This is a genomic window from Nocardioides sp. NPDC000445, assembly GCF_040300245.1.
GTDB lineage: Bacteria > Actinomycetota > Actinomycetes > Propionibacteriales > Nocardioidaceae > Nocardioides.
Window position 1 is genome coordinate 1 of record NZ_JBEPDH010000028.1, and the last position, 54,861, is coordinate 54,861.

General features: G+C 70.1%; 55 protein-coding genes and 1 pseudogene (1 of these 56 only partly in view). 25 read left to right on the forward strand and 31 right to left on the reverse strand.

The window, feature by feature from the left end:
- Positions 1 to 129 precede the first annotated feature (129 nt).
- The gene (locus ABT304_RS27770) at positions 130 to 1,410 is read right to left on the reverse strand and encodes an acetyl-CoA C-acetyltransferase (RefSeq protein ID WP_160023190.1); all 1,281 of its coding nucleotides are present in this window, start codon (positions 1,408 to 1,410) and stop codon (positions 130 to 132) included.
- 150 nt (positions 1,411 to 1,560) lie between these two features.
- Here ABT304_RS27770 and ABT304_RS27775 point away from each other — a divergent pair, with 150 nt between their 5' ends.
- The 5 genes from ABT304_RS27775 (at position 1,561) to ABT304_RS27795 (ending at position 5,421) form a co-directional block, all read left to right on the forward strand.
- Entirely contained in the window at positions 1,561 to 2,883 is a 1,323-nt protein-coding gene (locus ABT304_RS27775) for a 3-oxoacyl-ACP reductase (RefSeq protein ID WP_350720244.1), read from the forward strand.
- Positions 2,883 to 3,764, forward strand: a complete 882-nt coding sequence (locus tag ABT304_RS27780) for a MaoC/PaaZ C-terminal domain-containing protein (RefSeq protein WP_350720246.1) — start codon at positions 2,883 to 2,885, stop codon at positions 3,762 to 3,764. Before ABT304_RS27775 ends, ABT304_RS27780 begins: the two co-directional genes overlap by 1 nt.
- Before the next feature lie 63 nt (positions 3,765 to 3,827).
- Complete coding sequence (locus tag ABT304_RS27785) at positions 3,828 to 4,742, forward strand: GNAT family N-acetyltransferase (protein ID WP_350720248.1); 915 nt, start codon at positions 3,828 to 3,830, stop codon at positions 4,740 to 4,742.
- Positions 4,743 to 4,798: 56 nt separating this feature from the next.
- Positions 4,799 to 5,017 (forward strand): type II toxin-antitoxin system VapB family antitoxin, encoded by a 219-nt coding sequence (vapB, locus tag ABT304_RS27790; protein ID WP_350720252.1) that lies wholly within the window; start codon positions 4,799 to 4,801, stop codon positions 5,015 to 5,017.
- Positions 5,008 to 5,421, forward strand: a complete 414-nt coding sequence (locus ABT304_RS27795; protein WP_350720254.1) for a PIN domain-containing protein — start codon at positions 5,008 to 5,010, stop codon at positions 5,419 to 5,421. Before vapB ends, ABT304_RS27795 begins: the two co-directional genes overlap by 10 nt.
- Positions 5,422 to 5,424: 3 nt before the next feature.
- Here ABT304_RS27795 and ABT304_RS27800 read toward each other — a convergent pair whose 3' ends face one another.
- The 3 genes from ABT304_RS27800 to ABT304_RS27810 form a co-directional block, all read right to left on the reverse strand.
- On the reverse strand, positions 5,425 to 5,775 hold the full coding sequence (locus tag ABT304_RS27800; RefSeq protein ID WP_160023178.1) for an arsenate reductase family protein: 351 nt from the start codon (positions 5,773 to 5,775) through the stop codon (positions 5,425 to 5,427).
- Positions 5,776 to 5,981: 206 nt separating this feature from the next.
- Positions 5,982 to 6,860, reverse strand: a complete 879-nt coding sequence (locus ABT304_RS27805; RefSeq protein ID WP_350720257.1) for an acyl-CoA thioesterase — start codon at positions 6,858 to 6,860, stop codon at positions 5,982 to 5,984.
- A 14-nt stretch (positions 6,861 to 6,874) separates the two neighbouring features.
- Complete coding sequence (locus tag ABT304_RS27810) at positions 6,875 to 7,834, reverse strand: proteasome assembly chaperone family protein (RefSeq protein ID WP_350720259.1); 960 nt, start codon at positions 7,832 to 7,834, stop codon at positions 6,875 to 6,877.
- Between the two features lie 309 nt (positions 7,835 to 8,143).
- Between ABT304_RS27810 and ABT304_RS27815 the strand changes: the two genes are divergently transcribed.
- Together ABT304_RS27815 and ABT304_RS27820 are read left to right on the forward strand one after the other, a co-directional pair.
- Positions 8,144 to 9,343, forward strand: coding sequence for a thiolase family protein (locus ABT304_RS27815; protein ID WP_160023174.1), 1,200 nt, complete (start codon positions 8,144 to 8,146; stop codon positions 9,341 to 9,343).
- A gap of 1 nt (position 9,344) precedes the next feature.
- The gene (locus ABT304_RS27820) at positions 9,345 to 11,438 is read left to right on the forward strand and encodes a 3-hydroxyacyl-CoA dehydrogenase NAD-binding domain-containing protein (protein WP_350720261.1); all 2,094 of its coding nucleotides are present in this window, start codon (positions 9,345 to 9,347) and stop codon (positions 11,436 to 11,438) included.
- 90 nt (positions 11,439 to 11,528) lie between these two features.
- Here ABT304_RS27820 and ABT304_RS27825 read toward each other — a convergent pair whose 3' ends face one another.
- The 8 genes from ABT304_RS27825 to ABT304_RS27860 form a co-directional block, all read right to left on the reverse strand.
- Complete coding sequence (locus ABT304_RS27825; RefSeq protein WP_350720263.1) at positions 11,529 to 11,750, reverse strand: hypothetical protein; 222 nt, start codon at positions 11,748 to 11,750, stop codon at positions 11,529 to 11,531.
- 148 nt (positions 11,751 to 11,898) lie between these two features.
- Entirely contained in the window at positions 11,899 to 13,797 is a 1,899-nt protein-coding gene (gene dxs, locus ABT304_RS27830; protein WP_350720265.1) for a 1-deoxy-D-xylulose-5-phosphate synthase, read from the reverse strand.
- An 11-nt stretch (positions 13,798 to 13,808) separates the two neighbouring features.
- Positions 13,809 to 14,261: an NUDIX domain-containing protein gene (locus tag ABT304_RS27835; RefSeq protein WP_160023166.1), complete on the reverse strand. Its 453-nt coding sequence runs from the start codon at positions 14,259 to 14,261 to the stop codon at positions 13,809 to 13,811.
- Between the two features lie 11 nt (positions 14,262 to 14,272).
- Complete coding sequence (locus ABT304_RS27840; RefSeq protein WP_350720267.1) at positions 14,273 to 15,274, reverse strand: zinc-binding dehydrogenase; 1,002 nt, start codon at positions 15,272 to 15,274, stop codon at positions 14,273 to 14,275.
- Positions 15,274 to 16,149 (reverse strand): phosphonate ABC transporter, permease protein PhnE, encoded by an 876-nt coding sequence (gene phnE / locus ABT304_RS27845; RefSeq protein WP_350720269.1) that lies wholly within the window; start codon positions 16,147 to 16,149, stop codon positions 15,274 to 15,276. Before phnE ends, ABT304_RS27840 begins: the two co-directional genes overlap by 1 nt.
- The gene (locus ABT304_RS27850) at positions 16,146 to 16,961 is read right to left on the reverse strand and encodes a phosphonate ABC transporter ATP-binding protein (RefSeq protein WP_350720271.1); all 816 of its coding nucleotides are present in this window, start codon (positions 16,959 to 16,961) and stop codon (positions 16,146 to 16,148) included. The genes phnE and ABT304_RS27850 overlap by 4 nt, the downstream gene beginning before the upstream one ends.
- On the reverse strand, positions 16,961 to 17,902 hold the full coding sequence (locus ABT304_RS27855) for a phosphate/phosphite/phosphonate ABC transporter substrate-binding protein (RefSeq protein ID WP_350720273.1): 942 nt from the start codon (positions 17,900 to 17,902) through the stop codon (positions 16,961 to 16,963). The genes ABT304_RS27850 and ABT304_RS27855 overlap by 1 nt, the downstream gene beginning before the upstream one ends.
- Positions 17,903 to 17,920: 18 nt before the next feature.
- A complete protein-coding gene (locus ABT304_RS27860; RefSeq protein WP_350720275.1) occupies positions 17,921 to 19,078 on the reverse strand; it encodes a TIGR03364 family FAD-dependent oxidoreductase in 1,158 nt (385 codons plus the stop codon).
- Positions 19,079 to 19,246: 168 nt separating this feature from the next.
- Here ABT304_RS27860 and ABT304_RS27865 point away from each other — a divergent pair, with 168 nt between their 5' ends.
- From ABT304_RS27865 to ABT304_RS27880, 4 genes are read left to right on the forward strand one after another with little or no spacing between them, the layout of a single operon-like run.
- Positions 19,247 to 20,005 carry a GntR family transcriptional regulator gene (locus tag ABT304_RS27865; protein WP_350720277.1) on the forward strand — a complete coding sequence of 253 codons (759 nt, stop codon included), beginning with the start codon at positions 19,247 to 19,249 and terminating at the stop codon, positions 20,003 to 20,005.
- On the forward strand, positions 20,002 to 20,685 hold the full coding sequence (locus ABT304_RS27870; RefSeq protein ID WP_350720279.1) for a phosphonatase-like hydrolase: 684 nt from the start codon (positions 20,002 to 20,004) through the stop codon (positions 20,683 to 20,685). The genes ABT304_RS27865 and ABT304_RS27870 overlap by 4 nt, the downstream gene beginning before the upstream one ends.
- Positions 20,686 to 20,745: 60 nt before the next feature.
- Positions 20,746 to 21,576 carry a hypothetical protein gene (locus ABT304_RS27875; RefSeq protein WP_350720281.1) on the forward strand — a complete coding sequence of 277 codons (831 nt, stop codon included), beginning with the start codon at positions 20,746 to 20,748 and terminating at the stop codon, positions 21,574 to 21,576.
- Between the two features lie 48 nt (positions 21,577 to 21,624).
- The gene (locus ABT304_RS27880; RefSeq protein WP_350720283.1) at positions 21,625 to 21,834 is read left to right on the forward strand and encodes a hypothetical protein; all 210 of its coding nucleotides are present in this window, start codon (positions 21,625 to 21,627) and stop codon (positions 21,832 to 21,834) included.
- Here ABT304_RS27880 and ABT304_RS27885 read toward each other — a convergent pair.
- Positions 21,831 to 23,066 carry a PucR family transcriptional regulator gene (locus ABT304_RS27885; RefSeq protein WP_350720285.1) on the reverse strand — a complete coding sequence of 412 codons (1,236 nt, stop codon included), beginning with the start codon at positions 23,064 to 23,066 and terminating at the stop codon, positions 21,831 to 21,833. The two genes, ABT304_RS27880 and ABT304_RS27885, sit on opposite strands and share 4 nt — an antisense overlap.
- Positions 23,067 to 23,214: 148 nt before the next feature.
- Between ABT304_RS27885 and ABT304_RS27890 the strand changes: the two genes are divergently transcribed.
- From ABT304_RS27890 to ABT304_RS27905, 4 genes are all read left to right on the forward strand, one after another.
- Complete coding sequence (locus tag ABT304_RS27890) at positions 23,215 to 24,534, forward strand: MFS transporter (RefSeq protein WP_350720287.1); 1,320 nt, start codon at positions 23,215 to 23,217, stop codon at positions 24,532 to 24,534.
- Positions 24,531 to 26,021, forward strand: a complete 1,491-nt coding sequence (locus tag ABT304_RS27895; RefSeq protein WP_350720289.1) for a long-chain-fatty-acid--CoA ligase — start codon at positions 24,531 to 24,533, stop codon at positions 26,019 to 26,021. Before ABT304_RS27890 ends, ABT304_RS27895 begins: the two co-directional genes overlap by 4 nt.
- A gap of 179 nt (positions 26,022 to 26,200) precedes the next feature.
- Positions 26,201 to 28,522: a molybdopterin cofactor-binding domain-containing protein gene (locus ABT304_RS27900; RefSeq protein WP_350720291.1), complete on the forward strand. Its 2,322-nt coding sequence runs from the start codon at positions 26,201 to 26,203 to the stop codon at positions 28,520 to 28,522.
- An 8-nt stretch (positions 28,523 to 28,530) separates the two neighbouring features.
- A complete protein-coding gene (locus ABT304_RS27905) occupies positions 28,531 to 29,022 on the forward strand; it encodes a (2Fe-2S)-binding protein (protein WP_350720292.1) in 492 nt (163 codons plus the stop codon).
- A 6-nt stretch (positions 29,023 to 29,028) separates the two neighbouring features.
- Here ABT304_RS27905 and ABT304_RS27910 read toward each other — a convergent pair whose 3' ends face one another.
- Positions 29,029 to 29,334, reverse strand: a complete 306-nt coding sequence (locus tag ABT304_RS27910; RefSeq protein ID WP_160023144.1) for a thiamine-binding protein — start codon at positions 29,332 to 29,334, stop codon at positions 29,029 to 29,031.
- A gap of 87 nt (positions 29,335 to 29,421) precedes the next feature.
- On the opposite strand from ABT304_RS27910, the gene ABT304_RS27915 reads away from it, so the two are divergent.
- Both ABT304_RS27915 and ABT304_RS27920 read left to right on the forward strand, forming a co-directional pair.
- Positions 29,422 to 29,649 carry a hypothetical protein gene (locus ABT304_RS27915; protein ID WP_160023142.1) on the forward strand — a complete coding sequence of 76 codons (228 nt, stop codon included), beginning with the start codon at positions 29,422 to 29,424 and terminating at the stop codon, positions 29,647 to 29,649.
- A complete protein-coding gene (locus ABT304_RS27920) occupies positions 29,646 to 30,332 on the forward strand; it encodes a hypothetical protein (protein ID WP_350720294.1) in 687 nt (228 codons plus the stop codon). Before ABT304_RS27915 ends, ABT304_RS27920 begins: the two co-directional genes overlap by 4 nt.
- A 151-nt stretch (positions 30,333 to 30,483) precedes the next feature.
- Here the strand turns inward: ABT304_RS27920 and acnA are convergent, their stop codons facing one another.
- Entirely contained in the window at positions 30,484 to 33,174 is a 2,691-nt protein-coding gene (acnA, locus tag ABT304_RS27925) for an aconitate hydratase AcnA (protein ID WP_350720296.1), read from the reverse strand.
- Between the two features lie 251 nt (positions 33,175 to 33,425).
- On the opposite strand from acnA, the gene ABT304_RS27930 reads away from it, so the two are divergent.
- Positions 33,426 to 33,797, forward strand: coding sequence for a hypothetical protein (locus ABT304_RS27930; RefSeq protein ID WP_141804792.1), 372 nt, complete (start codon positions 33,426 to 33,428; stop codon positions 33,795 to 33,797).
- Positions 33,784 to 34,215 (forward strand): hypothetical protein, encoded by a 432-nt coding sequence (locus ABT304_RS27935; protein WP_350720298.1) that lies wholly within the window; start codon positions 33,784 to 33,786, stop codon positions 34,213 to 34,215. The genes ABT304_RS27930 and ABT304_RS27935 overlap by 14 nt, the downstream gene beginning before the upstream one ends.
- Here the strand turns inward: ABT304_RS27935 and ABT304_RS27940 are convergent.
- The 4 genes from ABT304_RS27940 to ABT304_RS27955 form a co-directional block, all read right to left on the reverse strand.
- Positions 34,212 to 35,030: an arylamine N-acetyltransferase family protein gene (locus tag ABT304_RS27940; RefSeq protein ID WP_350720300.1), complete on the reverse strand. Its 819-nt coding sequence runs from the start codon at positions 35,028 to 35,030 to the stop codon at positions 34,212 to 34,214. The two genes, ABT304_RS27935 and ABT304_RS27940, sit on opposite strands and share 4 nt — an antisense overlap.
- Before the next feature lie 41 nt (positions 35,031 to 35,071).
- A complete protein-coding gene (locus tag ABT304_RS27945) occupies positions 35,072 to 35,554 on the reverse strand; it encodes a DUF6326 family protein (protein ID WP_350720302.1) in 483 nt (160 codons plus the stop codon).
- 294 nt (positions 35,555 to 35,848) lie between these two features.
- Positions 35,849 to 37,042, reverse strand: coding sequence for a class I SAM-dependent RNA methyltransferase (locus ABT304_RS27950; RefSeq protein WP_350720304.1), 1,194 nt, complete (start codon positions 37,040 to 37,042; stop codon positions 35,849 to 35,851).
- Positions 37,039 to 39,054 carry an APC family permease gene (locus ABT304_RS27955; protein WP_160023112.1) on the reverse strand — a complete coding sequence of 672 codons (2,016 nt, stop codon included), beginning with the start codon at positions 39,052 to 39,054 and terminating at the stop codon, positions 37,039 to 37,041. Before ABT304_RS27955 ends, ABT304_RS27950 begins: the two co-directional genes overlap by 4 nt.
- 121 nt (positions 39,055 to 39,175) lie before the next feature.
- Between ABT304_RS27955 and ABT304_RS27960 the strand changes: the two genes are divergently transcribed.
- The 5 genes from ABT304_RS27960 to ABT304_RS27980 all read left to right on the forward strand — a co-directional run bounded on the left by ABT304_RS27960 (position 39,176) and on the right by ABT304_RS27980 (position 44,584).
- Positions 39,176 to 39,838, forward strand: coding sequence for a potassium channel family protein (locus ABT304_RS27960; RefSeq protein WP_160023110.1), 663 nt, complete (start codon positions 39,176 to 39,178; stop codon positions 39,836 to 39,838).
- 2 nt (positions 39,839 to 39,840) lie between these two features.
- The gene (locus ABT304_RS27965) at positions 39,841 to 40,512 is read left to right on the forward strand and encodes a potassium channel family protein (protein WP_350720306.1); all 672 of its coding nucleotides are present in this window, start codon (positions 39,841 to 39,843) and stop codon (positions 40,510 to 40,512) included.
- A gap of 118 nt (positions 40,513 to 40,630) precedes the next feature.
- Complete coding sequence (locus ABT304_RS27970) at positions 40,631 to 42,331, forward strand: ABC transporter ATP-binding protein (RefSeq protein WP_350720308.1); 1,701 nt, start codon at positions 40,631 to 40,633, stop codon at positions 42,329 to 42,331.
- Positions 42,328 to 44,085 (forward strand): ABC transporter ATP-binding protein, encoded by a 1,758-nt coding sequence (locus ABT304_RS27975; RefSeq protein ID WP_350720310.1) that lies wholly within the window; start codon positions 42,328 to 42,330, stop codon positions 44,083 to 44,085. Before ABT304_RS27970 ends, ABT304_RS27975 begins: the two co-directional genes overlap by 4 nt.
- A gap of 220 nt (positions 44,086 to 44,305) precedes the next feature.
- Complete coding sequence (locus ABT304_RS27980; protein WP_160023086.1) at positions 44,306 to 44,584, forward strand: HU family DNA-binding protein; 279 nt, start codon at positions 44,306 to 44,308, stop codon at positions 44,582 to 44,584.
- A gap of 94 nt (positions 44,585 to 44,678) precedes the next feature.
- Here the strand turns inward: ABT304_RS27980 and ABT304_RS27985 are convergent, their stop codons facing one another.
- The 10 genes and pseudogenes from ABT304_RS27985 to ABT304_RS28030 all read right to left on the reverse strand — a co-directional run bounded on the left by ABT304_RS27985 (position 44,679) and on the right by ABT304_RS28030 (position 52,214).
- On the reverse strand, positions 44,679 to 46,070 hold the full coding sequence (locus ABT304_RS27985) for an ABC transporter ATP-binding protein (protein WP_350720312.1): 1,392 nt from the start codon (positions 46,068 to 46,070) through the stop codon (positions 44,679 to 44,681).
- A complete protein-coding gene (locus ABT304_RS27990; protein WP_350720314.1) occupies positions 46,067 to 46,894 on the reverse strand; it encodes an ABC transporter permease in 828 nt (275 codons plus the stop codon). The genes ABT304_RS27985 and ABT304_RS27990 overlap by 4 nt, the downstream gene beginning before the upstream one ends.
- Positions 46,891 to 47,850, reverse strand: coding sequence for an ABC transporter permease (locus tag ABT304_RS27995; RefSeq protein WP_201451002.1), 960 nt, complete (start codon positions 47,848 to 47,850; stop codon positions 46,891 to 46,893). Before ABT304_RS27995 ends, ABT304_RS27990 begins: the two co-directional genes overlap by 4 nt.
- Positions 47,847 to 49,387, reverse strand: a pseudogene (locus ABT304_RS28000) (ABC transporter substrate-binding protein). The gene ABT304_RS27995 and the pseudogene ABT304_RS28000 overlap by 4 nt, the downstream one beginning before the upstream one ends.
- Positions 49,388 to 49,529: 142 nt before the next feature.
- On the reverse strand, positions 49,530 to 49,652 hold the full coding sequence (ykgO, locus tag ABT304_RS28005; RefSeq protein WP_160023080.1) for a type B 50S ribosomal protein L36: 123 nt from the start codon (positions 49,650 to 49,652) through the stop codon (positions 49,530 to 49,532).
- A gap of 6 nt (positions 49,653 to 49,658) precedes the next feature.
- Positions 49,659 to 49,895, reverse strand: a complete 237-nt coding sequence (gene rpsR, locus ABT304_RS28010; protein WP_336737662.1) for a 30S ribosomal protein S18 — start codon at positions 49,893 to 49,895, stop codon at positions 49,659 to 49,661.
- A 13-nt stretch (positions 49,896 to 49,908) separates the two neighbouring features.
- The gene (rpmF, locus tag ABT304_RS28015; protein ID WP_350720317.1) at positions 49,909 to 50,085 is read right to left on the reverse strand and encodes a 50S ribosomal protein L32; all 177 of its coding nucleotides are present in this window, start codon (positions 50,083 to 50,085) and stop codon (positions 49,909 to 49,911) included.
- Positions 50,086 to 50,115: 30 nt separating this feature from the next.
- Positions 50,116 to 51,234, reverse strand: coding sequence for a CobW family GTP-binding protein (locus ABT304_RS28020; RefSeq protein WP_350720319.1), 1,119 nt, complete (start codon positions 51,232 to 51,234; stop codon positions 50,116 to 50,118).
- Positions 51,235 to 51,316: 82 nt separating this feature from the next.
- Positions 51,317 to 51,577: a type B 50S ribosomal protein L31 gene (locus tag ABT304_RS28025; protein WP_160023074.1), complete on the reverse strand. Its 261-nt coding sequence runs from the start codon at positions 51,575 to 51,577 to the stop codon at positions 51,317 to 51,319.
- 79 nt (positions 51,578 to 51,656) lie between these two features.
- Entirely contained in the window at positions 51,657 to 52,214 is a 558-nt protein-coding gene (locus tag ABT304_RS28030; protein WP_350720321.1) for a helix-turn-helix domain-containing protein, read from the reverse strand.
- A gap of 72 nt (positions 52,215 to 52,286) precedes the next feature.
- On the opposite strand from ABT304_RS28030, the gene ABT304_RS28035 reads away from it, so the two are divergent.
- A complete protein-coding gene (locus ABT304_RS28035) occupies positions 52,287 to 53,840 on the forward strand; it encodes an FAD-dependent oxidoreductase (RefSeq protein ID WP_350720323.1) in 1,554 nt (517 codons plus the stop codon).
- A 160-nt stretch (positions 53,841 to 54,000) separates the two neighbouring features.
- Here ABT304_RS28035 and ABT304_RS28040 read toward each other — a convergent pair whose 3' ends face one another.
- Both ABT304_RS28040 and ABT304_RS28045 read right to left on the reverse strand, forming a co-directional pair.
- Positions 54,001 to 54,540 carry a hypothetical protein gene (locus ABT304_RS28040; protein WP_350720324.1) on the reverse strand — a complete coding sequence of 180 codons (540 nt, stop codon included), beginning with the start codon at positions 54,538 to 54,540 and terminating at the stop codon, positions 54,001 to 54,003.
- A gap of 7 nt (positions 54,541 to 54,547) precedes the next feature.
- Positions 54,548 to 54,861, reverse strand: the 3' end of a protein-coding gene (locus tag ABT304_RS28045) for a TIGR03943 family putative permease subunit (protein ID WP_350720326.1). The gene runs 409 nt beyond the window's last position; only the last 314 of its 723 coding nucleotides appear in the window; the start codon falls outside the window, past its right edge; it ends in the stop codon at positions 54,548 to 54,550.

The following is a 54,861-nucleotide window of genomic DNA, read 5'->3' on the forward strand; positions in this document are numbered from 1 at the left end:
GCAGCGGCTGGTTGGCTGTGTCGTGTAGGTCCTCTGCTAGCTGCCGTCCCCCGGCCCCCCGCTGTCCTTCTCGCCCCCTCTCACCGCCTCCCCCACCCCCCCCCCCCCACGGGGGTGACGCCTCGGGGGTTACTTCTCCAGGATGGCGACGACGCCCTGGCCGCCGGCGGCGCAGACGGAGATGAGGCCGCGGCCCGAGCCCTTCTCGTCGAGGAGCTTGGCGAGGTTGTTGATGATCCGGCCGCCGGTGGCGGCGAAGGGGTGGCCGGCGGCGAGGCTGGAGCCCTTGACGTTGAGCTTCTCGCGCGGGACGGTGCCGAGCGGGGCGTCGAGGCCGAGCTTGTCCTTGCAGAAGTCCGGGGACTCCCAGGCGGCGAGGGTGGAGAGGACCTGCGAGGCGAACGCCTCGTGGATCTCGAAGAAGTCGAAGTCGTCGAAGGTGAGGCCGTTGCGGGCGAGGAGGCGCGGGACGGCGTACGCGGGAGCCATCAGCAGGCCCTCGCCGCCGGCGACGTAGTCGACAGCGGCGACCTCGGCGTCGACGAAGTAGGCCAGGACCGGCAGGTTCTTGGCGGCAGCCCACTCCTCGCTCGCGAAGAGCACGGCGGAGGCGCCGTCGGTCAGCGGCGTCGAGTTGCCGGCCGTCATGGTCGGGTTCTCGCCCTTGACCCCGAAGACGGGCTTGAGCGTCGCGAGCTTCTCCACGGTCGAGCCCGGGCGGAGGTTGTTGTCCTTCTCCAGACCGCGGAACGGGGTGATCTGGTCCTCGAACCAGCCGGCCTCGTACGCGGCGGCGAGCTTCTGGTGGGAAGCGGCGGCCAGCTCGTCCTGGGCCTCGCGGGTGATGCCCCACTCCTGCGCGGTCAGCGCGGCGTGCTCACCCATGGAGAGCTTGGTGCGCGGCTCGACGTTGGCCGGAATGTTGGGGATGACGTCGGCGGGGCGGAGCTTCGCGAAGGCCTTGACCCGGTCGATGTTGGTCTTGGCGCGGTTGGCCTCGAGCAGGACCTTGCGGAGCTTCTCGCCCAGCGCGATCGGCGCGTCGGAAGTGGTGTCGGTGCCGCCCGCGATGCCGGAGTCGAGCTGGCCGAGCGCGATCTTGTTGGCGATGTAGGTCGCGGCCTGGAGGCCGGTGCCGCAGGCCTGCTGCAGGTCGACGGCGGCCGTCTCGGGGGCCAGCTTGGAGCCGAGCACCGACTCGCGGGTCAGGTTGAAGTCGCGGGAGTGCTTGAGCACCGCACCGGAGGCGACCTCACCGATGCGCTCGCCCTCGAGGCCGAAGCGAGCGGCGAGCCCGTCGAGGACGGCGGTGAACATCTCCTGGTTGGACGCGGTCGCGTACGCACCGTTGGAGCGGGCGAAAGGAATGCGGTTGCCGCCCACGATGGCGACACGACGAGTGGTGGTCATGAGTTCATCCTTGTCTGATGAAGCGCTTTGGAGAAGGGTATGTCAGGGAGATCACGAAAAGTGGACACCGAGTTACACGCCTAGTTACAACTGGCCAGTAACATACCAACGTACGCCTCAGAGACCACGTCCAGAAGGATCAGAGAGACCATGAGCGACAAGTACCAGAGCTTCACCCAGTCGGCGATCGGCAAGGTCCTCGTCAAGAACCTCGGGCTGCCGAGCCCCGCCAAGCTCGAGCGGTACGCAGCCGGTGCCCCGCTCGTGAAGGGCACCGTCCTCGTCGGCGGGCGTGGTCGTCTGGCCGAGTCGCTGAGCGGGCTTCTGGGCGAGCTGGACGTCACCTCCACCGACGCCGCAACCCCGGGCACCAAGCTCAAGGGTCTCGTCTTCGACGCCACCGGCCTCACCTCCACCGCCGACCTGGTCGCGCTCCAGGAGTTCTTCACCCCGGTGCTGCGCAGCCTGGAGAACAACCCGCGCGTGGTCGTGATCGGCACCCCGCCCGAGCAGCTCAAGGGCGCTGAGCGGGTCACCCAGCGCGCACTGGAGGGCTTCACCCGCAGCCTCGGCAAGGAGATCGGCAAGGGCGGCACCGTCCAGCTGGTCTACGTCGCCGAGGGCTTCGAGGGCTCGCTGCTCTCCACTTTGGCCTTCCTGCTCTCCCCGAAGAGCGCCTACGTCTCCGGCCAGGTCGTGCGGATCGGCGCCAAGAACGCCTCCCCCGCGGCCGAACAGGTGGACCCGAAGAAGCCGCTGACCGGCAAGGTCGTGCTCGTCACCGGCGCCGCGCGCGGCATCGGCGAGGAGATCGCCAAGGTCCTGCAGCGCGACGGCGCGACCGTCGTCGGCCTCGACATCCCGCCGTCCGAGGACGACTTGAAGAAGGTCACCCCCGACTACATCACCGCCGACATCACCGCCGAGGACGCCCCCGCCACGATCGCCTCCTACCTCCAGGAGAAGTTCGGCGGCGTCGACATCGTCGTCCACAACGCCGGCGTCACCCTCGACAAGAAGCTCGCCAACCAGAAAGCCGATCGCTTCGGCACCGTGCTGGAGATCAACATCAGCGCCCCCGAGCGGATCACCGCCGAGCTGCTCGAGCAGAAGCTGATCCGCCCCAACGGCCGCATCATCGGCGTCTCCTCGATCGCCGGCATCGCCGGCAACGTCGGCCAGACCTCCTACGGCGCCTCGAAGGCCGCCGTCATCGGCTTCGTCGACTCGCTGGCCGAGGAGCTTCCCGACGGGATCACGATCAACGCGGTCGCGCCGGGCTTCATCATCACCCAGATGACCGCAGCGGTGCCGTTCGCGACGCGCGAGGTCGGCCAGCGGCTCAACGCGATGGCCCAGGGCGGCCTGCCGGTCGACGTCGCCGAGACCATCGCCTGGTACGCCTCGCCGGCCTCCACCGGCGTCAACGGCAACGTCGTGCGGGTCTGCGGCCAGATGATGCTGGGGGCCTGATGAGCACGCCGAAGACCGAGCCCAGCTTCACCGGCAGGTCCGGCCCCGCCCTGCTCGTCCGGGCGGCGCTGCCGGCCATCCCGGGCATCAACGCGCTCCCGGGGATCAAGAAGACCGGCGTCGCCTACGAGGAGCTCAGCCTCACCCGCGAGCCGGTCGCCCTCGAGCGGAAGGCGGTCGACGCGTACGCCGAGCTGTGCGGCTTCCCGATCAAGGACACCGTGCCGCTCCCCTACCCGCACATGCTGGCCTTCCCGCTGCACATGGCGCTGATGTCCTCGCCCGACTTCCCCTCGCCCGCGATGGGGATGGTCCACATCGAGAACTCGATCAGCGGCTACCGCCCGATCTCGGTCGGCGAGGCGGTCGCGGTCACCGCGACCGTGGGCCAGCCCGAGCCGCACCCGGCCGGCAAGGCGTACCGGTTCCTGACCGTCGCCACCGTCGAGGGCGAGGTCGTGTGGGAGTCCACCTCGACGTACCTCGTCCGCGGGAAGCGCAACCCCGACGTCTCCTGGAAGTCTGACTTGATCGAGGTGGACCCGTCCGGGCCGGTGTTCCCGCTCAAGGCCGACCTGGGCCGGCGCTATGCCAAGGTCGCCGGCGACTACAACCCGATCCACCTCTACCCGCTGACCGCCAAGGCGCTCGGGTTCAAGCGCCAGATCGCCCACGGGATGTGGACCAAGGCGCGCTGCATCGCGGCGCTGGAGAACCGGCTGAGCGATGCGGTACGCGTCGACGTGGCGTTCAAGAAGCCGGTCTTCCTGCCCTCCTCGGTCGCGTTCGGGTCACTCAAGCACCTGGACGGTTACGACTTCTCGCTCCACAAGCGGGGCTCGGACACGCTCCACCTGGTGGGGCGCACCACCACTCTGTGACGCCGAGGGCCGCCACGATTTAACCCGTGGCGGCCCTGGTCTCGCAGGTGAGACGGTGCTCGCATGCCTGCCCCACTCCAGCTCCCGCCGCGCTACACCGAGCGGCCGTTGACACTCGCCGATGCCGCCGCCGTGACCCGCGTGATGGCGGCGAACGAGCTGGCCACCGTCGGCGAGGTCCTCATCGAGGAGGCCGACATCGTCGCGGAGTGGCAGCGGCCCTCCTTCGACGTCGGTGCGGCCACCGTCGGCGCGTTCGGACCCGACGGCGACCTGGTGGGCTACGCGGAGTGCTCCGGCGGCGCCCGTGCCGACGCGGCCGTCCACCCCGAGAACTGGGACCGCGGGATCGGCACGGCCCTGGCGGGCTGGATCAGCGCCCGCGCGGCCGAGCTCGGGGAACCCGTCATCGGCATGCCGGTCCCCCAGGGCTCGCCCGGCGACCGGCTGCTCGAGTCGCTGGGTTGGTTCATCCGCTGGGAGTCCTGGGTGCTGGCGTTGCCGCAGGACGCGGCGATCCCCGTGCGCGAGCTGCCGGAGGCGTACGCCATCCGGGCTGCCACACCGCAGGACCACGAGCAGGTGTGGACCGTGATCGAGGACGCCTTCCTGGAGTGGTCCGAGCGCGAGCGGGAACCCTACGCGGACTGGCTCGCCACCACCATCGAGCGGCCCGGCGCCGAGCCGTGGAACATCCGCGTGGTGACCGGCCCGGACGGTGCCGTGGTCGCCGCCGCGGTGCTGGTGATGACCGAGGACGGCCGGGAGGGGTACGTCAGCAGGCTGGCCACCCGAAAGGACCAGCGCAACCAGGGCCTTGCCCAGGCGCTCCTCGCGGACGCGTTCGGCGTCGCCCGCGCCCACGGAGCGACGCGCGCGACCCTGTCGACGGACTCCCGCACCGGCGCCCTCGACCTCTATCTCCACGTCGGAATGGAGGTCGAGTCCACCTGGGTCCACCGGGCGACCCGGCCCTGATCCCGGTTCGACGCCCCGGCCTCGGCTACCATCTTGCGTCCAGGAGGTGGACAGACATGTCCGACGTACTGATCCGAGGGCTCTCGGATGACGAGCTCGCGCGCATCGACACCGAGGCGGCGCGGCTCGGGCTCACCCGCAACGAGTATCTCCGCCGATGGTTCACGCCCGACGCACTGCGTCCGCTGCCACCGGCGCGACCTGTGGCCGGCGGCGACTTCGCGAAGTTCGCCGCGCTCGCCGACCGGGGTCTGATGCGTGACGCATGGTCGTGAGGCGACCCTGGCTGATGCACCGGTCGGCGCTCGCCCGGATGTCCACCAGCCCCGACGCTGAGAAGTGGTCCCGCCTGATCGAGCTGGGACAGGTACGCATCACCACCACGACGCTGCTCGAGATCGGCCACCTGGCGCACTCGGAGCAGGAGTGGTCCGATCTCGTCGAGGACGTGCCGGTGATCCACATGCCGCTCGCGACCCTCACACCGCGTGCGGAGGCACGCGCGCTGGAGATCCAGCGCATCGTGCTGCGCGACGGCCGCCACCGGGCACCGTCGGTGCCGGACCTGCTGGTGGCCGCGGTCGCCGAGGAGGCCGATCTCACCGTCCTTCACGCCGACAACGACGTCGACCTCATCACCCGTACGACCGGCCAGCCGGTCGAGCGGCTGCGAGCCTGAGGCTCAGAAGAGCTCTCGGACCTTCTCGATCGGCCGGGCGAGCACGCCGCGGTCGCCCTTGATCACGATCGGGCGCTGCAGCAGGGCCGGGTGCTCGACCATCAGCGCGACCAGCTCGTCCTCGGAGAGGTCGCGGTTGGCCAGGTCGAGCTCCTTGTAGACCGGCTCCCGCTTCCGCAGCACGTCACGAGCGCTCAGGCCGGTCTTGGCGAGGATGTCCTTGACCTCCTCGGTCCGCAGGCCGAGCACGTGGTAGTCGACCTTCTCGAAGTCGACGCCCTCCTCCTTGAGGAGAACGAACAGGTTCCGACACGTCGTGCAGGTCGGCTTCTCGTACACGGTGATCTGGTCCACGGCGCCACCTTAGCCCGCGGGTCCGGTGCGCTATCGCGGCAGGCGACCAGGGTGTGCGATAGTGCGCCGGCCTATCCCCAAATGCGCTGATGAGACAGACCCGCCGACTCGGCCCGTCCTGACCGAAATGCCCGTCGAGTCGGCTCGTCATGACGAGCCGACTCGGCACCGAATCCCGTCAGGACGAGCCGACTCGACGAAAAGGGTCAGCCGCGAGGCGGGCGGATGAGGCCTTCCTGCGCGACCGTGGCCGCCAGGATGCCGTCGGCGGTGAAGACCCTGCCGATGGACAGGCCGCGGCCACCGTAGGCGGAGGGGCTCTCCTGGTCGTAGAGCCACCACTCGTCGGCACGGAAGGGACGGTGGAACCAGATGGTGTGGTCGAGCGAGGCCATCTGGATGCCCTTTTGGTCCAGCGAGTGGGCTGCCAGGGAGGCCCCGAGGAGCGAGATGTCGGAGGCCCAGGCGAAGGCGCCGCGCTGGATGTTGTCATCGTCGGGAAGCGAGGCGCCCAGACGGATCCATAGGCGCTGCTGCGCCGGGCGTGCCGGGTCGGGCTCGATGCCGAGCAGCGAGTTGCCGACAGCTCGGATCTCAACCGCCTCCCACTCACGCGCCAGCGAGACCGCCTCGGGGCTGCCGGAGTCGGCCATCATCTTCAGGAAGTCGATGCACTTCTCGGGCGGCGGGACGGCCGGCATCGCGTCCTGGTGCTCGAAGCCGGTCTCCTCACGCTGGAAGTTGGCGGTGAGGTAGTAGATGTCGCGCCCCTTCTGGCGCGCCCGGACCCGCCGGGTCTCGAAGGAGCGCCCGTCGCGGATCCGCTCGACGTCGTAGACGATCGGGTAGGACGGGTCGCCCGGCAGCAGGAAGTAGGAGTGCATCGAGTGCACCGTGAAGGCCGGGTCGGCCGAGCGCACCGCGGCCATCAGCGCCTGGGCGGCCACCTGGCCGCCGTAGGCGCGCCCACGCGAGTTGCGGGTCGTGGTGGCACCGTGGAAGAGGTCCTTGTCGATCTCGACCAGGTCGAGCACGCCTACCAGCTCGGCCACTGCCTGATCCGCCGCTACGGCCTCGGTCGTCATGCGTTGAGTTTCTCTCAATCCTTCTCAGGGTTGTCATCGGGGTCGGGACCGTTGAGCCCGGCCAGGAACTGCTCGAACTGCTCACCGAGCTCGTCCCCGGTCGGCAGCGGCTCGTCGGGCGCCAGGAGCGAGCGTCCGGACTCCTCGCCGCGCTGGAAGGTGTCGTACTGCTGCTCGAGAGCGGCCACGACCTCCCGTACCTCGGCATTGTCCTCGATGTAGGACGCGATCTCCTCCTCGCGGCGCTGCGCCTCGGCCTCCAGGTCGGAGACGGGGATCGTCAGCCGGGCCGCGCGCTCCAGCTCCTCGACGAGCACGACCGCCGCGGCCGGGTAGTCGCTCTGGGCGAGGTAGTGCGGCATGTGCACCACGAAGCCGCCCGCCGGGTGCCCCCACTCCCCCAGGCGTACCTCCACCAGGGCCTGGGCGGAGGCCGGGATCCGGATCTCGCCCTTCCAGGGGCTCTCCCAGACCTGGCCGGCGAGCTCCTGCGCGGGGTCGTTGGCGTGCCGGGTCGTGGTCAGCGGCCGCGTGTGCGGCACCGCCATCGGCACCGAGGCGAGCGCGATCACCTCGGTCACACCGAGGCGCTCGATGACCTCGCGTACGGCGCCGGCGAAGGCCTCCCAGCGGTTGTCCGGCTCGGGGCCGTGCAGCAGGAGGTAGGGGTTGTCGCCGGTGTCCTTGAGCAGCCGGACGACCAGGCGCGGCGCGTCGAAGGACTCGTAGTGGTCGCTGACGAACGAGATCGCCGGGCGCCGAGCCCGGTAGTCGTGGAGCTCGTCGACGTCGAAGGTCGCCACCACCGGCGCTCGCCTCGACGTCTGGATCAGATGGGCCGCGGCACGCTCTGCGGCCTTGCCCGCGTCGAGGAAGCCGTCCAGGACGACCACCAGCGGCAGCCGGTCGCCTCCGGCAAGGATGATCTCCTCGGGCAGGTCGTCGACGATGTGCACCAGTCGTGATCCGGCCATCGGTGTCTCCTCCCGTTGCGTACGGCCCTCGCGGACCCCGTCGTCGCTCGGCTCGCCAGGGATCGCGACCCTGGGGCTCAACCTTCTCAATACACGCTTCCACATGACGACAGCGCAGCATCCTGGACGCCCACGTTATTCCCAAGCCGACGCGCGGAGACCGGCGACCTCCCCTCGAACCGCCGGTGTGACCTCCCCCTCGGTGCGGCCGTTGTTACTAGCGGGTAATGTACTCGACGGGCACCACCCGTGCCCGCACCAAAGCGCCGCCAGGCGACACCCGACCGGCAACCCACATGGAGTGACACGGTGACCCGACAGCTGCGAGAAGTCGTCTTCGTCGACGGCGTACGCACACCTTTCGGCAAGGCCAAGGGCCAGTACGCCGAGACCCGCGCAGACGACCTGGTCGTCAAGCTCATCCGTGAGCTCACGCGCCGCAACCCCGAGCTTCCCCCCGAGCGGATCGACGAGGTCGCGATCGCCGCGACCACGCAGATCGGCGACCAGGGCCTGACGATCGGCCGCACCGCCGGCCTGCTCGCCGGACTCCCGCAGTCCGTCCCCGGCTACGCGATCGACCGGATGTGCGCCGGCGCGATGACCGCCGTCACCACCACCGCCGGCGGCATCGCCTTCGGCGCCTACGACGTCGTCATCGCCGGCGGTGTCGAGCACATGGGCCGCCACCCGATGGGTGAGGGCGTGGACCCCAACCCGCGGATCATCTCCGAGAAGCTCGTCGACCCCTCGGCGCTCGTCATGGGCAACACCGCCGAGAACGTCCACGACCGCTACCCGGCGATCACCAAGGAGCGCACCGACGCGTTCGCCGTCCGCTCCCAGGAGCTGGCGGCCAAGGCGTACGCCGACGGCAAGATCCAGCCCGACCTGGTCCCCGTCGCCACCCGCTCCGCCGAGAACGGCTGGGGCCTGGCCACCACCGACGAGCCGATGCGTCCCGGCACCACCACCGAGGACCTGGCCAAGCTGAAGACCCCGTTCCGTCCGCACGGCCGCGTGACCGCGGGCAACGCGGCGGGCATCAACGACGGCGCTACCGCCTCGCTGCTGGCCTCCGAGGACGTCGCCCGCGAGCTCGGCCTGCCGATCAAGATGCGGCTGGTGTCGTACGCCTTCGCCGGCGTCGCCCCCGAGGTCATGGCCGTCGGCCCGATCCCGTCGACCGAGAAGGCTCTGGCCAAGGCCGGTCTCACGATCGACGACATCGAGGCGTTCGAGGTCAACGAGGCGTTCGCGATCCAGGTGCTCGCGTTCCTGGACCACTTCGGCATCGACGAGAACGACTCCCGGGTCAACCCGTACGGTGGCGCGATCGCGTTCGGTCACCCGCTGGCCTCCTCCGGTGTGCGGCTGATGATCCAGCTCGCGCGCCAGTTCGAGGAGCGCCCCGAGGTCCGCTACGGCCTCACCACCATGTGCATCGGCCTGGGTATGGGCGGCACGGTCATCTGGGAGAACCCGAACTGGAACGGCAAGGAGGCCTGACATGACGGACATCAACACGCTCCTCGCCGACGTGGAGAAGCTCTACTCCGACGACGAGGTCGTCACCAAGGCGTTGCTGCAGAAGGTCAACCTTCCCTCCGGCAAGGTCCTCGGTCTGGTCACCCTCGACAACGGCCACGACCACACCCGCCCGAACACCTTCGGGCCGAAGTCGCTGGTCGAGCTCAACACGGCGTACGACGCGGCCCTGGCCGACCCCGAGATCGACGCGATCGCGGTGACCGGCAAGCCGTTCATCCTCGCGGCCGGTGCCGACCTGACCTCGCTGCAGGCGGGCGGCCCCGACGGGATCCGTACGATCGCCGAGCTCGGTCACGCGGTCTTCCGCAAGCTGGGCGATGGCGACGGCACGACGAAGAAGCCGTCCTTCGGCTTCATCAACGGGCTCGCGCTCGGTGGCGGCCTCGAGGTCGCGCTGCACGCCGACTACCGCACCATCCAGGACTCGGTGCCGGCCGTCGGCCTGCCCGAGGTCATGCTCGGCCTGATCCCGGGCTGGGGCGGTGGCTACCTGCTGCCGAACCTGATCGGTCCGGCGAAGGCCGCCAAGGTCTTCATCGAGAACCCGCTCAACAACGGCAAGGTGCTCAAGGGCACCGAGGCCTACGAGCTGGGCATCGCGGACGCGATGTTCGGCGGCGCCGACTACCTCGAGCAGTCGCTGCTGTGGGCCGACGGCGTCCTCTCCGGGACCGTCGAGGTCTCCCGTGAGGAGATCGACCGCGGCGCAGCCTGGGACGAGGCCGCCAAGAACGCCGGCTTCTTCGCCTGGGCCAAGACCGGCGACGCGTCCCCGGCTGCCAAGAAGGCCGTCGAGCTGCTCACCCTGGCCAAGACCGCGACCCGCGACGAGGGCTTCGCGGCCGAGGACGACGCGCTCGTGGCGATGTCGAAGACCCCGCAGCTGCTCGCCTCGCTCTACTCCTTCGACCTGGTGCAGAAGCGCGCCAAGCGTCCGGCCGGTGCCCCTGACAAGGCGCTGGCGCAGAAGGTCACCAAGGTCGGCATCATCGGTGCCGGTCTGATGGCCTCACAGTTCGCGCTGCTCTTCGTCCAGCGTCTCAAGGTGCCGGTCGTCATGGTCGACCTGGACCAGGAGCGCGCCGACAAGGGTGTGGCGTACGTCCACGCCGAGCTCGACAAGAAGCTCGCCAAGGGCCGCGCCTCGCAGGACGCGACCAACCGCCTCAAGGCGCTCGTGACGTCGTCGATCGACTACGCGGAGGCCTTCTCCGACGCCGACTTCATCATCGAGGCCGTCTTCGAGGAGATGGGTGTCAAGAAGACCGTCTTCGCCAACGCCGAGGCCGTCGCGCCGGAGACCGCGGTCTTCGCCACGAACACCTCGAGCCTCTCGATCACGGAGATGGCGGCCGACCTGAAGAACCCCGAGCGGGTCGTGGGCTTCCACTTCTTCAACCCGGTCGCAGTGATGCCGCTGCTCGAGATCATCCGCGGCGAGAAGACGTCGGACGCGGCCCTGGCCACGGCGTTCTCCGTCTCGAAGTCGCTGAAGAAGACCTCGATCCTGGTCAAGGACAGCCCGTCCTTCATCGTGAACCGGCTCCTGGGCCGCTTCATGGGCGAGGTCTCCAAGGTCGCCGACGAGGGCACCCCGGTCGACGTCGTCGAGTCCGCCTTCGCCGGTGTCGCGCCGATGGGCCCGTTCGCGCTGATCGGTCTGGTCGGCCCGGCGATCGCGTACCACAACAACGAGACGCTCGCGAAGGCCTTCCCGGACCGGTTCTACCTCTCCGAGAACCTCCACCGGGTCGTCGAGGCCAAGAAGAGCTCCTTCTTCGGTCCCGACGGGCGCACCCTCGACCCCGAGGTCGAGGCGCTGCTCGTCTCCGGCGACGTGGTCAAGACCGCCGAGGAGGCCCGCCAGCAGTCGCTGGAGGCCATCGCCGACGAGATCGGCCGGATGCTCGAGGAGGGCGTCGCCCAGGCCGCCGAGGACATCGACCTGGCGATGATCACCGGTGCCGGCTTCCAGTTCTGGAACGGCGGCATCACCCAGCTGCTCGACCGTGAGGGCATCTCCGAGAAGGTCACCGGCAAGAAGTTCCACTGACCGAACCAAGTCCGCCCCCGACCGATCTGATCGGTCGGGGGCGGTCCCATGCTGGGCCGGGGTCGGTCCCGGACGCACCTCAGCAGGGACTCAGGCCTTGTCGGTGGCCACCTTGCCGCCTCCGACCGCCGACTCCGGCGTGCCCAGGTTCTGCCGCGCGCGGGGTCGCTGCTGGCGACCCGAGGCCTGCGCCGATCCGCGCCGGCCCTCGATCCTCTTGCGGATCTGTTCGTCCGCCGCTCTGAGATCGAACGGCGCCGACATCTGCTCAGGTGACCAACGGAACTCGGCCACGAGGTCGTCATAGAGCATTGAATCCCCCGAGTGCTGTGTGGTGACGTTACCGAGGGCCCTCGTCGCCCCCGACGGACCCCACTCTAAGCCCAGAACGATCGATCTTCGCCAGGGGCTCGACCAGAGAGACCAACCCCGTAGGGTGAAAATTCGGCCCTTCCGGGCGTCAGAGGCTGACGTCCCGGGGCAGCGGGCTCGGGGTCAGAGCACCCAGGCGCTCGATGGTGTCGAGCGCGACCGCCTGGGGGGTCAGGCCGATGCTCTCCAGGATCTTGGGCCGCTTGGCGTGGTCGAGGAACTCCTGCGGGATGCCGTGGATCTTCACCGGGGTGCGTACGTCGGCGGCGGTCAGCGCCTGCAGGAAGGACGCGCCCACACCGCCGGCGACGCCGTTGTCCTCGATGGTGACGACCAGGCTGTGGTCGGCGGCCGCCTCGATGAGGGCCGGGTCGATCGGCTTGACCCAGCGCGGGTCGACGACGGTGACACCGATGCCCTGGGCGGTGAGCCGCTCGGCGACGCCCACGGCGACCTCGGCCATGGAGCCGACGCCGACGACCAGGACGTCCTTGGTGCCGTTGCGCACGAGCACGTCGGCCTCGCCGAGCTTGGCGATCGTGGGGATGTCCTCGGGCGGCGGGCCCTTCGGGAAGCGTACGACCGTGGGCGCGTCGTCGACCTCGACCGCCTCGTCGAGGAGCTCGTTGAGGCGCGCGATGTCGCGCGGCGCGGCCAGGCGGAGCCCGGGGACGACCTGGAGGAGCGACATGTCCCACATGCCGTTGTGGGAGGCGCCGTCGTCGCCGGTCACGCCGGAGCGGTCGAGGACGAACGTCACCCCGGCCCGGTGCAGTGCGCAGTCCATCAGCACCTGGTCGAAGGCACGGTTGAGGAAGGTCGCGTAGACCGCGAAGACCGGGTGTAGGCCGCCCATCGCCAGGCCGGCGGCCGAGGTGGCGGCGTGCTGCTCGGCGATGCCGACGTCGAAGGTGCGCTCGGGGAACCTGGCCTGGAACGCGTCGAGGCCGACCGGGTGCATCATCGCCGCGGTGATCGCGACGATGTCCTGGCGGCTGTCTCCCAGCCGCACCATCGCGTCGGAGAAGTGGTCGGTCCAGATCCGGCCCTTGGGCTTCTCGGCACCGGTCTGGACGTCGAAGGGACCCGGCGAGTGGAACTGGTCGGCCTCGTGGCGCTCGGCCGGGTCGTAGCCGTAGCCCTTGCGGGTGATCGCGTGCACGATCACCGGACCCCCGAACCGCTTGGCCGAGGTCAGCGCCTGCTCGACCGCGTGCCGGTCGTGGCCGTCGACGGGGCCGACGTACTTCAGGCCGAGGTCCTCGAAGAGGCCCTGGGGCGCGACCGCGTCCTTGAGTCCCTTCTTCACCGCGTGCAGCGCGTCGTAGGCCATCGCGCCGATCCCGGGCACCGCGTTGAGGCGGCGCTTGACCATGTCGAGGACCAGCTCGTAGCGCGGGTTCGTACGCAGCGCCGTCAGCGCCGTGGCCAGGCCACCGATGGTCGGGGTGTAGGAGCGGCCGTTGTCGTTGACCACGATGACCAGCTTGGAGTCGTGCTGGATCGCGATGTTGTTGAGCGCTTCCCAGGCCATCCCGCCGGTCAGTGCGCCGTCGCCGATCACCGCGACGACGTGGCGGTCCTCGCCGCGGATCGTGTAGGCCTTGGCCAGGCCGTCGGCGTAGGAGAGCGCGGTGGAGGCGTGGGAGTTCTCGACCACGTCGTGGTCGGACTCGGCCTGGCTCGGGTAGCCGCTCATCCCGCCCTCGCGGCGCAGCGTGCCGAAGTCGCCGGCCCGGCCGGTGACGAGCTTGTGGACGTAGGACTGGTGGCCGGTGTCGAAGACGATCTTGTCGCTCGGGCTGTCGAAGACCCGGTGCATGGCCAGGGTCAGCTCGACCACGCCGAGGTTCGGCCCCAGGTGGCCGGTGTTGGTGGCCACCGTCCGGATCATCAGGTCCCGGATCTCGCTCGCGAGGAGCTCCAGCTGGTCATCGGAGAGATCACGAAGATCCTGCGGCGCGGCGATGCGTTCGAGGAGACCCATAGGAGAGGATTCTACGGCGCGGCCCTGAGGGCCGCCGACCCGGATAGGGCCGCATGCTGCGGCGATCCGAGGAAGGGTGTCAGCCCGATCCGAGCAGAGTCGCTGAGGTCCAGGTCAGGCGCCTTCGCCGGGTCGACGAAGACGATCTGACGGCCCTCGTGGCACACGATGTCGGCGTCGGCGAGATCGACGGCCGCGGCGTACAGGTGGATCTTGTCGTCGGTGCCGGTCTCGGGGTGGCGGAGCTCCTGGACGGCGACCAGCTGGAGGTCCTCGGGAGCGAGCCGAACCTCGGTCTCCTCCTCGAGCTCACGCACGGCGCCGGCCAGCGGGTCCTCCCCCGGCTCCAGGTGGCCGCCGCAGAAGGCCCACTTCTCCGGCGCGATCACGGGGCGTTCGTCACGCTCCTGGAGCAGCACCCAGCCACGACGGTCGACAAGGATCACAGCGGCGAACTCGGTCATGATGCGCGAGCCTAGTTGCTGCCTGGACGCACCGAGGCTCGCGGTCTACCCAGCTCGCTCGTCAGTACGTCCCCGACACGGTCGAGCCCGACGGGCTCCTCCACCAGCTCCGCCCATGGCCGCTTCGACGCGGCGAGGAAGGCGACCGCCTGCTCCAGGTGGCGCGGCTCGTAGTTGTGTACGCCGCTGACCGACCGCCAACCGCGCACGATCGCCTCCGGGTCGACCGAGACCGCGCGCCCCGGGGAGACCGAGCCCACCAGGACGAGGGAGCCACCGATGTCGAGAGCCCCGAGCGCCGCCTCGACCGCCGAGGCGGCACCGGAGAAGTCCATGGCGACATCGACCAGCGGAGGCGCCTGCCCCGCGGAGAGCGTCGACGTCGCGCCGAAGCCGACGGCCAGCTCCAGCCGCGCGGGGTCGACGTCGCTCACCACGACCTCGGCCGCTCCGGCGTCGGCCGCGACAGCCACCGCGGTGAGCCCGAGCATCCCCGCGCCGACCACCAGCACGCGCTTGCCGCGCAGCGAGCCGGCCCGCTCCACGGCCGCCATCACCGTCGCGGTCGCGCACCCGGCCGGCGCGGCGACCTCGTCGGCCAGGGTGTCGGGGACGGGCACGACGGCGGTGCCGGCGGGCAGCAGAACGTGGGTCGCGTAGGTGCCCGACAGCGGCCAGGCCGGCACGTACGGCTCGTGGCCGAGCTTGCGCACCGAGCGACACTTCGCGGTGAGCCCCCGGCCGCAGCGGTCGCAGGTTCCGCACGAGACGGTCACGCCCCAGACCACGCGCCGGCCCGTGCCCACGATCCGGCCCACGCCCTCGTGCCCGAGCACGCTCGGGCAGGCACCGGGACGCCGACCGGAGACCGTGTGATGGTCGGAGCCGCACACCGTCGCGAGGTCGATCTCGACCAGCGTCTCCCCCGGCCCCGGCACCGGCAGGTCCACGCTCTCCAGCGTCACCTCGGCGCCACCGCGCCACACCGCGAGCCGTGCCTCGAGCCGTGCCATCAGAGCGCGCCGACCTTCCGACGCAGCCAGGCGCTGAACAGGTCGATGACGATGATCAGGACGATCACCATGCAGACGTACGTCATCATCGTGTCGAAGTGGAAGCTGTCCACCTCGGTCTTGATGAAGAACCCGATGCCGCCGGCACCGACCGTGCCGAGGATGACCGAGCTGCGTACGTTGGTGTCGAAGCGGTAGAGCAGCAGGCCGAGCAGCGACGGCATCACCGCGGGCAGCACGGCGTGCGCGGCCGACTGCGCGGGCGAGGCTCCGGCCACCCGGAGCGCCTCGACGGGTCCCTGGTCCACCTCGTCCATGGCCTCGGACCAGAGCTTGCCCATGACCGCGACGTTGTGGATCGCCAGCGCGATCACACCCGGGAACGCTCCGAAGCCGACCGCGGCGATGAACATCAGCGCATATACGGTCTCCGGGATGGCCCGCAGCACCGACATCACCGCGCGACCCAGGAGCCACAGCGGGGCGAACCGGTTGGTCGTACGCGAGGAGACGACCGCGAACAGCAGCGCCACCGGTATCGACAGGGTCGTGCCGAGCAGGCCGATCCAGATGGTGAGCAGGCAGTACTCCAGGCCGGGCCGAACGGTCTCCGACCAGCGCAGATCGAGCGGGAAGGCACCGTCCTGATGGATGGTCTTGCCGTTCGGGTAGGTGCGGTCGACTCCGAACAGGAAGTTCCACAGCCCCCGCCAGCCCTCGAGCAGCTCCTTGGGCGAGGTGTTGGTCTGTACCGCGGCGTACCAGTGCACGAGGACCAGGGCGACCGTGATGGCCGCCCCGACGGCGATGCCGGAGGGCCGGAACCGGGGTGGGATGTCGAGACGTGGTTCCGGGGCCTTGGTCAGACTGCTCATGCGAACTCCCTCATCTCGGCGCCCGCGGTGACCTGGGCCGCCTCGGCGGCCTCCAGCGCTTCCAGGGCCGGCCGGTAAAGACCTGCGACGGTCTCGTCGGTGACCTCGGCGCTGCTGCTGTCGAAGACCAGCCGGCCACCGGCAAGCCCGAGGATCCGGTCGGAGAAGCGGCGCGCCAGGTCGGGCTGGTGGAGGACCGCTGCGACCGCGAGACCGTCGTCGTCGGCCAGAGATCGGAGCAGGTTCATCACCTGCTCGGAGGCGGCCGGGTCGAGCGCCGAGACCGGCTCGTCGGCGAGCAGCACCTTGGCGCGCTGGCACAGCGCGCGGGCCACCGCGACCCGCTGCTGCTGGCCGCCGGAGAGGCGACCCGCCTTCTCCCGGGCCCGGTCCGCGAGACCGACCCGGTCCAGGCAGGCCATCGCCTCGGCCTGCACCTCGCGCGGGAAGGCCAGCACCGACCAGGACCGGCTCAGGCCGAGCCGCCCGAGCGCACCCGCGCAGACGTTGTCGAGCACGCTGCGACGGGGCACCAGATGGATCTTCTGGAAGACCATCGCCACCGTCGGCACCGCCTCCCCGGCCTTGGCTCTGACGCCGTCGACCGTGATCGTGCCACCGTCGGGCCGCTCCAGACCGACCACGCAGCGCAGCGAGGTGGACTTGCCGGAGCCGTTGGCTCCGAGGAGGCTGACCACCTCCCCGGCGGCGACCTCGAAGGCCAGGCCGTCCAGGACCGTCTTATCCCCGAACGCCTTCCTCAGGCCGTCGATACGCAGCATGGCCGCCCCGGGAAGGTGATCAGCGCCCATCAGAGGTCGTCCGTGGTCAGGTCGAGGGCCTCGGCGAGGTCGGTCACCGGCTGGTAGTCCTCGTCGGTGACCGCCACCAGCGCCGGCTTGCCGGCGGGCGGGGTGAAGTCGAGGTACTCGCCGATCTCTGCGACCGAGTCGGCAGGCAGGTTCAGCAGCGCCTCCTGGACGGCCTCGGACACCTCGGGAGTCATGTTCGGGCCCGCCGCGATCGGGTCGTTCAGGATCGGCTCGGACCTCCAGATCTGGCGGAAGGCGGACTCGTCGAACTGGCCCTCGGCCGTCGCCGAGGCCAGGGTCTGGCTGTTGATCTCGGCGGCGTCGACCTTGCCGTTGACCAGGGCCAGCAGCGCCTCGGTGTGGCCGCCGGCGTACTCGGCCTTGACGTTCTTCTCGATCCCGGCGTCGATGAGCGCCTTGCGCGGCACCGCGTCACCGGAGGTGGAGCCCGACTCGGACAGCGCCAGGGTCTTGCCCGCCAGGTCCTCCACGGACTGGACCGGCGAGTCCTTCGGCACCCAGATGCCACCGGTGTAGGAGGAGACCTGGCCGTCCTCGCCCGCGAAGGAGGCCAGCGGCGTGGCGCCGGCCTGCTTCTGGGCGAAGACGTAGCCCAGCGGCCCGAACTGGCCGATGTCGAGCTTGCCGTTCTGCATGGCCAGGATCTCGGCGACGTACGTGTCGGAGATCTGCACCTCGACCTCGCAGCCGAGCTCCTCGCCGAGGGCCTTGCCCAGGGTCTCGTAGACGGGGATCAGGTTCTTGGGGTCCTCGAAGGGCTCGACGCCCATCGTCAGGGTGCCGTCGGGGCAGATCTGGTCGGGACCGACCTCGCCGCCCGCGGCGGCCTTGTCGGTCGTCGCCTCGCTGCCGCAGGCGGCCAGGGCGAGAGTCAGGGTGGCGGCGCCGGCGAGGGCGGTGAGGGAGCGCAGGGGGGACATGTTCGGTTTCTCCTGTGGTCAGAACAGCTGATCGAGGACGGTGGGCGCGAGGCCCAGTGCGGTGGTCATGCCGATGCCCGACGTCACCGAGACGACCCGGAGGCCCGGGAACGGCTCGGTGTCGAGGAAGTCGGTCCGCGGGGAGTCCGCGTAGACCCCTCGCCAGCGACGTCGGACGGTGAGCGGAGCCCCGAGCAGCCGCGCCCCTTCCCGCAGCACCAGCTCGGCGACGTGCTCGTCGTCGAAGGGCAGGTGGGTGCGGTCGTAGTGGTGGGTATCGCCCAGGACGATCGAGCCGGGTCGGCCGCCGCTCCCGGGACGCTGGGTGAGCATGAGGTTCATGACGACGTCGAGGAGCTCGGGAGCGGTCGCCTCGAGCTCGTTGCGTACGCCGGTGGCCGCCGCGGTCTCGGCGAACCCGCCGTAGCGCAGCATCGAGAGTCCGGTCAGCACCGCCGGCCCGATCTCGACATCGCCCGGAGGCGCGACCTCGAGCATCTGCAGCCGGCAGCGGCGTACGGCTGCCTCCTCGGCGACCTGCGGGAAGAGCCGGTCGATGTCATGGCCGGCGGCGTGGACGACCCGGGCGGAACGGATCGTTCCGCGGCTGGTGCGGACGTCGATCCCATCGGCGACCGGGTCGATGGCACCGACGTGGGTCGCCCAGCTGAACCGGACGCCCTCGGACTCCAGCCATGCGGCGATCGCCGGCAGCGCCTCGCGCGGATCCACCCTCAGGTCGAGCGGCAGGTGTGCGCCGCCGAGGACCTCTCCGGTGGCCGGCGGGAACAGCTCGCGGGTGGCGTCGGCGTCCAGCAGGCGGGCCTGCTCGGTGCCACGGACGCCCGCGAACTCCTCGAGCACGGCCATCTCGGCCTCGGTCCGTGCGACGACGACCGTGCCCGTCTCCCGGAGACCGAAGCCGGCCTTGGCGGCGAGGGTGAGCAAGTGCTCACGGGCCGCGAGGGCGTAGGCCAGCGCCTGGCCCGACTGGGCGGTGGCGCAGATGTGCCCGAAGTTGCGGATCGAGGCGCCGACGGCGCGCTCGTCGCGCTCGATGACATGGACCTTCAGGCCGCGCGCGAGCCCTTCGGCGGCATGCGCGAGGCCGACGATCCCGGCACCGACGACGACAAGGTCGGCGGCACCGTCGGGGGTGGTCGTATGAGTTGGCACGGCCCGAACACTTCTGTCTCGCGACAGCCCCGGTCAACAGGCGCGACGAACATGTACATACAAGTTAACCAGTCGTTTTCCTGCGCACCGTCTGGACCTCTGAGCGTTATCCGGGCGTTCACGAAGCGCTTCATCACACTTGTCTGATCAAGTTGTAACCTGCTTCCCATGAGTAGCCCGCTGCACGTCCAGGTCGCCGAGGCCATCCGTGCCCGGATCATCGCCGGCGAGCTGCCGACCGGCGCGCCGATCCCCTCCGAGGCGCAGCTGTGCGAGCAGTTCGGCGCCTCCCGGGGCACGATCCGTACGGCCCTGGCGAGCCTGCGCCGCGAGGGCCTGCTCAGCGGCGGCCAAGGACGACCCCCGACCGTGCGCGACACCGCGCTCGGGCAACCCTTCGAGCAGCTTCTCTCGTTCAGCGCGTGGGTGCAGCAGATCGGCCACACCGCCGGGCAGCGCACCATCGAGGTCGCCCGGCGCGGCGCCACCGCCGCTGCCGCCGAGGCGCTCGACATCGACGAGGGCGACCCGGTGGTCGACGTGCTCCGGCTCCGTCTTCTCGACGGTCATCCCGCGATGCTCGAGCGCAGCACGTTCGTCGAACGCGTCGGGCGGCTGCTCTTCGACTTCGACCCCGACACCGGCTCGCTGTACGGATATCTGACGGCCGCAGGCGTCGACCTGCACGCGGCGCGCCACACCATGGACGCGGTCGCGGCCGACGAGACCGACGCCGACCTGCTCGACATCGCGGTGGGCAGCCCGCTCCTGCGCGAGCGCCGCCGGGCGACCGCCACCGACGGCACGCCGCTGGAGTACGCCGACGACCGCTACCGGCCCGACCGGGTCACGTTCACCATCGACAACACCCGCCCGTCCGCGGCGGGGATCCGCACCGACGTACGCATCCTCAAGGAGATCTCGTGAACTTCGATCTTGCCGCCCTCGACATGGCCGGCACCACCGTCGACGAGGGCGGACTGGTCTACGACGTGCTCGAGGCGACCGTCGCCGACGCCGCCGGCGAGCCTGTCCCCCACGACCTGCTGCTGGCCTGGAAGGGGACCTCGAAGTGGGAGGCGATCCAGGGGCTGCTGCGCGGGCTCGGCCAGGACCCGACCACCGCCCAGGTCGACAAGATCTTCGACGGCTTCGGCGAGCGGCTCGTCACCGCCTACCGGGAGACCCCGCCGCAGCCGTTCCCGGGCGTGCCCGAGATGTTCGCGACGCTGCGCTCGCGAGGCGTCAAGGTCGCGCTGCAGACCGGCTACTCCACCGAGATCGCCGCGGCCATCCTCGACGGCCTCGGCTGGACCGTCGGCCCCGACCCCGACTCGACCGTCGACGCCCTCATCACCTCCGACCTCGTCGCCGCCAGCCGCCCCGCCCCCTACCTCGTCTTCCACTGCATGGAAGCCACCGGCGTCTGGGACGTACGCCGCGTGCTGGTCGCCGGCGACACCCCCAACGATCTCGGCGCCGGCACCAACGCCGGAGCCGGCTTCGTCGTCGGCGTCGCCACCGGGTCATTCACCCACGACCGGCTCGCCACCGAGCCGCACACCCACCTCCTCCCCTCGACGGCCGACCTGCCGAGCCTGCTGTAGTAGGTGAACAGACTCGCGAAACCCCGACAACGGCGGCCAGCGAGGGATACCCTCCGCCGCATGATCTATCGATCCCTGCGGTATGTCGCGACCGCTGTGGCGGTTGCCGCTCTGGCGACCCTGGTCCCCGCTTCCTCGACCCAGGCGGCCCTCCCTGGACCAAGTGTCCAGACCGCTACCCGGCCGATCTATCCGTTCACCCTCGCTTCGAGCTTCAAGGTCTCCTACGAGGCCTTCTTGGGTAGCGAGCTCGCAGACGGCGGTAAGCCCTCGTACGTCCAGGTTCGACTCTCGAAGACACCGCTTACCTCGACCAGCCGGCGAAGCTGGACCTACCCGTCGCATCTGCAGCGTGTGGGCCTGACCTCGACGCGGCGGACGGGACAGATCACCATCGGCGTCAATCAGGGCCAGGGATCATGCGTCGGAGCCCGTGCTGTGGACGTCGCCGGACGTGTCGGTCCATGGGGTCCGACGACGTGCATCGCACGCTTCTTCGACGACAACCAGCTCGAGCGTAAGGGCACGGTGAAGACGGTCCGGGCGACGAGGTTCTGGCACGGAGTCGCATCCGAGATCGACGGTGGAGGCCAGTTGATCCTCCGGCACGTCCCTAGGGGCAGCGATGTCTGGGTTCTGGGACGGCCGGCGCCGTACTCGATCTCCGCCTACTGGGGCTTCACCCCGCGGATCATCGGCATGAACTCGACCGGCACGAGGCAGATCGTCCTCGGCCAGGACGGCGGAAACAACGTCAGCCACCGGAGCATGTGGCAGGCCTCGCTTCGCACCCAGCGCCTCGGCCCCGTATGGCTGCGTCGTGACCCCGACGGCACCTTCCCGATCGAAGGCATCGTCGTGATGCCTCCGTGGGTTCGATCGGCCGCCTGATCGGCCAGGATGCTTGACGCAAAGCAAACGACGGCAAAGACTGGCGACATGGCACTGACCAAGAAGCAGAAGACGATCCTGACCACCAGCGCGCTCGTGGCCCAGGCGGCAGTGGCTCCGGTGATCCTTCGCGACCTGCAGACCCGCTCCGACGACGAGATCCGCGGGCCGCGGATGCTGTGGCGACTGTGGGGCAGCACCAACCTGCTCGGCGCGGCGGTCTACTGGTTCTACGGCCGGAAGCCGACCGCCGCCTAGGCCCTCGCCACGCCGCGTGGCTCGGTGAGGAGCCGGATCGCGAAGATCAGCTCCTCGACGTCGGCGAACCGGCGCAGGTCGCAGCCGGTGCGCTCGGCGATCCGCTCGAGACGGTAGTAGGCGGTGTTGACGTGCATGTGCAGCCGCTCGGCGGCGAGCTTGGCGTTGAGGTCGCTGGCGACGTAGGCCAGCATCGTCTCGATCATCGCCCCGTCGCGCGCGAGGTCGTCGGTGACGAACTGACGAAGCTCTGGACGGATCAGCCGACGTACGGTGGGGTCCTCGCGCAGCACCAGGTAATCGACCGTCGAGAGCATGGGCAGGGCCACCACGCCCGGCTCCTCCGCCAGGGAGTCGCGGGCGATCCCAGCCTCGGCATACGCCGCCGGGACATCTGCCCAGCCGGTGTGGACGGTGCTGACGCCGACCGCCAGGTCGATGCCCTGACGGACGAGCTGACGGTGCACCCGGCGTAGATCGGGCACGAGAGACTGCACGTCGTCGGTGGCCACCGGCAGGATCCCGATCATCTGCTCCTGCTGGATCACCGCGACACCCTCCTGCGTCGGGCCGAGCTCGGTGCGGATGACCCGGAGCGCTTCGCGCAGGCTCTGGCCGACACGTAGGGGGCGCACCGGACCCGCGATGATCACGACCGCCCGTCCGTCACGTTCGAGCCCGCACGAACGGGCGACATCGAGCCTCGGACCCGCCGGGACCTCTCGTCCGGCCAGAAGATCCTCGACGAGGTCTCGCCGGATCCGGTCGCCCTCGGCGAGCTCGAGCTGCTGGGTGTCGAGGTAGGCCTCGGCAGCGACCGTGCTCCCCACCTCGATCACCTGCATCACGCGCGAGGCCGCGGCCAGCGCCGCCTGGCCGGTCTCTGGGTCCGAGGCAGCGATCTCGACGATTCGCTCCCACAACGCGACCTGCCCCAGACGGAAGGCGTGCAGGAAGTCAGCGAGCGCGACCCCTTGGCGCACTCGGTTGGCCGCCTGACCGGCACTCAGGGGGAAGTCCTCGCGGACCGCGTCACGTCCCTCCTCGAGAGTGATCAGCACCGCATGGAAGACCGCCTCGGCATGGCGGCCGACATCGCTGCGCAGGTTGGGGTCGGGGCTGGCCGCGTAGGCCGGGACCTGCTCCCAGGTGCGCGTCAGGAAGACCTCGACGGTCGTCGGCAGGCGGTCTCGGACGCCGGCGACGATGCGCTTGATCGGATCGGTGCTCATCTAGACCTCCTCGTCCGACGTTGTGGGCCGACCACAACGAGTTCTGTGGCCCGTTCTCGTGGCCCCGAGGCCCGTCGCGACCGCACAGTGATGCCTGTCACACCCGACATCCTGCCGCACATGGCGGGACGGACACAGAGGCAGGCACATGACCACAACGACCCAGCCCCGGTCGATGTCACGGATCGCGATGGCATCGCTGGTCGGCACGACCATCGAGTTCTACGACTTCCTGATCTACGGCTACGCCGCCGCGCTGGTCTTCGCACCACTCTTCTTCCCCTCGCTCGGAACCGCCGCCGGCACCTGGGCATCCGTCGCGACGTTCGGTGTCGCCTTCGTCTTCCGCCCGCTGGGCGCCGTGGTGTTCGGGCACTTCGGCGACCGGCTGGGCCGCAAGCGCACCCTGGTGACGACCCTGCTCATGATGGGCGGAGCGACCTTCGCGATCGGCCTGATCCCGACGGCCGCCGCGATCGGCGCGGCGGCACCGCTGCTGCTGGTGCTCCTGCGGGCGGCGCAGGGCACCGCCCTCGGCGGCGAGTGGGCAGGCGCGGCGCTGCTCACCTCCGAGTACGCGGCGGAGGGCAAGCGTGGGCGCTACAGCCTGTTCCCACAACTCGGCCCCGGCCTCGGTGTGATCCTCGCCAGCGGGACCTTCCTGCTCACGATCCAGGTGATCGGCCTGGCGGCCTTCCAGCAGTGGGCCTGGCGGGTGCCGTTCCTGGTCAGCATCGTGCTCATCGCGCTCGGCCTCTGGGTCCGGCTCAACATCGCCGAGACGCCGTCGTTCTCGAAGGTCACCGCCGCCCGGACCAAGGTGTCCTTCCCGTTCGCCGCCGCGCTGCGCGACCAGTGGAGGCAGATCCTGCTCGGCGGTGGAATGCTGGCGATGACGTTCGGCGCCTTCTACCTCGCCGTGGTCTTCCTCGGCGGCATCGCCACCAGGCCGCCCGAGGAGAACGGGCTCGGTCTCACCCTCAACCAGATGCTGAGGGCCAACATGGTGGCCGGCCTCGTCCTCTGCACCGCGGTGATCGGGTCCGCACTGCTCTCCGACCGGGTCGGGCGACGAGCCGTGCTGATGAGCGGGACGGTCTTCGGCCTGGTCGCCGGGCCGGTGGCGTTCGCGATCCTGACCCCCGGCGACGCCGGCTCCTTCACCCTGGCGATGGCGGTCCTGATGATCGCGATCGGCATCCCCTACGGGCCGGCCGCGGCGTACCTTCCGGAGCTCTTCCGGGCGGAGTACCGCTACACCGGGGCCGGGATGGCCTACAACCTGGCCGGGATCATCGGCGGCGCGCTGCCGCTCGTGATCGGCGGTGCACTGCTGGAGCGCTGGGGCACCAGCGGCCTCGCCGGGTTCGTGACGGTCCTGGCCGTGCTCAGCACCGCGTGCCTCTTCGCGCTGCGCGAGACCCGTGGCCAGGTCCTCGACGCCGAGCCCGCAGGAGTCCTCCGGTGAACCTCGCCCACCACCTGATCGACACGGCGCAGCGGTATCCGGACCGTCCGGCCGTACGCCTCGACGACGACGTGCTCGACTACACCGCCGTCTTGGCGCAGGCCTCGGCGGTCGCCCGATGGCTGCACGCCGAAGGCCTGGAGCCGGGCGACCGGGTCGGCCTGGTCCTGCCCAACGTCCCGGCCTGGCCGGTGCACTTCTACGGCGCGCTCCTCGCCGGCGGCGTCGTGGTTCCGATGAACCCGCTGCTCAAGGCCAGGGAGATCGAGTTCTACCTCGAGGACTCCGGCACCCGCTTCTTGTTCGTCGGAGAGGACCTGAAGGACGAGGCGTACGCCGCAGCAGCCTCCCACGGGGTGAGGGCAGTCACCGTCGCCCCCGGAACCGCGCACCTCCCGGCAGCGGAGACGACGAGCCGGCCCGTGCCACGTACGCCTTCCGACACGGCGGTGATCCTCTACACCTCCGGCACCACCGGCCGGCCGAAGGGCGCCGAGCTGACCCACGACAACCTCGGCGGCAACGCCGCCCTCACCCGCGACACGCTCGTCGAGATCGGGCCCGAGGACGTGGTGATGGGGTGCCTGCCGCTCTTCCACGTCTTCGGCCTCACGTGCGGCCTCAACGCCGCCGTCCAGGCGGGCGCCTGCCTGACCCTCATCCCCCGCTTCGACGCCGCCGCCGCGCTCGAGGTGATCGGCCGGGACAGGGTCACCGTCTTCGAGGGCGTCCCGACGATGTACGCCGGCATGCTCCACGCCGCCGACGGCGGCTCTTACGACGTGTCCAGCCTGCGCACCTGCATCTGCGGTGGCGCACCGCTGCCGGTCGAGCTGCTCCACGAGTTCGAGGAGACCTTCGGTTGCACGATCCTCGAGGGCTACGGCCTCTCCGAGAGCTCGCCGGTGGCCTGCTTCAACCACCCGCACATCGAGCGCAAGGCGGGATCGATCGGGGTCCCGGTGCGCGAGGTGCAGCTCAGACTGGTCGCCGACGACGGCAGCGAGACCACTCCGGGCGAGGTCGGCGAGATCCTGATCAAGGGTCCCAACGTGATGAAGGGCTACTGGCGGCTGCCCGAGGTGACCGCCGAGACAATCGTCGACGGCTGGCTGCGTACCGGCGACCTCGGCCGGCGCGACGAGGACGGCTACTACTACGTCGTCGACCGCAAGAAGTCGCTGATCATCCGCGGCGGCTACAACGTCTACCCGCGCGAGATCGAGGAGGTCTTCTACGAGCACCCGGCGGTGCTCGAGGCCGCCGTGATCGGCGTTCCGCACGCCGATCTGGGCGAGGAGGTGGCCGCCGCGGTCGCACTCAGGGCCGGAGCAACGGCCTCGGCACAGGAGATCCGTGCCTTCGTGAAGGAGCGGGTCGCGGCGTACAAGTACCCGCGTCACGTCTGGATCATGCCCGAGCTGCCCAAGGGCCCGACCGGCAAGATCCTGCGCCGAGAGATCGATCCGCCGACCGTCCTGAACTGATCCCGAAACCGGATACCCAGGCTGGCATCCGGACCCATTTATAGCCCGTCACCAGCCGATTTATAGCGAACTCACACATTTCCCGACGCGCCCTTCCCAAACGCGCCAAGACTGCTGAATGGTGCTATGTGTCGTGGGTCACAAATATCTCGGCCTGCCCAACCAGGAGTGAGCACACCATGGAGAACCATCCCGCTGAGGGCCCGTCTCGGGTCTCCAGACGTTCGTTCGTCGGATACGTCATCGGCGGCGCGACCCTGATCGCCGCCGCCGACCTCGGCCTGGCCCCGTCCGCCGCCCAGGCGGTTCCGATCCCGTCGGTGCCACAGGTCCCCGAGGTCTATGACCTCAACGACTTCCTGACCCACTGCGCGATGCCGACCTCGAACCTGATCGCGATCGAGGTCGACGAGAAGGGGCACGCCCACTTCGCGCTGCCGCGGATGGAGGTCGGCCAGGGCATCACCACGGCCGTGGCCATGCTGATCGCCGAGGAGCTCGACCTTCCGGTCGACCACGTGCACGTCACCCTGGCGCCCGCCCGTCCCGAGCTGCTCTTCAACCAGCTGACCGGCGGGTCCAACACCATCATCTCGATGTACACCCCGGTCCGCGTCGCCGCCGCCATCGCCCGCAAGGCGCTGTTCGAGGCGGCCGCGATCCTGCTCGGGACGACCGTGGCGCAGCTGGTCGCCAAGGGTGGCGTGATCAGCGTCCCGGGTGGCTCCTCCGTGACGTACGGCGAAGCGGCCGCCAAGGCGGCGCAGCCGACGACCGAGAAGGTCGAGGTCGAGCTGAAGGAGACCTCCGAGCACACCGTCGTCGGCAAGCCCCATCGCCGCGTCGACGCGCGGGAGGCCGTGACCGGCAAGAAGAAATTCGCGATGGACCTCGACGTCCCCGACGCGCTGCCCACGATGGTCTGCCGCGCCCCCGAGCTCAACGGCACCCCGGACTCGATCAACAACAAGGGCGACGTCGAGAAGATGCCCGGCGTCACCCATGTCGCGATCATCCCCACCGGCGTCGCGGTCCGGGCCAAGACCTTCGGTCAGTGCATCGACGCCGTGCGTGCACTGGACGTCACGTGGAACTCGGGCACCGTGACCACGATGTCGGCCAAGCACATCAAGGCTGAGCTCAAGGCCGGGCAGATCCCGCTGGCGGTGCCGAAGATCGGGGCGACCTCGGTCGACGGCGAGTTCACCTTCCACTTCCGCAGCGGCTCGGCCCTCGAGCCCAACTGCGCGGTCGCCGACGTACGCGACGGCGAGGCCACCGTCTGGGGAGGTCTGAAGTCGCCGATCGATGCCCAGGGCAGGATCGCGAAGGCGCTCGGCATCGCGCAGAACAGCGTGACGGTCAACGTGGTCCAGGGCGGCGGCTCCTTCGGGCGCAAGCTGTTCAGCGATGCCGCCGTCGAGGCCGCCCACGCGTCCAAGGCGTTCGGCGCGCCGGTCAAGCTGATGTGGCACCGCGCCGACGAGCCGCGCCAGGGCCGGGTGCACCCGATGGCGGTCTCCCAGATTCGGGCGACCGTGCTGGCCGGCAGCATCCTCACCTTCGAGCAGCGCCACGCCAGCGTGGCCTGTGACTTCACCCATGGGCTCGGGGAGCGGCTGACCGCCGAGGCGGCGGCGCTGCCGACCGGTCTGTCGAATCTGACCTTCTCCGAGTCGATCTTCCTCCTCAGCCAGGAGCTGCCCTACAACTTCGGGGTCGTCACCCAGCTGCTCAATGAGCCGAAGCCAGCCGTCGACCGGTTCAACACCAGCTCGGTGCGCAACATCTACTCCCCCGACGTCGCCACGGCCAGCGAGCTGATGGTCGACCAGCTCGCCAAGAAGCTGAAGCAGGACCCGGTCGCCTTCCGGCGCAGGTACCTCAAGAGCGACAACGTCAAGCGGGTGCTCGACCGGGCCGCCGAGATCGGCGACTGGGGCCGATCGATGCCGGCCGGCACGGCGCAGGGCATCGCCGTCCACAAGGAGTACAAGGGCGCCACCGCCGTCCTCGTCGAGATCGACTGCCGCCCCGAGACGGTCAATCGCGAGGTGCGCGACGCGGTCACCGGACCGCGGGTCACCAAGGCCGTCGTGGTCGCCGACGTCGGCCTGGTGATCAACCCGGCCGGGGTCAAGGCCCAGATGATGGGTGGCTTCTCCGACGGGATGTGCCAGGCGCTGACCTACAGCAACCACCTGGTCGACGGTCACTTCCTCGAGGCCAGCTGGGACAACTCGGCCTACACCCGGCAGTGGAACGTGCCGTTCGAGTTCGAGTGCGAGGTCATGGAGTCGCACGGCAGCCAGCCGGGCGGTGTCGGCGAGGCCGGTGTGGCCGCCTCGATGGCCGCGGTCGCCTGCGCCTACGCCCGGGCCACCGGGAAGATGCCGACCGAGTTCCCGATCAACTTCCACGACCCGCTCCACTTCGAGCCCAAGTCCTTCATCCCGTCCGTTCCCGAGTCGCCGACCGACGGCCTCGCCTACACGTTCTGAGGTCTTCGATGCCTTCTCACACCTTCCAGCTCAACGGCGAGACCGTCACCGTCGACGTCGAGGACGACGTACGCATCCTGTGGGTGCTGCGCGACGTCCTCGGCGTCACCGGCCCGAAGTACGGCTGCGGCATCAACGTCTGCAAGGCCTGTACGTCGCACATCAACGGCAAGGCGTTCAACCCGTGCTCGGTGCGCGTCGCCGACATCGGCGCCGACGACGAGATCACCACCATCGAGGGCCTCGCCGACACCGCGCCGGGCGACGGCCTGCACCCGATGCAGGAAGCCTGGCTCGAGCACGACGTCGCCCAGTGCGGCTACTGCCAGCCCGGTCAGATCATGACCGCGGTCGCCCTCGTCAACAAGGTCCGCAAGGAGGGCCGGGCCATCACCGAGGCCGACCTCGACACGATCCGCAACGTCTGCCGCTGCGGGACGTACTCCCGGATCCGGGAGGCCATCAAGACCGGACAGGACGCGATGGCCCGGGGTCTCTAGCGTCGGTCAGTCTTCGGAGAGCTCCTGCTCGATCCGCTCGACCTTCGCGGTGAGCTGGCCGGTGTAGCCGGGCCGGATGTCGGCCTTGAGCACCAGCCCGACCCGCGGGGAGACGGCGGCGACCGCGTCGACGCACTGCTTGATGACACCCATGACCTCGTCCCACTCACCTTCCAGGTTGGTGAACATGGCGTTGGTCTCGTTGGGCAGTCCGGACTCGCGGACGATGCGGATCGCCTCCGCGACAGACGCGGCCACCGAACCATCGGGGTCGTCGGTGGTCGTGGGGGCGATCGAGAAGGCGACGAGCATGTCGAAACACTATCCAAACGTTTCGGCGGCCCGCATATAGTGGCGCCGCCGGGGGCCGAAGGTGCACCGCCGGCGGGAAGGAAGGCGATGAGTGAGGGACTCGACCGGCTCGCTGCCACCCTGGGCGTGCCGGCCACGCGGCTCGCGCCGCTGGAGGCGTACGACGACCAGCAGCTGGGCCGGTTCAACGATCTGGTCCAGGGCGCGATGACCGCGGAGGACAAGGCGTTCGACGCCTCCCTCGACGAGGCGCTCAAGCTGGTGCCGAAGATGCTGCGCGGAGTCGTCCAGAAGATGCTCGGAGGTAGCCGATGACCGCCCTGACCAGCGCTCTGGAGATCACCAAGCTCGCCCACGAGATGCACGTGGACGAGGCCGAGCTCGCCTTCCTCGCGACCACCTCCCCCGATGACCTCCGCGACCTGCGCGGGATCGTCTCGCACGCGATGTTCAGCCGTCACGAGTCCCGGGTGAAGGGGCTGGCCGCGGTCAGCAAGAAGCTCCCCGCAGCCGTCACCGCCAAGATCACCGAGATCGCGATGGGTCCCATGCTCAGCGCCCGGGTCGCAGCGGTCATGGACCCGGCCGACGCCGCGAAGCTCGCAGGCCACCTGAAGCCGGAGTTCCTCGCCGAGCTCTCCGTCCACCTCGACCCGAGCCGGGTCGAGGGCATCATCGCCAAGCTCGACAGCGCCCTCGTCGTCGAGGTCGGCCGCCGCCTGCTCGCGGCGGGACACCTGCTCACCCTGGCCAGGTTCACCGGCGTCGTACGCCCCGAGACGTCGCTCGAGGTCGTCGACGGCGCCTCCGGCGCCGAGATCCTCCAGCTCGCGCTCTTCATCGACGAGCCGTCCGTGGTCGACCCGATCCTCGCCGGGCTCTCCGACGAGACCGTCGCGGAGATCGCTGCCGCCACGGCCGAGCACGGCGAGGCCGCCGATGCCCTTCTCACCGCGCTCCATGAGGACAGCCGCGCCAGGATCGCGTCACTGACCTGAGGCCGAGACGTCACCCGCGTCGGCCGAGTCGGCACACCGCTGCCACCTCGGCCGACGTACGTGACGCTTCGGCCGACTTGGCTGACGGCTCGGCAGGATGGAGAACGGCCCGCCACCCACTCGGGGTGACGGGCCGTTCGTCAGGTCAGGCTCAGGCGTTGACCAGGCTGCGCAGGACGTACTGCAGGATGCCGCCGTTGCGGTAGTAGTTGGCCTCACCGGGGGTGTCGATGCGGACGACCGCGTCGAACTCGACGCCCGTGTCGGTGGTGACCTTGACCGTCTTCGGGGTGACACCCTCGTTGAGCGCGGTGATGCCGGAGATCGAGAAGGTCTCCTCGCCGGTCAGGCCGAGGCTGTCGGCGTTCTGGCCCGCGGGGAACTGCAGCGGGATGACGCCCATGCCGATGAGGTTGGAGCGGTGGATGCGCTCGAACGACTCGGTGATGACCGCCTTGACGCCCAGCAGCGAGGTGCCCTTGGCGGCCCAGTCGCGAGACGAGCCCGAGCCGTACTCCTTGCCACCGAGGACGACCAGCGGAGTGCCGGCCGCGGCGTAGTTCTGCGCCGCGTCGTAGATGAAGCTGACCGGAGCGTCGGGCTGGGTGAAGTCGCGGGTGTAACCACCCTCGGTGCCCGGGGCGACCTGGTTCTTGATCCGGATGTTGGCGAAGGTGCCGCGGATCATGATCTCGTGGTTGCCTCGGCGCGAGCCGTAGGAGTTGAAGTCACGCTGCTCGACACCGTGCTCGATGAGGTACTTGCCGGCCGGCGAGTCCTTCTTGATGTTGCCCGCGGGGCTGATGTGGTCGGTGGTGACCGAGTCGCCCAGCTTCAGCAGCACGCGCGCGCCCTCGATGTCGGTGACCGGCGCCGGGGTCTTGGCCATGCCCTCGAAGTAGGGAGCCTTGCGGACGTAGGTCGACTCCTCGTCCCAGGTGAAGGTGTCACCGGTCGGGGTCGGCAGGTTCTGCCAGCGCTCGTCGCCCGCGAAGACGTCGGAGTAGTCCTTGGTGAACATGTCCGAGGAGATCGCGGTGGCGATGGTCTCCTCGACCTCGGCCGGGGTCGGCCAGATGTCCTTGAGGAAGACGTCGTTGCCGTCCTGGTCCTGGCCCAGCGGGTCCTCGAACAGGTTCAGGTTCATGTTGCCGGCCAGGGCGTAGGCGATGACCAGCGGCGGCGACGCGAGGTAGTTCATCTTCACGTCGGGGTTGATGCGACCCTCGAAGTTGCGGTTGCCGGAGAGGACCGAGACGACGGCGAGGTCGTGCTCGTTCACCGCGGCGGAGACCTCGGGGATGATCGGGCCCGAGTTGCCGATGCAGGTCACGCAGCCGTAGCCGACCAGGTTGAAGCCGACCTTCTCCAGGTAGGGCGTGAGGCCCGACTTGTCGTAGTAGTCGGTGACGACCTTCGAGCCCGGCGCGAGGGTGGTCTTGACCCACGGCTTGCGGGTCAGGCCCTTCTCGACGGCCTTCTTGGCCAGCAGCGCCGCGCCGATCATGACCGACGGGTTGGAGGTGTTGGTGCAGGAGGTGATCGAGGCGATCGTGACCGCGCCGTTCTCCAGCTCGAACTGCTGACCGTCGGCCAGGGTGACCGGGATCTTCGCGTCGGTCGCCTTGGAGGTGTACGTCGGCAGGTGACCCTCGAAGGAGGTCTTGGCGTCGGTGAGCGAGACGCGGTCCTGGGGGCGCTTCGGGCCGGCGATCGAGGGGACGACCGTGGAGAGGTCGAGCTCGAGCTTCTCCGAGAAGCGCGGCTCGGCGGCCGGGTCGTGCCAGAGGCCCTGCTCCTTGGCGTACTTCTCCACCAGCGTCAGCTGCTCCTCGGAGCGGCCGGTGAGCTTGAGGTAGTTGATGGTCTCCTCGTCGACCGGGAAGATCGCGATGGTGGAGCCGAACTCCGGGCTCATGTTGCCGATGGTGGCGCGGTTGGCCAGCGGGAGCGCGGTGACGCCGTCGCCGTAGAACTCGACGAACTTGCCGACCACACCGTGCTTGCGCAGCATCTCGGTGATGGTGAGCACCAGGTCGGTCGCGGTCGAGCCCTCGGGCAGGTCGCCGTTGAGCTTGAAGCCGACCACGCGCGGGATCAGCATGGAGACCGGCTGGCCGAGCAGCGCGGCCTCGGCCTCGATGCCGCCGACGCCGAAGCCGAGGACGCCCAGGCCGTTGACCATGGTGGTGTGGGAGTCGGTGCCGACACAGGTGTCGGGGTAGGCCTGCAGCTCGCCGTCGACCTCACGGGTGAAGACGGTGCGGGCAAGGTGCTCGATGTTGACCTGGTGGACAATGCCGGTGCCCGGCGGGACGACCTTGAAGTCCTCGAACGCGGTCTGGCCCCAGCGCAGGAACTGGTAGCGCTCGCGGTTGCGCTCGTACTCGATCTCGACGTTGCGCTCGAAGGCCTCCGGGGTGCCGAAGACCTCGGCGATCACGGAGTGGTCGATGACCATCTCGGCCGGCGAGAGCGGGTTGATCTTGGTCGGGTCGCCACCGAGCTCGGCCGCGGCCTCGCGCAGGGTGGCCAGGTCGACGATGCAGGGCACGCCGGTGAAGTCCTGCATGATCACGCGCGCCGGCGTGTACTGGATCTCCTTGTCGGGCTCGGCGGTCTCGTCCCAGCCCGCCAGCGCCTTGATGTCCTCGGCGGTGATGTTCGCGCCGTCCTCGGTGCGCAGGAGGTTCTCCAGCAGCACCTTCAGCGAGAAGGGCAGCGACGCGACGTCGAGGCCCTCACCCTTGACCGCATCCAGGCGGAAGATCTCGTAGGACTTACCGTCCACGTCCAGGGTGCTCTTGGCACCGAAGCTGTCCTTGCTGGCCAACGCGTTCATCTCCTTGCTCGCGTCTACAGACGTACGAATTCAAGTCTTTGAGGCCCATCCTGCCCCGGCCACCCGGGCCGGGAAAACAAAGGCTCACCTAACCTTTTACGACGGGCGTGCCGTCGATCTCTTGATATCAAGATACATGATGTCGAACGACATTTCGAATCACCGCGGCGCGCCGTGTTGTGACCACCGCCGCTGACAGCGATCCTCGGATGCTCCATGATTGGCCCGACCCCGATGAACTGAGGAGAGCCTTGAGCACCCTGATCGCCGTCGTGGCGCTGGTGATCGCCGTGGCCGCCGCCGCTGTCGCGTGGCGCCTGCGGCGCGCCAACAAGGCGCTGCGTGCCGAGACCATCGGTCTGCTGTGGCGGCTGGAGCAGGCCGACATCTCGGCCCCGCGCACCGCCTACGCCGAGCTTCCGCCCGAGGACCGGCTGCTGAGCATCCGCATCCTCAACCCGCTCGAGCTGGCCTCCGCCCAGACCAAGGCGGCGACGATGCTGCACAAGGTGCGTCCGGCGCTGCTCTCGAAGATGGTCTACGACCAGGCCGCCGAGTCGCTGCGCGAGCGGCTCGCCGACGAGGGCGTCGTGGCGGAGGTCAAGGTCCATGCTGGTCGCTAGCCTCGCCCTGCTCGGCGTGCTCGGCGCCGGGGTCGTCGTCGCTCTCGCCTTCCTGGAGCAGCGGCGTCTGGAGCAGGCTCTGGAGGACGTACGTCTCGCGGACCTGAAGGCACGCACCTCGCTCGCCGAGGCCGAGCGTGCCGCCGACTGGCTCAGCCCCATCACCGACCCGATCACCGCACCGTTCGCGGAGGCGACCCGGTCGGTGGCCGGTGCGCTGGCTCGGGTGGTGCCCTACTCCGGTCGCCGTACGCCGCGGGTGCTCAACGCCATGCCGGCCACCACCACCGGCGAGCTGCTCGGCACGCTCGGCCCGCACCTGGACGAGGCCGTCCTGGACCGCCGGCAGCTGATCACCGATCTCTCCGAGGACCCGACGATGGCGATGCAGATCGTCACCGACGACGCCAGTCGCTAGTCCAGCGTCTTCAGCCGTTCACGGAGGCGGGCCCGCTCGTCGTCGGTGAGCGGCACCGCGAGCTCCTCGAGATAGGCCATCACCTCGTCGAGCCCGATCTCGCGGTGCTCGGTCTCCTCGCCCTGGCGGCGGATGGTGACGGTGTTGTGGGTGAGGCTGAGGTGTCGGTCCTCGAGGAGCTTGGTGGCGATCATCCGGTGACGGAAGTGCACCGTCGGGTGGGTGCTGGTGTAGTGGTGGCCGAGCGCGACGTCGCTGGGCACGACCAGCGCCTCGTCGTGGGTGTGCATGAGCTCCCAGCCGTCGTTCTTGGCGCGCTCCAGGGCCCAGCCGTGCTCGCCCCACCGCACCCGGTGCCTGATGCCCCGGACCTCGTCCACCGCGCCGTCGACCATCGGGATCGGGCGCCAGACGCTCAGCCCGAACCCGGGATCGGCCAGCAGCCGCTCGCCGTCGAGATCGACGACGACCACCAGATGCGTACGCCCCGCCGCGGTCGGGTCCGCGCCCACCCGCGCCAGCCGCCGCTCGACGGCGAAGCCCAGCCGGTCCAGCACCGCCGCGAACAGCGTGCCGTGCTCGAAGCAGTAGCCGCCTCTCCCCCGGCCCACGAACTTCCCCTGCACGTCGGGCAGGTCGACCCCGGGATGCTGGTCGAGCAGCACGTCGATGTTGTCGAAGGTGAAGGTGCGCAGGTGCGCGTCGTAGATCTCCTCCAGCGCCTCCCGCGACGGCCCGGGTGGCTCGGGCACCCCGATCCGTTCCAGGTACGCCGTCAGGTCGAGCCGGTCGGTCCCCCACAGGTCATCGCTCACGAGAGCATCTCAACGCCGATGAGCGAGACGCGCAACCGATATCAGCTGAGCTGTCGGGTTCGACCGGATTCACGGTCCCGGCTCGTCGTCGACCGCTCGGTGCGGGGCCAGGTCCAGGCGTACCGCACGATGACGGCGAGAAGGAACAGCTCCAGCACGATGCCGAGGCCGTAGAAGTAGAGCCAGGACGCGCCCACGATGTTGAACACCGTCACGGGGACGTAGAGCGAGGCCACGACGAGGTTGGTGATGCGGTTCGCCCGGGCGGGCAGCGTCATCGACAGCACGACCATGAGGATCGGGATGGAGACGAGGGTCAGCGCCGCGGTCGAGAAGGTCTGGGAGAGGTCGAACTCGAAGACCCTGCCGTCGAGGATGTCTTCGACGACACCGGGCGTGAAGAAGTTGAGGATGTCCACATAGGCGTAGAGGAACACGAAGCTCGTCCATGTTGCGGCGAGCTTGGCTCTCACCGGCATCGGCTGGTCATCCAGTGTCGCGGTGGTGGATTGACGTGTTCTCATCAGGGCTCCTTGTCGTGGCGAGGATCGGTACGTCCACGATCGCCGAGCCCGGCCGCGGGCGCCTCGGCCCGGAGGCCGGAGTTCACCCGGCCGATGGGATGATCTCGCTCTCGTTCTTTCGGCGGGTACGCCGAGGCGCGCTGATCCCCAGGGCTGGAGCCGTGGTCACCTTCCGACGCTCCAGCCGCAACCGTGTCGAGGTCCCGATGTGGGCCTACGACACCAGCCGTGTGCGAGCCGACCAGCGGGAACGCCAGGCAGCGCCTCGAACGGTTGGATGCCCAGCCTCGATGGTCACCCTCCGTGCCGCTCCAGAAGTGCGACCGCCTCGACGTGATGGGTCATCGGGAACAGGTCGAAGGCTCGCAGCGTACGCAGCCGGTAGCCGTGCTCGGCGAAGATCGCGACGTCACGTGCCAGCGCGGCGGGGTCGCAGGCGACGTACGCGACCTTCCGCGGCGAACGCGCGACGACGGCCTCGACGACCTTCCGGCGGGCACCTTCGCGGGGAGGGTCGAGGACGACGAGGTCGAAGGGGCCGTCCTCGAGACGACCGAGGACGGTCGCGACGTCGCCGGCGCTCACCTCGGCGGTGGGGACGTTGCCGACCGAGAGCGCGGAGGCGGTCGGGTCGCCCTCGACGGCGACGACGCGGCCGGTGGGACCGACCCGGTCGGCGAGGAAGGCGGAGAAGAGGCCGACGCCGGCGTAGAGGTCCAGGACGGTGTCGCCCGGGGCCGGTGAGAGGGCGGAGAGCACTGCGGAGACCAATGCTGCGGGCGCGCCCGGGTGAACCTGCCAGAAGCCGTCGGCGGAGACCTCGAAGGAGTGCTCGACTCCCCCGACCTCCACCGTCTCGACGACCGTCCCCGCGCTGGGCTCGCGGGCGTCGGCGGTGGCGATCAGGCAGTCGTCGACGGGGATGACGTCGTGGGAGCGGTACTTCCGCATGCCTCGGCCGCCGCCCGGGGCGGTGGTGTAGCGCTGACGAGTCCGCCAGCGCAGCCCGTCCTCGTCGCCGGCTACAGCTTCGACGACCAGATCGGCGACCAGCGGGTCCTCGGTGGACAGGCCACCGAGGCGGACCAGCTGCTCGCGCACCACCGTCGCCTTCAGCGCGCGCTGAGCGGACAGCGAGACGTGCTGGAAGTCGCAGCCGCCGCAGAGGCCGGGACCGGCGTACGGACACGGCGGAACGACCCGTTCCGGTGCGGCCGAGACCACCGAGACCGCGTCCCCGCGCCAGAACCGGTCTCCGGCCGTGCCCTCGGTGATCTCGATGACCACCTGCTCACCGGGGAGGGCGTGACGTACGAAGACGACGCGGGAAGCACCGTCCTCGAGCGGGACGCGCGCGACGAAGTGGCCGCCGTGGGCGACCGGGCCGACCTCGACCTCGAAGCGACGACCGACGTACGACTCGCCTTTGGACGCCTTCGGGCGGGCGCGACGCCCGCGCGGCGGCGCCGGCCGCCGCCGACCGCTCATCGGCGTCCGCTTCCGCGGCGCAGACCGGGCGCGAGCCAGTATTCCTCGCGCAGCTCCTCGGCGCGCTCCTTGCCGGAGGCGAGCTGGTAGGGCACGGAGATGACCATGACGCCCGGGGTGAACAGCAGCCGGCCCTTGAGCCGCAGCGCCGTCTGGTTGTGGAGCAGCTGCTCCCACCAGCGGCCGACGACGTACTCGGGGATGTAGACGGCCACGACGCCACGCGGGTTGGCGTCGCGGATCGCCGAGGCGTACTCGACGACGGGGCGGATCAGCTCGCGGTAGGGCGAGTGGAGCACCTTCAGCGGCATCGGCAGGTTGCGCTCGTCCCACTGCTTCAGCAGCTCGGCGGTGTCGGAGTCGGAGGTCGAGACCGTGACGGCCTCGAGGGCGTTGGGCCGGGTCGCCTGGGCGAAGGCCAAGGCTCGCAGCGTCGGCTTGTGGAGCTTGGAGACCAGCACGATCGCGTGGACCCGGGTCGGCATGACCTTGTCCTGCTCGTCCGCGGCCAGCTCGCGAGCGACGTTGTCGTAGTGGCGCCTGATTCCCAGCATGACCACGTAGAAGAAGCCCATCGCCAGGATCGTGATCCAGGCACCGGCGAGGAACTTGGTGATCAGCACGATCACCAGCACGACCGAGGTCATCCCGAGGCCGAAGGTGTTGATCGCCCGCGAACGCTGCATCCGGCGCCGCTCGCTCGGGTCGCGCTCGGTGGCCAGGTGGCGGGTCCAGTGGCGGATCATGCCCAGCTGGCTCAGGTTGAAGGAGACGAAGACGCCGACGATGTAGAGCTGGATCAGCTTGGTGGTCTGCGCGTCGAAGATGACGATCAGGGCGATCGCCAGCACCGCCAGGAACACGATGCCGTTGCTGTAGGCGAGCCGGTCGCCGCGCGCGCCCAGGGACCGGGGCGCGAAGCCGTCCTTGGCCAGGATCGAGCCGAGCACCGGGAAGCCGTTGAAGGCGGTGTTGGCAGCCAGGACCAGGATGATGCCCGTGACCGTGATGACGAAGTAGAAGCCCGGCGGGAAGTCGGTGAACACCCCGGCCGCGATCTGGGAGATCACCGGGTGCTGCTCGTAGCCGGCCGGCACGGCGTCGCCGGCGGCGGTGCGGAGGTTGTCGAGAGCGTGCGGGTCGACGTAGCGGATGCTCATCTGGTTGGCGAGCACGATGATGCTCATCATCATCGTGATCGCGATCAGGCCGAGCAGCAGCAGCGTGGTGGCGGCGTTCTTGCTCTTCGGCCGCTGGAAGGCGGGTACGCCGTTGGAGATCGCCTCGACGCCGGTCAGCGCCGCACATCCGGAGGAGAACGCGCGGGCGAGCAGGAAGATCAGCGCCACCTGGTTGAGCGTGCCCTCCCAGCCCTCCTCGGGACGGATCTGGAGCGAGGCGCTCTCCGCCTCGGGCAGGTTGCCGTTCACCAGCAGCAACAGGCCGTAGAGGCCCATCCCGAGGATGGCAAACATGAACAGGTAGGTCGGGACCGCGAAGAACGTCCCGGACTCGCGTACGCCACGCAGGTTCATCGCGGTGAGCAGCACGATCGCGATCGAGGCGACCAGCACCTCGTGGCCGATCAGGCTGGGGATCGCGCTGGCGGCGTACTGCGCGGCGTTGGAGATCGACACCGCCACCGTCAGCACGTAGTCGACCAGCAGGGCACTGGCCACGGTGACGCCCGCCTTGCGCCCCAGGTTGACCGTCGCGACCTCGTAGTCGCCACCGCCGCTCGGGTAGGCGTGCACGGTCTGCCGGTAGGAGGTGACCACGGTCAGCATCACCAGGGCGACGACCAGGCCGATCTTCCAGGACCAGGCGTAGGCGGAGGCGCCTGCCACGGCCAGCATGATAAAGATCTCGTCGGGCGCGTAGGCCACCGAGGAGAGGGCGTCGCTGGCGAAAACGGGTAGCGCGATGCGCTTCGGCAGCAGCGTCTCGCCCAGCTGAGAGCTACGGAGCTTGCGACCGATCAGGATCCGCTTGGAGACATCACCAACACCCACAACCGCAGACGCTACGGCACATCGCCGCTTCCTCGCGCTTCCGGATCGCGACGCGCTTCCGAACACGCCAACTTCGAGGGCGTAGGCGACGCGCGGCCCGGGCGAGTGCAATCATGACACGGTGCACGTAGTGATCATGGGCTGTGGCCGCGTCGGCTCGACCCTGGCCAGGAGCCTCGAGGACCGCAACCACACGGTCTCGGTCATCGACCAGAACTCCGATGCGTTCCGTCGGCTGGGACCGGGCTTCAACGGCGACAAGGTCGCCGGGATGGGCTTCGACCGCGAGGTGCTGCTCAAGGCCGGCATCAAGCGCGCCGAGGCGTTCGCGGCGGTCTCCAGCGGCGACAACTCCAACATCATCTCCGCCCGGGTCGCGCGCGAGGAGTTCGGCATCCAGCAGGTCGTGGCCCGCATCTACGACCCCGGCCGCGCCGAGGTCTACCAGCGCCTCGGGATCAGCACGGTCGCGACGGTGAAGTGGACCGCCGACCAGGTGCTCCGCCGGCTGCTGCCGGCCGGCGCCGAGCCCGACTTCCGCGACATGTCGGGCAACATCCGCATCGACCAGGTCATCATGCCCGAGCCCTGGGTCGGCGAGCGGACCATCAAGTTCCAGCGCCAGTCCGGCAGCCGCATCGCCTGGATCGACCGGCTCGGCGAGGGCATCATCCCCGTCCGCGAGAGCGTCATCCAGGAGGGCGACGTGCTCCACATCGTCATGCGCGAGGAGAACACCGCGCAGGCGTACAAGACCATCAAGAACGGCCCCGAGGAAGACTGACGATGAGAGTTGCTATCGCCGGGGCCGGGGCCGTCGGCCGGTCCATCGCCAGTGAGCTGATCACCAACGGCCACGAGGTGCTCCTCATCGACAAGAACCCGGGCTCGATCAAGCCCGAGCGGGTGGCCGACGCGGAGTGGCTGCTCGCCGACGCGTGCGAGCTCTCCTCGCTCGAGGAGGCCAGGCTCGACAACTGCGACGTGGTGATCGCCGCGACCGGTGACGACAAGGCCAACCTGGTCTGCTCGCTGCTGGCCAAGACCGAGTTCGGTGTGCCGCGCACCGTGGGTCGGGTCAACCACCCCAACAACGAGTGGCTCTTCACCGAGGCCTGGGGCGTCGACGTCAACGTCTCCACCCCGCGGATCATGTCCGCACTGGTCGAGGAGGCCGTCACCGTCGGCGACCTGGTGCGGCTGTTCACCTTCCGGCAGGGCCAGGCCAACCTGGTCGAGATCACCCTGCCCGCCGACTCCCCCTACGTCGGCAAGCCGACCGGTCTGGTGCCGTTCCCGGAGAACTGCGCACTCGTCACGCTGCTGCGTGACGGCCAGGTCTACGTCCCCACTCCGGAGCAGCCTCTCGAGCAGGGCGACGAGCTCCTCTTCGTCGTGCCCACCGAGAAGGAGGACGAGCTCGAGCGTCTGCTCGCCCCCACCGGCCACGGCGGCTGACGCCGAAGAGCTCGTACGCAGCAACCCCTCGATCTCGGCAGGACAACAGTTGGCTCGCTCCCCCCTCCTCCAGACGCTTCGTCCTGTCCGGGGAAGGCTGCTCGCCAGCCTGATGCTGATGGTCGTCTCGACCGTCGCCGGACTGGTGCCGCTGGTCGGGATCGTCGAGCTCGCCCGGATCCTGCTGCCCGCGGCGTCCGACACCGCTGTCGACGCCGACCGCGCGTGGGTCGTGGTCTGGGTGAGCGTGGCGGCGCTTCTGGTGCGCCTGGCGACGGTGCTCGGCTCGTCGTGGCTCTCCCACGTCGCCGACCTCGACCTCTCCATCCACCTGCGCCGGCTGCTGGTCGCCAGGCTCGGCCGGGTGCCGCTGGCGTGGTTCACCGAACGCAACTCCGGCACGGTGAAGAAGGCGGTGCAGGACGACGTCGCCGCGCTCCACCATCTGGTCGCCCACTCGGTCATGGAGCTCACCGCGGCGATCACGCTGCCTGCCGTTGTCGCCTGCTACCTCTTCATCGTCTCCCCGCCGCTCGCCCTGGTCACCCTGGTCCCGCTCGCGCTCGGGCTGGTCGGGTTCCGGATCTCGATGCGGGGCGCCGCCGCGCTCTACCGTGACTACGACGCCGGGCTGGCCGAGCTCGCCGCGGCCACGGTCGAGAACACCGGCGGGATCGCGGAGATCAAGACCTTCGGCGCCACCGGGCAGGCTCACCGGCGCCTGGCCGAGGTCGCCACCCGGTTCGGAGGGTTCAACCGCGCCTGGATGCGACACTCCGCCCTCGGGATGCTGCTGATGGAGCTCGCGCTGACGCCGGCGCTGACCCTCGTGCTCGTCCTCGGCGCCGGTGTCTGGATGCTCCGGGCCTCGTGGATCACGGGTCCCGACCTGGTTCCCTTCCTCGTCCTCGGTCTGGCCATGACCGCGCCGGTCACCGTCGCCGGCTACGCCGCCCGCGAGCTGCGCGAGGCCACCGAGGCGGCCCGGCGCATCCAGCGCCTGCTGGCCGAGCCCGAGCTTCCCGAGCCGGCCGCCCCATGCCCTGCCCCGGACTCCTCCCGGGTCGAGCTGCACGGTGTCTCCTTCGCCTACTCGCCCGACGCACCGCCGGTGCTCCACGACATCGACCTGGTCCTCGAACCGGGCACCGTGACGGCGCTCGTGGGCCACTCCGGCTCCGGCAAGTCGACGCTGGCCAAGCTGCTGCCCCGCTTCGCCGACCCCACCTCCGGCCGGATCACGATCGCGGGAGTGGACCTGCGCGAGTTGACGAGCGCACAGCTCTACGAGCAGGTCTCCTTCGTCTTCCAGGACACCGGGCTGCTGCGCACCTCGATCCGGGACAACATCCGGCTCGCTCATCCCGAGGCACCGGACCAGGACGTACGCCGCGCTGCCGAGGCCGCGCAGATCGCGGGCCGCATCGACGAGCTCCCCCGAGGCTACGACTCGGTGGTCGGTGAGGACGGCCAGCTCTCCGGCGGCGAGCGGCAGCGGGTCGCGATCGCCCGCGCCCTCCTCTCCGACACCCCGATCCTGGTGCTCGACGAGGCCACCGCGGCAGCCGATCCCGAGTCGGAGGCGCTCGTCCAGCGGGCGCTGTCGCGCCTGGTCGCCGGACGTACGCTGCTGGTGATCGCGCACCGGCTCTCGACGGTCACCGCGGCCGACCAGATCGTGGTCCTCGACGAGGGCCGGGTCGCCGAGCGCGGCACCCACGAGGAGCTCCTCGCCCGGGGCGGGCGCTACGCCCGGCTCTGGGCAGCCGACCAGCGCGCCCACCCGGTCGGCGGCTGGGCCGAGGAGGAGTCGGCATGATCACCATCGTCCGGCTGCTCGCCGACCTGCTCGATCACGCGCATCGGCGCCAGCTCGCCCGCGTCGTGGCGATGTTCGTCACCACCGGCGTACTCCAGGGCCTGGCCTTCGCCTGTGTCGTGCCGGTCCTGGACGCCGCGCTGCGCCAGGACTGGGACGCCGCGTCCACCTGGCTGGGCGTGCTCGCCGGCCTCTTCGTGGCCCACCACGTCGCGCTGACGGTGGGCAACCTGGACGGCTACGACCTCGCCTGCGACCTGCTCGACATCACCCTGGCCCGGCTCGGCGACCACACCGTACGGCTGCCGCTGGGCTGGTACGACCAGGACCGCACCGGGCAGCTCTCCCGGATGGCCTCCAAGGGTGCCACCGACATCGCCTCGGTGCCGGGGCACCTGCTGCGGCCGCTGATCGCCGCCGTGATCAGCCCGGTCACCGTGGTCGTCGCGATGGCGTTCCTGGAGTGGCGCCTGGCGCTCGCGCTCCTCGTCGGGGTCGTCGCCGTGCTGGCCACCACCCGGCTCCTGGCGACGATCGTCGGCCGCGGCGAGGGTGCCTACGACGCCGCGATGGCGGAGGGCTCGGCGCGCGTGGTCGAGTTCGCGCTCAACCAGCCGGCCCTGCGGGTCTTCGGCCGCACCGTGCACGGCAACGAGCTGGTGGAGGCCGCGCTGCGGGAGCAGAAGCGGGCGTCGCGACGGCTGCTGGTGACCGGGTTCGGCGGCCTGGGGATCCAGCTGCTCTCCATCCAGGCGCTGCTCACCCTGGTGACCGCGCTGGCCGTCCACCTCAGTCTCGGCGGGTCGCTCGCGCCGGCCACGGCGATCGGGCTCCTCGTCCTCACCGTGCGGTTCGTGGAGTCGCTCATCGACTACGGCGAGCTCTCCAGCGCGCTGCGGATCGCCGAGGGCTCGTTGCGACGTGTCCTCGACGTGCTCGCGCTCGAGCCGCTCCCCGAGCCGTCCACGCCGGCCGAGCCGGCCGACAGCGGCATCGAGCTGCGCGACGTGGCCTTCTCCTATGGCGCCGGCTCGTATGAACACAGCACCCGGGTCCTCGACCAGGTCTCCCTCACCGCGCCGCCACGCTCGCTGACCGCCGTGGTCGGGCCCTCGGGCTCCGGGAAGAGCACCCTGCTGCGCCTGGTCGCCCGGTTCCACGACGTCACGTCGGGCTCGGTGATGCTCGGTGGGGTCGACGTACGCGATCTGGGCACCGAGGCGCTGATGCGGCGCGTCTCGATCGTCTTCCAGGACGTCTACCTCTTCGAGGGCACCCTGCGGGACAACGTGATGATGTCGCGCCCCGACGCCACCGACGAGGAGCTGCGGGAGGCCGCGCGGCTGGCCCCGGTCGACGACATCGTCGACCGTCTTCCCCACGGCTGGCAGACCCGGATCGGCGAGGCCGGCTCCACGCTCTCGGGCGGTGAGAAGCAGCGGGTCTCGATCGCCCGCGCGCTGCTGAAGGACGCTCCCGTCGTCCTCCTCGACGAGGCGACCGCCGCCCTCGACGCCGAGAACGAGGCCGCGGTCCAGGAGGCGCTCACCGCGCTCTCCGCCGACCGTACGGTCATCGTCATCGCCCACCGTCTCCAGACCGTCGTCGCCGCCGACCAGATCGTCGTCCTCGACGGCGGCCGGATCGTGGAGCGCGGCTCCCACGCCGAGCTCCTGGCTCACGGCGGGCGGTACCTGGACTTCTGGCGCGAACGTACGCAGGCCGAGGGCTGGCGGCTTCTCGCCGGCGAGTAGGGCTGGACAGCTGACCACTCGGGCCGTCCCTGGGAACGACCCGGGTGGTCGAGATGAGCTCGCGCGAGGCCCCAGAAGGCGCTCCGAACCCCCGCAGAGCCCGTAACCACGCGGAACACGCGGCGCGTGAAGGTTGAAGATCCGTAGGACTGGCCTACGCTGGCGACGAGCCGCATCTCGTCAACCTTTGCGGCTCTGATCAACGATTAAAGGAGATCGCATGAACCGCACCGACCTGGTGAGCGAAATCGCCAAGCAGGCCGAGATCACCCAGACGCAGGCTTCCGCCGCCCTGGGTGCCGCCATCGAGGCGATCAGCGCGGCCGTTGCCAACGGCGACAAGGTCACGCTGCCCGGCTTCGGTACGTTCGAGTCGCGCGAGCGCTCGGCTCGCACCGGCCGCAACCCGCAGACCGGCGCCGAGATCAAGATCCCGGCCTCGAAGGGCCCGGCGTTCAAGGCCGGCTCCGCTTTCAAGGAGCGGGTCGCCAAGGGCTGAGTCCCTGGACACCTAAGAAAGGCCGGGTCCTCATGACCCGGCCTTTCCCTTATTTGACGACTGCTCTCGGAGGATCGTCCTCAGCGGAGAGCTCTCAGAGCGCGACCTCCCGGTCCGCGACGGCAGCCGACAGGTCGGTGTCGTGGGTGACCAGCAGCAGCGCGGCCCCGCTCTCGTCGATCGCACTCATCAGCGCGTCGACGGTCTGCTCCTGGGTGACCAGGTCGAGCCGCGAGGTGGCCTCGTCGGCGAAGACGAGCGCAGGACGCGTCAGCATCGCCCGCACCACCGCGATCCGCTGCAGCTCACCGCCGGAGACCTGCCCCGGTCGGCGGCGCAGGATCTCGTACGGCAGACCGAGCCGCTCTAGCGACGCACGCACCTCCGCCTCGCCGACACCATGGCGCCGCATCACGTCGCCGAGCGCCTTCTCCAGGCTCACCTGCTGCGGGAAGGAGAGCGCCGGGTCCTGATAGAGCTTCTGCAGCCTTCCCCGGCCCACCCCTTCTCCGTACGTCACCGACCCCGCGTCGAGCCGGGTCAGCCCGAGCAGCGCGTTGCCGAGCGTCGTCTTGCCCGCACCGCTGGACCCGGTGATCGCGACCCGCTCACCGGCCCTGATCTCGAGGTCGAGGCCGTCGAAGACCGGCCCGTGGGCGTACGCCTTCGCGAGCCCCGAGGCGCCGACCAGGAGCTCGCTCCCGCCGGGCGCCCGCGAACGCATCCAGGGGTGGTCCCAGCGCGAGGGCTCGGCGGCCAGCAGGCGCCGGGTGTAGTCGCCGGTGGGCGCGACCAGCACCTCCTCGGCCGGCCCGGACTCGACCACGGCCGACTCGCGCATCACCATCACCTCTCCCCCGAGCCGGCGGGCCAGGCGCAGGTCGTGGGTGATGGTGAGCAGCAGGCCGCCCTCGTCGAGGTGGACGAGCAGCAGGTCGGCGAGCCGGTCGACCGACGCCCGGTCGAGGCCCTTGGACGGCTCGTCGAGGATCAGCAGCCTGGCCCCGCCGATGGTCGCCGCGGCGTACGCCGCCCGCTGGGCCATGCCGCCCGAGAGGGTGTGCGGGTAGGCACCGCCCGATCCGGCCAGCCCGACCTGGCCCAGCCGGTGATCGGCGGCCTGCGATGCGGAGACGCTGCGGGGCGACCAGCCCGGCGCGCCCTCGGCGACCTGGGCGCGTATCCGCATGGTCGGGTCGAGCGCGAGCGCGGGCTCCTGCGGAAGGAGGGCGACCTCGCGGCCCCACAGCTTCCGCCGGCCACCGCGGTCGGCGAGGTCGAAGGACTCGTCCCCGATCGTCAGCGACCCGATCGCAGCCAGCTCGGGCGGCAGCGTACCCATGAGCGCGTGGGCGAGCACCGACTTGCCCGAGCCGCTCTCGCCGACGATCGAGAGCGCACGCCCGGCCTCGATCCGCACCTCGGGTACGTCGGCGAGGACCAGCGATCCGGTGCGTACGACCACTCCGGTGGCTTTCAGGTTCATCGCCCCTCCTCCGGGGATCGCAGGCCGAGCAGGCAGACGGTGAGCAGGAACAGGACCCCGACCGGGGCCAGCGGCATCCACGGCGCCGCGTCGTAGAACGGGAACGACTCGGTGATCATCAGGCCCAGCTCCGCACGCGGCGGCTGGAGGCCGACCTTGACGAAGCCGAGCGTCGACATCGCCAGGATCGAGGTGACCATGCCGAGCGAGGTCAGCGTCACGAGCAGCGGACGCAGGGCCGGCCACAGATGGCGACGGACGACGTGGGTCCAGCCGAGCTGCAGCAACCCCGCCGCCTCCACCGCGGGTGAGCCGAGCACCAGGGCGCTGCGTGCCCGTACCACCCGGAAGAACTCCACCCACTGCACCAGCGCGAGCCCCACGTAGAGCGCCACCATGCTCCCGGGCGCGGCGAGCGCCGAGACCAACAGCACCACGAGCAGCGCCGGTACCGCCACGAAGGCCTCCGAGACCGAGCGCAGCAGCGCGTCGACCCAGCCACCGAACCAGGCCGAGGCGACCCCGGCGACGCAGCCGAGCACCAGCGCGGTGGCCACGCACACCAGTGCGAGCAGCAGCGAGACCCGGGTGGCGTGCGCCACCCGGGAGGCGACGCTTCGCCCGTAGTCGTCGGTCCCGAGCGGGTCCGACAGCGACGGCGGCTGCAGGTAGCGAGCCAGGTCCTGGCTCGCGGGGTCGGGCAGCACCAGCGGCCCGACCAGTGCGAACACGGCGATCAGGACCAGCCCGCCGACAGCGGCGATCCGGCTCCACGACCGCTGCGGCCGCTTCCCCAGCGTCTGTTCCAGCATCAACATGCTCATGCCATCACCGCCCGTCCCCGCGGCCGCGGGTCGAGCCAGGCGACGGCCAGGTCGACCAGCGTGTTGACCAGCACGATCAGCAGCGCCAGCACCAGCGCGGACGCCTGCAGCACCGGGATGTCACGCCAGAAGACGGCGTGGACCAGCGAGTGGCCCAGCCCGTCCCAGGCGAAGAGGCTCTCCACGACGACGACTCCTTCGATCAGCACGACGAACTGCACCCCGAGGTACGGCACCAGCACGACCGCCGCGTTGCGCACCACGTGTCTGACCAGCACCCACCTCTCGGCCAGTCCCTTGGTCTGGGCGAACTCCACGTACGCCGAGCCGCGGACCTCCACCACGGCGTCCCGGGTCACCCGCGCGATGAGCCCGGAGAGTCCGAGCCCCAGCGTCAGCGCGGGCAGCACGATGCTCCCGCCGCCGTGCCCGACCGCCGGGAAGAGTCCCAGCTGCGCGGAGAGCACGATCATCAGCAGCAGCCCCAGCAGGAACGGTGGCACGGCACGTACGCCGGCGACCCACAGCGACGCGAACCGGTCGGCGATCCCGCCCGGCCGTCGGGCCGCCACGACCCCGATCCCGGCACCCAGGACCACCGCGATGACGATCGCGAGCCCGGCGAGCTGCAGCGTGCCCGCCAGGTAGAACCCGACCTCCTCGAGCACCGGCTGGGAGGTGACCAGCGACCGGCCCAGGTCGAGCTGGAGGAGGTCGACCACCCACGCGCCGAGCTGCTGCCACAGCGGCTGGTCGAGCCCCAGCTCGTCGCGCACCTGGGCGGCCGCGGCCGCGTCGACCATGTCGTAGCCGTAGCGCCCCGCCGCGATCCGGTAGGCGATGTCCCCCGGCAGCCGCTGGGTGATCACGAAGCAGAGCGCCGATACGCCGACCGCCACCGTGACGGCCTGCGCCGCCCGCCGGACGAGGACGCCCCCGACGACCCGCGCCCTCACGACGCCAGCTCGACGTCGGTGATCCGCCAGGTGGTCTCGAGGGAGTCCAGGACGAAGCCGTCGACCCGGTCGCTGACCGCGGCGTTCATCCGGTACCACGCGACCGGGACCAGCGGCAGCTGCTCCTGAGCGGCCCGCACGATCGTCTCGCGGTGGGCGGCGCCCTCGGCGCCTTCGGCTCCCGTCGTCAGCGCGGCCACTGCCTCCGCGACGGCGGGGTCGCTCCAGCCCATGGCGCCCCAGTCGGACCCACCCTCGCCGAAGGTGTCGGCGACGGTCGGCAGCGGGTCGGTGACCAACGCGAAGAACTGGGCGACGAGCGCCATCTGAAGGGTGCCGTCGGCGTGCTTGGCCGGGATCTCGCTGGAGTTGGAGACCTCGACGTCCACCTGCACGCCGACCTTGGCGAGCTCGGCCTGGATGGCGGTGGCCAGCGCCGGCAGCTCGGGCCGGTCGGGGTAGGTCAGCAGCTCGAGCCGCAGCGGATCGCCGTTCTTCGTGAGCGTGCCGTCGGCGCCGGCCTTCCAGCCCGCCTCGGCCAGCAGCGCCTTGGCCCCCTCGGCGTCGTAGGCCAGCGGCTCGAGGTCGGCGTCCCAGTCCTTCAGGGTCGGCGGCATCAGCTGGGTCGCGGCGAGCTCCTTCTCCCTCAGCACCGCCTCGGCGATCGCCTCCCGGTCCAGCGCCATGCTGATCGCCTGCCGGACGCGTACGTCCTTCAGCGCCGGGTCACCGGCGTTCATCTTCATGTGGATCGTGCGGGGCTGCAGGGTCGAGATCATGTCCACGCCGTCGGTCTTCTCGACCCGTTCGCGACCTGCCGGTTCGAGCCCAAAGACCACGTCGGCCTGGTCGCTGGTGGCCATCACCGCGCGGCTCTCGGCGCGGCCGACGGCCTGGAAGGAGACCTTCTCGACGTCGGGCTCCTCGCCACGCCAGTCGGCGACACGTACGGTCTCGATGCGGGAGGGCATCTGGATGGTCTCGATCCGGTAGGGCCGGTGCCGATGACGTCCTCGACCTTCCCCTCCTCGTCGTAGGCCGAGGGGGCCAGGATCGCGGTGCTGTAGTGGCTGAGCACCGCGGGCAGGGAGACGTAGGAGTCGGCGAGCTCGATCACCACCGAGCCGCCCTCCGCGCGGATCGCCTCGACACCGACGTCGGCCAGCGGGCTGGCAGCCTCGGCCTCGACCTTCTCGAGAACGGCGACGACGTTCTCGGCGGTCATCGGCTCGCCGTCGTGGAACTCGGCGCCCTCGACCAGGTCGAAGGTCCACGTCCGGTTGTCGTCCTCGGCTGCCCACGCCGTGGCCAGGCCGGGTGCGAGAGCGCCGTCGATGTCGGCGGTCACCAGGGTCTCGGTGACCTGGAGCCGGGTGAAGAAGTAGCCGTCCGCGGACGACTCGAGGCTGTGCAGCTCGAACGGTCCGGCGATGCGCAGCGTGTCGGCCGGGCTCTCGGATCGCGAGCCGCAGGCGGTCGCGGCGAGGACGACGGCCGCGAGGACCGCGACGCCTCGCAGGTGGGGGCGGATGTGCATGTTTGCTGCCTTCCAGTCAGGTGACGTCGAACCCTAAATGAGAATGATTCCCATCTGCAACTTGGCCGGCGGAGACCCCACAGACAGACGTCGGCCCCGCAGCTCACGGAGCTGCGGGGCCGAGGTTCAGAGCGAGCCGGACTCAGCCCTGGCGCGCCTTGAGGCGCGGGTTGCGCTTGTTGATGACGTAGACCCGGCCGCGGCGGCGTACGACCTGGGAGCCGGGCTGGTTCTTCAGCGACCGGATGGAGTTGACGACCTTCATGAGGATCTATCCCTTCGTGCTCGTATAGGGCAGCAGCGCGACCTCGCGGGCGTTCTTGATCGCCTTGGTCACCGCGCGCTGCTGCTGCGGGGTGAGTCCGGTGACTCGGCGCGAGCGGATCTTGCCGCGGTCGGAGATGAACGTACGCAGCAGCTGCACGTCCTTGTAGTCGACGTAGGTCACGTCCGGAGCCAGCAACGGCTTGCGCCGCTTGCGGACGGTGGACGGCGGGCGCTTCGGCATGCGGTGGTTCCTTTCAATGGAGCTTGGCGGGATCGACGTAGCCGCGCTGGACCGCGCGGACCAGGCGGCGGGGCACGTCATAGCTCTGGCCGTCGACGGTCACCGGCACGAGCGCGACCGGGCTCGCCTTCCAGCTCGAGCGGCGGTGGCGGGTGTTGCTGCGCGACATCTTGCGCTTGGGTACGGCCATGGCGGCCTCCTTCGGGGTGGTGGATGCGATTCAGGCGGCGCGGCCGATGGGGCCGAGCCAGTCCTCGAGCCCGTCCCAGGACTCCTCCCAGATCTGGCCGCGCTGGGCGATCTCCTGGTCGGTGAGCAGGGCACGCTCGAAGGCCCGCGGGATCTCGTCGGCCTCGTCGTCGATGCCGATCACGACGATCCGGGTGAGCCGCTCGGCGCGACCCCACTTCTGGGTCGAGCCCACGCTCGCCTGGCCACCGGCCCCGTCCCAGACGCAGATGTCGTCGGGGCGCGTCGGCACCCAGAAGCAGCCGCGCGAGCGGCGCGGGCCACCGCCGAGGAGCTCCAGCTCCTCCTGGAACCGGACCGGGTGGATCGGGCGCTCCGAGCGCAGGTCTAGCCGCCAGGCGCCACCTTCGGGCAGCGGCGGCAGCGCATTGCGGCGCACCTCCGCGACCCAGGCCTCGACCGCGTGGTGGCGATGCACGCCGGCGACCAGGCCGGTGGCGTCCAGGAGCGAGGGGTCGGTCACCACCGGCGTACCCGGCCGGGCGAGCGTCGCGACCAGCGACTCCTCCTCGGGATCGGGGACCTCGGTGATGCTCACGACGTCGGCGTACTCGACGATCGCGCTGGCAACCTCGGCGACGCCGCGCCGGTCGTCCTCGGAGGTCGCCAGCCCACGCTCGTCGAGGAGGTCGGGGCCGAGCAGGTCCTCGGCGACGGTCGTACCCTCGAGCGCCGCGACGACGGCCGCGATCGAGATGTGCGGAGCCATCCGCGGAGCCCACGCGAGCACCCGGCAGACCTGGATCGCCTCGGCGGCGACCGGAAGACAGGCCACGATGCTCCCCCAACGACCCTGGGCCGCCAGGCGCTCGAGCGTCGGCACGATGTCCTCGCGGATCGCACAGGCCACACAGGCGTGGGCGAGGTTGATCTCCTCGTGCTCGATCACGCCGGTCAGGTCACTGACGACGCGGGTGAGGAGCTGGCGCTCGGGGTCGATGACGTGGCGCACCATGACGGCGTCGGGGAGGCCGAACTGGAGCGAGATGGTCGCCGAGAGCATCGCGCTCTCCGCGACCCCGCTCACCAGGATCACCGGTGTCTTCGGACGGGAGAGGTTGCGGGGCGACCGCGGACGGGGCGCGCTCATCGCGCCACCTCCGTAGCGCAAGCGCCAGGATACGGACGCGGCGCGCTGAGATTCTCGATGATCGCTCGCTGACGCTCGCTCATCAGCCGCGCCCGTAGCGACGCTTGAACCGCTCGACCCGTCCCTCGGTGTCGACGACACGGCCGCGTCCGGTCCAGAACGGGTGGCTGGCGCTGGAGACGTCGACGTCGACGACCGGGTAGCTCTCACCGTTCTCCCAGGTGACCCGCTCGTGGTCGTCAGCGAGACGCTCGAGGATCGTCGACTGCATCAGGAAGAGCTTGTCTGCCGAGCGGTCGCGGAAGACGACCGGCCCGGAGACGGGGTGGATGCCTTGCTTCATGGGGACCTCCCGCTGTGGTTAATGATAACGGTTCTCATTCTACACACAGCGTCACGCCCCGCTCACATCGAGGCGAGACTCACCCCTCGGCGGTGTGGGTGTGCATGCGTACGCCGTCGCTGTTGAAGATGCTCAGCACCTGCGCCGGGCGGGACCCGGTCGCGAAGATGGCGTGCGGCACCCGGGTGTCGAACTCGGCCGCCTCACCGCGGGTCAGGACCAGGTCGCGGTCGCCCAGCAGCAGCCGAAGCTTGCCGGAGATGACGTAGAGCCACTCATAGCCGTCGTGGACCCGCGGCTCCGGCACCTCGGTCACCGGCTCGTAGGTGATCTTGAAGGTGTGGACCGGCGAGCCCTCCGGCGTCAAGGGCGCGATCTCCATCCCGTCACGGCGGATCACCGGCCGGCGCACCCGCGGATCCGGGACCGACGGCGTCACCAGGCTGTCGAGACCCACGCCGAGGTGGCGGGTCAGCGGGATCAGCAGCTCCAGGCTCGCCTGCCGCTTGCCCGACTCGAGCCGGGACAGCGTGCTCGGCGACATCTCCGCCATCGCGGCCAACTGGTCCAGGGTCCATCCCTTGCTGTGCCGGATCGCCCGGATCCGTGGGCCGACCTGCTTGAGCTCGTCGATCATGTGCTCCACCTCGCATTTGCCATTTCAGCAAGAACCCTTGCCGTTCTTTCATTGTGCCACTGAACTGGAAGCATGACCCAACACACCGAACACTTCGACGCGATCGTCATCGGCGGCGGTGCCGCCGGCCTCTCCGCGGCCCTCATGCTCGGCCGCTCCCGCCGGCGGACCCTCGTGGTCGACTCCGGCCTCCCCCGCAACCGCTTCGCGGCCCACATGCACGGCGTACTCGGCCACGAGGGCATCGACCCCACCGACCTGCTGCGCAAGGGACGTGAGGAGCTGGCTGCGTACGACGTGGGGATCCGTCCCGGCCGCGTTGCCCGTCTCGACGAGACCGAGCACGGCGTGAGCGTCCTCCTGGAGGACGGCGAGCGGCTCACCGGCCGGATCGCGATCGTCGCCACCGGCGTCACCGACGAGCTTCCCGACATCCCCGGCCTCGCCGAGCGCTGGGGCGCCACCGTCCTGCACTGCCCCTACTGCCACGGCTGGGAGGTGCGCGATCGGCGGATCGGTGTCCTGACCACCTCACCGCTCGGGATGCACCAGGCGCAGCTCATCCGGCAGTGGAGCGACGACGTCGTCGTCTTCACCGCCGGACTCGGCCCGCTAGAGGAGGCCGACGAGCAGCGGCTGCTGTCGCGCGGGATCACCCTCGTGACCTCTCCGGTCACCGAGGTTCTCGGCGAGGGCGACCAGGTCACCGCGGTGCGTACGGCCGACGGGAAGGTCACCGAGGTCGGCGCCATCTTCACCGCCGGCACGCTGCGGCCGCACGACGGCTTCCTGACCCACCTCGGCCTCGACCGCTCCGACTCGCCGGTGGGCAGCTTCCTCGCGGTCGACGCGACCGGCAAGACCAGCAGCGACCGGATCTGGGCGGTCGGCAACGTCTCCAACCCGATGGCCAACGTCCCGATCAGCATGAGCGCCGGCACCATGGCCGGCAGCGTCGTGAACATGACCCTGGTCACCGACGACTTCGACCGTGCCCAGGCCGGCCAGGCCGCGGTGGACTTCTGGCAGGAGAGGTACGCCGGCAGCGACCGGATCTGGTCCGGCAAGGTCAACACGGTGCTCGGTGACATCGCCGCGGGCCTCGAGCCCGGGACGGCGCTCGACCTGGGCTCCGGGGAGGGCGCCGACGTGATCTGGCTGGCGCAGCAGGGCTGGAGGGCCACCGGGATCGACATCTCCGAGAACGCCGTCACCCGCGGACGCGAGGCGGCGCGGGCCGCCGGGCTGAGCGAGGATCAGGCGAGGTTCGTGGTCTCCGACCTCTCCTCGCCGGCCGACCTCGACGGGAACTACGACCTGGTCACCGCCAGCTTCTTCCACTCCCCTGTCGAGCTGCCGCGCACCGACATCCTCCGGCGCGCGGCCGAGCTGGTGGCCCCGGGCGGACACCTTCTGGTCACCTCCCACGCGGCCGCACCGCCGTGGGCCGACGCCGCCGCGCACGAGCACCGCTTCCTCGACGCCAAGGAGGAGCTGGCCGAGCTCGGCCTGCCCGAGGAGAGCTGGGAGACCGTCGTCCTCGAGCACCGGCACCGTCCCGTGACCGCCCCGTCCGGCGAGGAGTCCTCCCTGGAGGACGCCGTGGTCCTGCTCCGTCGCCGGTGACTCGGCCTGTATCGCGGTGGGGCATTTTCCCGCCATGGCGGGAGAATGCCGCGCCGCCTCGAGGTGGGCCTCGGCAGATTCCCGCCATGGCGGGAATCTGCCGCCTCCACCGGAGCACAGCCCCCGCAGAACGCCGCCATGGCGGGGTTCTGCCCGTCAGCTACGCCGCTCCGCAGCTCTCGGTGAGGAACTCGCCGAGGCGCTCGTAGGCGAGGTTCTGGGCCTCGCCGCGCTCCAGCGGGTCCTCACCGCGGCCGGTGCGCAGAGCGTCCTCGACCATCATCCGTACGCCCTCGACGGCTGCCGCCGGCGTACCTTCGGGAACGCCCATCGACTGCAGGCTCGTCGCGGCCAGACCGAGCGCGGTCTCGTTCTCGTCGTTCGGGGTGGACATCTGGGTCGCGTGGGCGTTCGCCATGGTCTGTACGGCGCCGCAGAACTCCTCCAGAGACGCGACCGGACCAGCCGTGACCGGAGCGGCCGACGAGGTCGCGGCCGAGGGGGCGGAGGCCGCTGGCGCGTCTCCACCGCCGAGGTCGCGGGTGAGCACCACGACGCCGATCGCGACCGCGATGAGCACGCCGACGATCAGAGCACGCGGCGGATGCGGGAGCCGGTCGTACCAGGTCGGCTCACGCTGCGCCTCAGCGCGGCGGGCGGGGTTGCCGGAGCGTCTCGGGTCACTCGGGGCGCGACTCACTGGGCGCTCACTGGTAGGTGTTGGCCGGCGCCTCGCGCGGCTCGACGGAGGCAGCCTCGATGGCCGTCTCCGACTTGCCGCCCGGCGCGGTGCCCTCGACCCAGCGACCGGTGACCGCGACCCAGGAGTCGCGCTCCGGGGCGTCGTCGTAGTCCTCCACCCGCACCCGTGAGGCGCTCGCGTCGGCGGCGCAGCAGGCGATGGCGATGCGGGTGACGTACCAGTTGCCGTTCTCGTCGGTGCTGACGAAACCGGTCAGGCGTACGTCGCGGTCCTTGATGGTCGCGCCCTCCTCGACCCCGGCACGCCACATGAACTCGG

Excerpts from the sequence above, each read along its gene's own strand:
- ABT304_RS27935 (WP_350720298.1), top strand. The coding sequence starts at position 33,784 with ATGCTGGTCGCTAGCCTCGCCCTGCTCGGCGTGCTCGGCGCCGGGGTC.
- ykgO (WP_160023080.1), bottom strand. The coding sequence starts at position 49,652 with ATGAAGGTCGTCAACTCCATCCGGTCGCTGAAGAACCAGCCCGGCTCC.
- ABT304_RS27810 (WP_350720259.1), bottom strand. The coding sequence starts at position 7,834 with ATGGCCGGATCACGACTGGTGCACATCGTCGACGACCTGCCCGAGGAG.
- ABT304_RS27820 (WP_350720261.1), top strand. The coding sequence starts at position 9,345 with ATGACGGACATCAACACGCTCCTCGCCGACGTGGAGAAGCTCTACTCC.
- ABT304_RS28035 (WP_350720323.1), top strand. The coding sequence starts at position 52,287 with ATGACCCAACACACCGAACACTTCGACGCGATCGTCATCGGCGGCGGT.
- ABT304_RS27825 (WP_350720263.1), bottom strand. The coding sequence starts at position 11,750 with ATGCTCTATGACGACCTCGTGGCCGAGTTCCGTTGGTCACCTGAGCAG.
- ABT304_RS27780 (WP_350720246.1), top strand. The coding sequence starts at position 2,883 with ATGAGCACGCCGAAGACCGAGCCCAGCTTCACCGGCAGGTCCGGCCCC.
- acnA (WP_350720296.1), bottom strand. The coding sequence starts at position 33,174 with ATGAACGCGTTGGCCAGCAAGGACAGCTTCGGTGCCAAGAGCACCCTG.
- ABT304_RS27840 (WP_350720267.1), bottom strand. The coding sequence starts at position 15,274 with ATGGCACGGCTCGAGGCACGGCTCGCGGTGTGGCGCGGTGGCGCCGAG.
- ABT304_RS27865 (WP_350720277.1), top strand. The coding sequence starts at position 19,247 with ATGAGTAGCCCGCTGCACGTCCAGGTCGCCGAGGCCATCCGTGCCCGG.
- ABT304_RS28020 (WP_350720319.1), bottom strand. The coding sequence starts at position 51,234 with ATGAGCGCGCCCCGTCCGCGGTCGCCCCGCAACCTCTCCCGTCCGAAG.
- ABT304_RS27905 (WP_350720292.1), top strand. The coding sequence starts at position 28,531 with ATGCCTTCTCACACCTTCCAGCTCAACGGCGAGACCGTCACCGTCGAC.
- ABT304_RS27910 (WP_160023144.1), bottom strand. The coding sequence starts at position 29,334 with ATGCTCGTCGCCTTCTCGATCGCCCCCACGACCACCGACGACCCCGAT.
- ABT304_RS27900 (WP_350720291.1), top strand. The coding sequence starts at position 26,201 with ATGGAGAACCATCCCGCTGAGGGCCCGTCTCGGGTCTCCAGACGTTCG.
- ABT304_RS27920 (WP_350720294.1), top strand. The coding sequence starts at position 29,646 with ATGACCGCCCTGACCAGCGCTCTGGAGATCACCAAGCTCGCCCACGAG.
- ABT304_RS27980 (WP_160023086.1), top strand. The coding sequence starts at position 44,306 with ATGAACCGCACCGACCTGGTGAGCGAAATCGCCAAGCAGGCCGAGATC.
- ABT304_RS27975 (WP_350720310.1), top strand. The coding sequence starts at position 42,328 with ATGATCACCATCGTCCGGCTGCTCGCCGACCTGCTCGATCACGCGCAT.
- ABT304_RS27880 (WP_350720283.1), top strand. The coding sequence starts at position 21,625 with ATGGCACTGACCAAGAAGCAGAAGACGATCCTGACCACCAGCGCGCTC.
- ABT304_RS27770 (WP_160023190.1), bottom strand. The coding sequence starts at position 1,410 with ATGACCACCACTCGTCGTGTCGCCATCGTGGGCGGCAACCGCATTCCT.
- vapB (WP_350720252.1), top strand. The coding sequence starts at position 4,799 with ATGTCCGACGTACTGATCCGAGGGCTCTCGGATGACGAGCTCGCGCGC.
- ABT304_RS27795 (WP_350720254.1), top strand. The coding sequence starts at position 5,008 with ATGGTCGTGAGGCGACCCTGGCTGATGCACCGGTCGGCGCTCGCCCGG.
- ABT304_RS27950 (WP_350720304.1), bottom strand. The coding sequence starts at position 37,042 with ATGAGCGGTCGGCGGCGGCCGGCGCCGCCGCGCGGGCGTCGCGCCCGC.
- ABT304_RS27985 (WP_350720312.1), bottom strand. The coding sequence starts at position 46,070 with ATGAACCTGAAAGCCACCGGAGTGGTCGTACGCACCGGATCGCTGGTC.
- phnE (WP_350720269.1), bottom strand. The coding sequence starts at position 16,149 with ATGAGCAGTCTGACCAAGGCCCCGGAACCACGTCTCGACATCCCACCC.
- ABT304_RS27805 (WP_350720257.1), bottom strand. The coding sequence starts at position 6,860 with ATGACGACCGAGGCCGTAGCGGCGGATCAGGCAGTGGCCGAGCTGGTA.
- ABT304_RS28030 (WP_350720321.1), bottom strand. The coding sequence starts at position 52,214 with ATGATCGACGAGCTCAAGCAGGTCGGCCCACGGATCCGGGCGATCCGG.
- ABT304_RS27885 (WP_350720285.1), bottom strand. The coding sequence starts at position 23,066 with ATGAGCACCGATCCGATCAAGCGCATCGTCGCCGGCGTCCGAGACCGC.
- ABT304_RS27890 (WP_350720287.1), top strand. The coding sequence starts at position 23,215 with ATGACCACAACGACCCAGCCCCGGTCGATGTCACGGATCGCGATGGCA.
- ABT304_RS27875 (WP_350720281.1), top strand. The coding sequence starts at position 20,746 with ATGATCTATCGATCCCTGCGGTATGTCGCGACCGCTGTGGCGGTTGCC.
- ABT304_RS27970 (WP_350720308.1), top strand. The coding sequence starts at position 40,631 with ATGGTCGTCTCGACCGTCGCCGGACTGGTGCCGCTGGTCGGGATCGTC.
- rpsR (WP_336737662.1), bottom strand. The coding sequence starts at position 49,895 with ATGCCGAAGCGCCCGCCGTCCACCGTCCGCAAGCGGCGCAAGCCGTTG.
- ABT304_RS27785 (WP_350720248.1), top strand. The coding sequence starts at position 3,828 with ATGCCTGCCCCACTCCAGCTCCCGCCGCGCTACACCGAGCGGCCGTTG.
- ABT304_RS27835 (WP_160023166.1), bottom strand. The coding sequence starts at position 14,261 with ATGACCGAGTTCGCCGCTGTGATCCTTGTCGACCGTCGTGGCTGGGTG.
- rpmF (WP_350720317.1), bottom strand. The coding sequence starts at position 50,085 with ATGGCCGTACCCAAGCGCAAGATGTCGCGCAGCAACACCCGCCACCGC.
- ABT304_RS27945 (WP_350720302.1), bottom strand. The coding sequence starts at position 35,554 with ATGAGAACACGTCAATCCACCACCGCGACACTGGATGACCAGCCGATG.
- ABT304_RS27775 (WP_350720244.1), top strand. The coding sequence starts at position 1,561 with ATGAGCGACAAGTACCAGAGCTTCACCCAGTCGGCGATCGGCAAGGTC.
- ABT304_RS27965 (WP_350720306.1), top strand. The coding sequence starts at position 39,841 with ATGAGAGTTGCTATCGCCGGGGCCGGGGCCGTCGGCCGGTCCATCGCC.
- ABT304_RS28025 (WP_160023074.1), bottom strand. The coding sequence starts at position 51,577 with ATGAAGCAAGGCATCCACCCCGTCTCCGGGCCGGTCGTCTTCCGCGAC.
- ABT304_RS27855 (WP_350720273.1), bottom strand. The coding sequence starts at position 17,902 with ATGTCCCCCCTGCGCTCCCTCACCGCCCTCGCCGGCGCCGCCACCCTG.
- ABT304_RS27990 (WP_350720314.1), bottom strand. The coding sequence starts at position 46,894 with ATGAGCATGTTGATGCTGGAACAGACGCTGGGGAAGCGGCCGCAGCGG.
- ABT304_RS27850 (WP_350720271.1), bottom strand. The coding sequence starts at position 16,961 with ATGGGCGCTGATCACCTTCCCGGGGCGGCCATGCTGCGTATCGACGGC.
- dxs (WP_350720265.1), bottom strand. The coding sequence starts at position 13,797 with ATGGGTCTCCTCGAACGCATCGCCGCGCCGCAGGATCTTCGTGATCTC.
- ABT304_RS27915 (WP_160023142.1), top strand. The coding sequence starts at position 29,422 with ATGAGTGAGGGACTCGACCGGCTCGCTGCCACCCTGGGCGTGCCGGCC.